Here is a 57,671-nt window from a genome sequence, read left to right as displayed (position 1 = left end):
TACCCATTCCTGAATTATTATTGATGCGACCCCTGCAAGGAGGCCATGCCAATGAGTCACGACCTACACGAATCTCTGCGCGATAACGTGCGTATTCTGGGCGATAGCCTGGGGCGCACCATTGCCGACGATTTGGGCCAAGCATTTGTCGATAAGATTGAAACCATCCGTGCTCACGCCAAGCGCGGGCGCCAGGGCGATTCTCTGCAGCAGCGCGAGTTGATCGAGTACCTGCGAGATCTGCCTGAGAAAGATCTATTGCCGGTCACCCGGGCGTTTAACCAGTTTTTAAACCTCGCCAACATTGCGGAACAGCACTACCGAGCACGCTTTCGCCGCGTAGAGGATTACAAGCCGGGCTCCCAACCGGTGCTTGGTGAACTGCTTGAGCGGGCTCAGCAGGCGGGTAACTCACCGCGTAAACTGGTCGAAACCCTCGCTAATATGCGCGTTGAATTGGTACTCACCGCTCATCCCACTGAAGTTATCCGGCGTACGCTAATTCAAAAATATGACGCCATTGATGAGTGCCTGACTGCCATTGAAAGCTCCGAGGATTACCCTGAACGCGGCACTCGCGCCCAGGGGCGTCTGGAAGAACTGATCAGCCAGGCATGGCACACCGATGAGATTCGCCACGAACGCCCCTCGCCGGTTGATGAGGCCAAATGGGGCTTTGCTGTCATTGAAAACTCACTCTGGCAGGCAGTGCCGGACTTCCACCGCGATTTGGATAACCTGCTGCTGGATACCGCCGGTGAGCGCCTACCCCTGGATGCCGCGCCGATTCGCTACGCTTCCTGGATGGGCGGGGATCGCGACGGTAACCCCAACGTGACCGCCCGGGTCACCCGCGAAGTACTACTACTGGGCCGCTGGATGGCCGCCGACCTTTACCTGCGCGATCTTGAGCAGTTGAAGACTGAGCTCTCCATGTGGAAGGCCAACAGCGCGCTTAAAGCCGAGGCGGGCGATGTGGCCGAACCGTATCGCGAAGTGCTAAAGCGCCTGCTGACAAGAATGGAGTCAACCCGGGATTGGGCCAAGGCCGAGCTTGAAGGGCGCAACTATGACGGCGGGCCGATTATTGAAACCCGTGATCAGCTCTATTCACCGTTGCTCGGCTGCTACCGCTCACTATGCGATGTTGGTCTCGACACCATCGCTAACGGCGCGCTGCTGGATACCTTGCGCCGTGTCGCCGTATTCGGCGTTACGCTGACCAAGCTCGATCTGCGCCAGGAGGCCAGCCGCCACGCACAGGTGATTGAAGAGCTGACCAGTACGCTTGGCCTTGGCCACTACCGCGAATGGGACGAAGCCCAGCGTCAAGAATTCCTGCTGGCCGAGTTGGCTTCCCGTCGCCCGCTGATTCCGCGCCGCTGGGAGTGCTCCGCCGAGACCCGGGAAGTGCTGGATACTTTTAAGGTGATTGCCCAGGAACACTCCGAAGCGTTAGGCACCTACATTATTTCCATGGCCGCTGAACCGTCGGACGTGCTCACCGTGGCACTGCTGATGAAAGAGGTAGGAGGGCAGGTCACGCTGCCTATCGCTCCGCTGTTTGAAACCCTCAACGACTTGGACCACGCAGGCGATGTGGTGGACCAACTGCTGGCGATACCGGGCTACCGCTCGCTGATTGATGATCGCCAAGAAGTGATGATCGGCTACTCAGATTCAGCCAAAGATGCCGGTCAGTTGGCCGCCGCTTGGGCGCAGTACCGCGCTCAGGAGTCGCTGGTCAATGTGTGTAACCGGCACGGTGTCGATCTAACCCTGTTCCACGGCCGAGGTGGCACCGTTGGTCGTGGTGGTGGCCCGGCCCATGCGGCGATTCTTTCCCAGCCTCCCGGCTCGGTGAACGGCAGCCTGCGAGTGACCGAGCAGGGCGAAATGATTCGCTTCAAGTTCGGCCAGCCCGATATTGCGCTACGTTCCATGGAGATTTATGCCTGCGCGGTACTGGAAGCCACACTGTTGCCGCCTCGCGCGCCGGAACCGCATTGGCGTGAAGAGATGGATCAGCTCGCCAAGGTAGCGCATGGTGCTTATGTCGGCGTGGTGCGGGAAGACCCCGATTTTGTCCCTTACTTCCGGGCAGTCACGCCGGAGGGCGCTTTAGGAAGGTTGCCGCTAGGCTCACGTCCTACCAAGCGCCGGCAGGATGGCGGCGTAGAGACCCTACGCGCGATTCCATGGATTTTCGCCTGGACGCAGATTCGTCTGATGCTGCCAGCGTGGCTGGGCAGTGGTGAAGCCTTCTCGACCCGCTTAGAGCAGCCCGGCGGACGCGAGGTGCTGCAAGAAATGCGCACTGAGTGGCCCTTCTTCGGCACTTATCTCGACATGCTGGAGATGCTGTTGGCCAAAGCCGACGTGGCCATTGCCGCCTACTACGAGCATCGCCTTGTCGATGAGCCATCGCTGAAGGCGCTGGGCAAAAAGCTACGTGAGCGTTTTGCGCGGCTTGAAGAGGCGGTGCTCGATATACTCCAACAGGAGGAGCTGCTGGAGAACACGCCGCTGATTCGCCAGGCAATCGATGTCCGTAACCCCTACATCGATCCACTGCATGGGCTGCAAGCGGAACTGCTGCAGCGTAACCGCGATGCGGATGGGGCGATTAGCGCCGATCTGTCGCGCGCGTTAATGGTGACCATGGCGGGGATAGCAGCTGGCCTACGCAATACCGGCTAGGTTTTTTATTACCATAATTTTTACCACGACGTTTAATTAGGACGTTTTATTAGAACGTCCTATCGCGACAAAGAGGTGTCAATGTCTTCAGATGCTCAAGCGGTACTCGACTTTTGGTTTGACGCGTTGACGCCTGCTCAGTGGTTTAAAAAAGACCTTGAGATGGATCGCAAGATCCTGGCGAGCTTTGGCGAACTGCACGCCCAGGCCGCCCGGTGCGAGTGCTACCCATGGCGGAAAACGGCTGAAGGGCGGCTGGCGGAAATCATTGTGCTGGATCAGTTCTCGCGCAATATCTACCGCGATGATGCCCGTGCCTTTGCCACCGATACCTTGGCGCTAGCGCTGGCTCAGGAGGCGGTGGCAGCGGGGGCAGACGCCGAGCTATCCAGCCAGCAGCGGGCATTTTTGTATATGCCCTATATGCATAGCGAGTCTGCCGCCATTCATGAAGTGGCAATACAACTGTTCGAACAGCCGGGGTTAGTGAATAACTACGACTTTGAAGTGCGTCACAAGGCGATCATTGATCGCTTCGGGCGTTACCCGCACCGCAATGCACTGTTGGGGCGGGCCTCTACCGACGAGGAGCTGGCTTTTCTAAAGCAGCCCGGCTCCTCTTTTTAACTTTTTTGTTCACTCCTTTTAGCCACATGGCGTTTTATGTCGTTACGAAAATCTACCCGTATCAATAAATACATTAGTGAAAGTGGAATGTGCTCTCGCCGTGAGGCTGACCGCTTTGTGGAGCAGGGCAACGTGTGGATTAACGGTCGCCGCGCCACTACCGGCGACCAGGTGGTAGCGGGGGATCTGGTCAAGGTCAATGGCCAGGAGATCGAGCCACAGGAAGAGGAAGATCTGGTTCTTATTGCGCTGAACAAGCCGGTGGGCATCGTTAGCACCACCGAGTCCAGCGAAAAGGACAATATCGTTGAGTTTGTAAAACACGGCACGCGCATTTTTCCCATCGGCCGGCTCGATAAAGACTCCCAGGGGCTGATTTTTTTAACCAATAACGGTGATTTGGTTAATAAGATTCTGCGTGCCAATAACAACCACGAAAAAGAGTATCAGGTGACGGTGAATAAGCCGATCACCGACGAGTTTATCGAGGGCATGCAGGGCGGTGTGCCGATTCTTGGCAAGGTGACCAAGCGCTGCAAAGTGCAAAAAGAGTCCACCTTTGTGTTCACTATTACCTTGGTGCAGGGACTCAATCGGCAAATTCGCCGTATGTGCGAATACTTCGGCTATGAAGTTACCCAGCTTATTCGCACGCGCATTATGAATGTGCCCCTTAAAGGATTAGCCCTGGGGGATTGGCGCGATCTCACCCCTAAAGAGATTGACACCATTATCGCGCTGACTGAAAAATCAGAAGCCGTGCCAGAGAAGAAGAGTAAAGCTAAGCCTGAAAGGCCCAACTACAGCTCAGGCGCTGGCAAGGCAAAGCCGCCCGCTGCCAACAAAGGGCGCCCGATACCGGCCAAAGCGGGCGCCAAAGCCACCGGGGCTAAACCTAAACCACTTCCCAAAGGTAAAAAGGCCGCTAGTGGAAAAGTAAGCACCGGCCCGAAAGGCAGTGCTGGTAAACCTCTCCCCAAGGGTAAAGCGCCCGGCAAGCCCAGTGTTAAAAGCAAGCCTAGTGCTAGAGGTAAGCCCGTTGGCAAAGGTCGCGGTAAACCAGCGGTGGTGGGCAAGCCTTCTCAGCGACGCAAGTAGCTCCTTCTCCTTCAAGAGTCCTTACTGTGATCCCAATCGTCGCTTTTTATGCTGTGATTAGTATGCTCGCTTACATTACCTATGCCATCGACAAAAAAGCGGCTATCAATAACCGCCGTCGAGTGAGCGAGAAAACGCTACATCTGCTTGGAGTAATGGGTGGCTGGCCAGGTGCTTTCCTGGCTCAGCAGCGGCTGCGGCATAAAACCCAGAAAACCGCCTTCCAGGTTACGTTCTGGCTGACGGTTATTGTAAATCTGGCCTGTGCGGGGTGGCTAACTGTTTCATTGAGTCTCATTTAGCCACCCGTTTAGCCACCCTATGCTGCGTGCCTACGCTCTGGCTTGATCGTTGGGCGCGAAAAGAAAGTTGGCTATCAACTCCTTACCGCCTTCGGTCGCGAATGATTCGGGGTGAAATTGAATGCCGTGAATCGGGTACTCCCGGTGTTTAACGCCCATAAGCTCGAATTCACCCATTGCCTGCCAGCGGCTGCGCTGCTCAAAATTATCCGCTTTCAGGGCACCCACGGTGGCGGTTACTTCCAGGCACTCGGGCAGGGTGGTCGCATCGGCAATCAATGAGTGATAGCGCATTACTTCAAGCTGGTCGGGCACGCCGTTAAACACCGAGCGATTGTCGTGGTTGATTGGGCTGATCTTGCCGTGCATGGGTAGCGGTGCTTTAACCACCTTGCCGCCGAACACATGCACGATGCCCTGCATGCCCAGACAAACCCCCAGCAGCGGGGTGGTCTTACCCAGTTTTTCTATTACCTCGGCGCACACACCAAAGTAGCGTGGGTCATCCGGCGAGCCGGGGCCGGGGGAAATAATGATGCGATCCGGCGCCAGCGCCTCAATGGCGTGGTAATCGATCTGGTCGTTGCGTTTAACGATGATCTCAAAATGAGGCAACCCGCCGCGATTCTTCTCCGTGGTTAAGATTTCACCAATAAACTGGTAAAGGTTATAGGTGAAGGAGTCGTAGTTATCGATGATCAGCACCTTCATGCGGGGCTCTCCATATCCGTGCTCATAAAAGGGGCCAGGGCCTTGCGAGTGCCAGCGAACTTGCGGCGAATTTCTTCGTATTCATCCTCGGCGTTGCTATCGAATACGTTGCCGCCGCAGGTTTGTACGTAGGCGCGCTCGCCGTTCACAAACACCGTGCGAATGGGGATGGCAAAGGTGCAGTCGCCGTTAAACGAGAACTGGCCCACCGCACCGCCATAGGGACCGCGACCGTCGGTTTCCAGATCATCGATAATCTTCATCGCCTCAATCTTGGGCGCGCCGGTGAGCGTGCCCGCCGGGAAGTTACTCGCCAGCGCCGTAAACATGTCTTCGCCTTCGGCAATAATCCCGACAATTTCGCTGGAGATATGCTGTACGTGGCTAAAGCGCTTGATATCCATCAGGCTGCGCACTTTTACCGTGCCAAACTGGGCCACCCGGCCAATATCGTTGCGGTGCAGATCCACAATCATATTGTGCTCGGCGATCTCCTTGGGGTCGTTGAGCAGCGCCCGGGCTAGCTGGGTGTCTTCCTGGGGCGTTTGGCCGCGGAGGGTGGTGCCTGCCAGTGGGAAGGTTTCCATCTCACCCTGGCGCAGGCGGAACAGCAGCTCTGGGCTTGCGCCGATCAGCTTCTGCTCGCCGAATTTGACATAGTACATCTGGGGCGACGGATTGATGGTGCGCAACTGATCATAAAGGGCCAGCGTATCGCCCTCAATTCGAAAGCGCTTTTTAAAGCCGACCTCGCACTGAAACACCTTGCCGTTGATGATGTCCTGCTTCACCTTAGCAACCGCCTCGGCGTGCTCGGCTTTGCTCATTGTGTCGCCCAGCGCGGTGATGTGCAGTGGGCCTGCGGGTTTTTCGTCGGCGTCGATCAGCGTCTGCAGAAACTCGTAACGGCTATTGTCGTAATAGAAGTAGGTAACCTCCCCGGTCATCTTGTCGAGGATCAGGCCATCTTTGTAGAGCCCAAAGCGAAAGGTATCGAAATCGTCGCTGGCTTTTAGGGTCAGCGAGGGCTCGAAGTACTGCATGGCATCGTAACCGAGGTAGCCGCTTAAGCCACCCGCGTACTTACGCGAAATAATATTTTGGGGGATCAGGCTACGCAGTAGTTCATAAGGGTTATCGCTTGGGTACTCGTTTGCATTGCCGTCACGGTCTTCGATAGTTAGCGTGTTGCCATTGGCATACAGCGTGTATTCGGGGTCAAAGCCGATGATCGAATGGCGTGCAATATGGCTATCTTCGCCAAGCGACTCCAGCATGTAGCAGGTATCAAACTGCCGCTCGATTTTTTGAAACAGGGCAAAGAAGTCGCAGTCCGCCGCCAGCGTCACGTAGTGAGGTTTGCGTGGCAGCGTAAACGGCTGTGGGCCCGAGGCATGCGTATTGGCAATGGTCATGGTGCATCATTCCGTGAAGAAGCTTGTGATGAGGGTAGCGATGTGGAGGCGTGTAAGGTGGCCAACGCGCGCGAGCCGCGGGAAACCGTGGCGATACCCACCCCTAGGGTTTCGGCAATTTTGCGGTGCGGCACTCCTTCACGCAGCAACTTAAAAATCTGTAGGCGTTTACTGATTTCTTGATACTCTGCGGGAGTCAGCAGGTCGGCCAGTGCTGCGTCCATTGCCTCGGGTGAGTCTATGGCGAGCAAGTGGCGAATAAGCTCAGCCTGGTAGTGATCGTTTGTCGTCATGATGTGTAAGTTGTGAAACCATCGAAGAATGCCATCGGTTAATAAGTAACGCACTAGCGTACTAGTACGCTACATTATTGCTCAGGGAAGTCAAGCAGCTCGTTCTATTTTGAGGAAACACGATGACCGGCTATTTTATTCAAGCCTTTATTTATCTTGTCGCCGCGGTAATTGCGGTTCCCCTTGCCAAACGGTTTGGGCTGGGCTCAGTGCTGGGTTATTTGGTCGCCGGGGTAGTGATTGGCCCGATCCTGGGGCTGGTGGGCCAGGAAACCACCACCATTCAGCATTTTGCCGAATTTGGCGTGGTGATGATGCTGTTTTTGGTCGGCATGGAGCTCGACCCGAAAGGGTTATGGGCGATGCGCGTGCGACTGCTGGGACTAGGGGGGCTTCAGGTAGTGCTAACCGCTGCTGCAGGCACCGCTATTGCTTTGTGGCTAGGGCTAGTGATGCAAACTGCCCTGGCGGTGGGGCTCATTTTTGCGCTCTCTTCCACGGCGATTGTGCTGCAAACGTTGAACGAGAAGGGGCTTGCCAAAACCGAAGGGGGCCGCAGCGCCTTTTCGGTGCTGCTGTTCCAGGATATTGCCGTTATTCCCATGCTGGCGCTAATTCCGTTGCTAGCACTTCCCGAGCTAATGGGCGACGTCAGCGATGATAGCCATGCCAGCTTAAGCCTGGTCGCACACTTGCCAGGCTGGGCACATGCCTTGGTGGTCGTGGCGGCCATCGCGAGCGTGATAGCGGCAGGCTACTATTTAGTGCCCCTGCTGTTTCGCTATGTGATTAGTTCTGGCCTGCGCGAAGTATTTACCGCCACGGCCCTGATGCTGGTCATCGGCATTGCCGCGCTAATGAGTTTGGTTAATTTATCGCCCGCCCTCGGCGCGTTCCTGGCCGGGGTGGTACTTGCCAACAGTGAATTCAAGCACGAGTTGGAAGCTAATATTGAGCCCTTTAAAGGACTGCTGTTGGGGTTGTTCTTTATTACCGTGGGGGCAGGTATTAATTTCTCGGTGCTGGCGGCGGAGTGGGGCACGGTTCTCTCGTTAGGCTTGGCCGTGATCGTGGTAAAAGGCATGATTCTGCTTGGTTTAGCACTGTTGTTTCGGGTGCGTGGCAGCAATGGCTGGCTATTCACCCTGAGCCTTGCCCAGGCGGGTGAATTTGGTTTTGTGCTGCTGACCTATAGCGTACAGAACAGTGTCATTCCAACCGACATCTCCCAGATTCTCTCTCTAGTGGTGGCGCTCTCAATGTTTTTGACACCGCTACTGTTTATTGCTTACGACCGGTTGGTTCTGCCGCGCTACCGCAGTGCCAAGAATGACGGTCGGGAAGCTGACGCAATCGAAGAGCAGGCCCCGGTGATCGTTGCGGGCGTAGGGCGGTTTGGACAAATTATTTGTCGTCTGCTGCGCGCCAATAGTATTCCCATTGTGGCGCTGGACCATGAGATCGAACAGATTGAAAACCTGCGCAAAATTAACATCAAAAGCTACTTTGGCGACGCCAGCCGCTCCGATTTGCTTGAAACCGCTGGTATCGAGCATGCTAGATTAATCGTTATTGCCTTGGACGACCGCGACCGCGCTGTACACATGGTTAAACACGTAAAACAGTACTATCCCCATGTCTGGGTGCTAGCCCGCGCCTTTGACCGTGGCCATGGCTACCAACTGCGTGATGCAGGGGCTGATGACGTTGTCAGTGAAACCTATCATTCCGCTCTGGAACTGGGCGGCCACGCGCTAACGGCGATGGGTGTCCATCCCATGCGGGCCAAGCAAATGACCTGGGCGTTTGTGCAAAATGAGGATGCCCATGAGGACGAGCTGTTTGAAGCTTGGAAGGAGATCGAGGGGAGTATTAGCTTCAGCCCCCGCTACGGCGAGCTGTTTATGAAGCTGGAAGAAGCGCTGAACAGTGCAATGCAACAAGAGTGGCAAGAGCCCCAGCGCGAAGACGTGCCGATCTGGACGCCTCCCGACCAGCACCGTGATAACGTTTAAAACGGCAGGTGCAACGAGGCGCTTAGCATAGTGAGGTGTTCAAGGGTGGGGGAGTTGATACGTTCGTATTCCAGTCGGCTAACAAGCCGATTGACCGTTACGGTGGCACCGAAGCCTTGCAGCATCGCGGTGCCACTTTCATCGGCACCTTCTACATCGCTTTCACCGCGCCATTCGGTGATGCCGGACTTCGCATAGAAGCTAAAGGCGCCCATGCGAACACCGGCGACAATGGCGCCGCCTAAACTTAAGGTATCCATAATCAGCGGATTGACACTGGACGAGGTGGAGATTTCTTCGCTTTCCCTGTAGGCGATTTCCGCGCCAATATCCAGTTGAGGAAGCCGCCAGGGACTGAATCCCGCTGTTACGCGAAAGCCGCTGGAGTAGTTGTCCAGGCTTTGCAGGTCGCTACCTTCCAGGATAACGCCGTTTTCAAGCTGCATGAGTTCGCTATCGGGGGCGGTATAAGCCATCACCGGCGGCTCATCATCGGCGTAGCTGCTAAACCAGGGAACAGCACAGCACAGCAGAGTGATTGCCAAGCGTTTCATTGGCATTTCTCGTACACCTATTGTCGTATACGTATGGGTAGAGAAAGAAAAGCTATTCCTAATCAGGTTAGCAACTGACTTGGATTTCCACCACTTTAATTGCGCCGTTGGCTAGGTTATCGACTAAATTTTTTCCCATGGTGGTAAAGCGCTCGCCGAACACCCACTTGGGGGAGAGCACCGCTTGGCGTGGCGTCTGCTCTTTTTGGCGCTGACGTTGGCGCCACTCCAAGGCTATTTCGCTCCAATCTTCAACATGTTCAAGCACAAAGCCGCCCGTTTCGAGCAAATGGGTTAATGACGTTAAGGTCAGTAGGTGCGAGTGCTCAGGAGAAGCCGCCCATGGCACTGGGTAGTGAAGCTGTGCCACGTGGGGGCCGCTGACAACCTCGTGCATGACTAGCTGCCCGCCTGGGCGCAGAACCCGTCGGCTTTCTGCGATTACCCTGGCTGCGTCAGGCATATTCATCAGGCTGTGTTGGAACAGCACGGCATCAAAACTGTTATCCGCAAACGGCAGGGCATTGGCATTGCCGGTGACCCAGGCAAGAGGTGGTGCGTTAGGTTGCTTAACACGTGAGCTCAGCGCTCTGTTTAATGCACTAAACCCATGAGTAATATCCAGCCCGGTCATTTGAAACCCTAGCGCCGCGCCTTGGCGCATCAATCCACCTAGCCCCGCGCCAATATCAAGCACTTTGCCATGAGTGGCTGGATTGAGCCGTTCAAGCAGTCGTGTGGAAGCCGCTACGCCGCCGATATGCAGTTGATCCAGCGGCGCCAGTTGGTAAAGCGTTGGGCCGTCGGGGTAGTGGGCGTCAATCTGCGCCAACACATTATCAGCGCGTAGGCCGCGCTGATAATGGTCTGCCAACGGATGGGAGGTAGGCATGGCCAGTTACGGCTCTTGATCCAGGCCTAGCTCCTGAATCGAAATCTCGCGCATTTTGAATTTCTGAATCTTACCGGTGACGGTCATGGGGAATTCATCAACAAACTTGAAGTAGCGCGGAATTTTGAAGTGGGTGATTTTGCCTTTGCAGTACTCGCGCAGCTCTTCACCGGTGACTTCGCCCGCGGTACTGTTGAGTTTCACCCAAGCAATCAGCTCTTCACCGTACTTTTTGTCGGGCACGCCGGTGACCTGGACTTCTGAAATCGCCGGGTGGGCGTACAGAAATTCCTCGATCTCTTTGGGATAAACGTTCTCGCCGCCGCGGATGACCATATCTTTAATGCGGCCCACGATCTGGATATAACCCTCTTCATCCATGGTGGCCAGGTCGCCGGTGTGCATCCAGCCCGATTCATCGATGGCTTCAGCGGTGGCTTTGTCGTTGTTCCAGTACTTCAGCATCACGCTGTACCCGCGGGTGCACAGCTCACCGATTTCACCCCTGGGCAAAATACCGCCATTGCCGGGGTCGACGATTTTATTTTCCAGGTGGGGCTGAGTGCGGCCCACGGTAGAAACGCGCTTTTCAATGCTGTCGTTGGCGCCGGTCTGGGTAGATACCGGGCTGGTTTCGGTCATGCCGTAGGCGATTTGCACGCCCTTCATGTTCATTTTGCTGATCACCTGCTTCATGATTTCAGCGGGGCAGATCGATCCCGCCATGATCCCGGTGCGTAGCGACGAGAGATCGGTGCCAGGGAAATCCGGGTGATCAAGCTCAGCGATAAACATGGTTGGCACACCGTAAAGCGCGGTAGCTTTTTGCTCGTGCACTGCCTTGAGCACCTTACCGGGATCAAAGCCTTCATCTGGGTAGATCATGGTGGCGCCGTGGGTCATACAGCCCAGGTTCCCCATGACCATACCAAAGCAGTGGTACAGCGGTACCGGGATCACCAAGCGATCTTCACTGGTGAAGCCCATGCTTTCCGCCACGAAAAAACCGTTATTGAGAATATTGTGGTGAGAAAGGGTCGCGCCTTTAGGGAAGCCTGTGGTTCCGGAGGTGTACTGAATATTAATGGCGTCATCAAATTGCAGCGTTGCTTGCAAGTCATCAACGTCGGTTTGGCTAACCTTGGTGCCTTCGTTCATCAGGTCAGACCAGCGCCACATACCGCTCAGTTTTTCGCTGCTTAAATTAATAATGCACTCAAGGTCAGGCAGTTTTTGCGACTTGAGTTGGCCTTCAGTGCACGCGTTAAGTTCTGGCGCTAATTCATACAGCATGGCGCTGTAGTCGGAGCTTTTGAAACTGTTGGCGGTGACCAGAAAACGCGCGCCGGATTGGTTCAGCGCGTACTCCAGCTCATGGGTGCGGTAAGAGGGATTGATGTTGACCAGAATGGCGCCAATTTTGGCGGTGGCAAACTGTGTTAACGTCCATTCGCTGCAGTTAGGTGCCCAAATGGCCACCCGGTCACCTTTATTGACGCCGATGGAGAGCAGGGCGCGGGCGCAGCGATTGACCTCTTCCTGAAGCTGGCGGTAGCTCCAGTGAATATTCTGGTGTAGCACGATCAGCGCATCGTTATCGGCATGTAGGGTGGCAATTTGATCGAATTTGTCGCCAATGGTCATGCCCAGAAGGGGCTTGTCCGCCATGCTGCTGGTGTAGCTGGGTAGAGTCAGTGCGTGTGAAGACATTTCAGGTCTCTCCGATATTTTTCTTGTCTGAACATGATGGCAGAGAAGGTTGAGCTACTTGGCTTCTTTCTTATTATTGATGACGCATTTTATCGGCTAGCGCCCAGTGCTAGAGCTACTTTGGAACTGGGCTTGCGGCCTAGCTCCTGAGTAATCCAATAACCGGTATCGATGACGGCCTGCAGGTCGATGCCTGTCTTGATTCCCAGCCCTTTAAGCAGATAGAGCACGTCTTCGGTGGCCACATTGCCGGAAGCGCCCTTGGCATAGGGGCAGCCGCCGAGACCAGCGGTGGCGGCGTCAATAATACTGACGCCTTCTTCCATCACCGCGTAAAGGTTCGCCAGCGCCATGCCGTAGGTGTCGTGAAAGTGAGCGGCCAGAAACTCAATGGGCACTTGTTGGCTCGTCGCCTCAATCATCCGTTTAGCAGCCAGCGGCGTACCGACGCCAATCGTGTCACCTAGCGACACCTCGTAGCAGCCCATCTCATAAAGTGCTTTGGCCACCTCAGCCACTTTGTCGGGGGCGATCTCGCCTTCGTAAGGGCAGCCCAAGACACAGGAAACATAGCCCCGCACGCGCACGCCAGCCTCACGGGCGCGCTCTAACACAGGCTCAAACCGTGTCAGCGACTCGGCAATCGAGCAGTTGATGTTCTTTTGCGAGAAGGCTTCTGATGCCGCGCCAAATACCGCGATCTCTTCAACGCCCACGGTTAGGGCGTTTTCAAGCCCTTTTAAATTGGGCGTTAGCGCGGAGTACACCACGCCTGGCTGACGCTGAATCCCGGCCATGACCTCAACGGCATCACCCATTTGCGGCACCCATTTGGGTGATACGAAGCTGGCGGCTTCAATATGGGTTATCCCCGCATTGGCTAGCCGCTCGATCAGGGCGATCTTGGTTGCGGTGGGTACCATCGCCCCCGGCTCGTTTTGAAGGCCGTCCCGAGGGGCCATTTCAAATAACTTGACGGACGTAGGCAGTGCCATGAATGAGCTCCTATTCGCTGGGGGCAAAGTCGAGAAGGATAGCGCCCTGGCTGACCGTCTCGCCCACCTGGAAATGGAAGGTTTCCACACTACCGTCAGCCGGGGCGGTCATGGTGTGCTCCATTTTCATCGCTTCCATTACCATCAGCGGCATGCCTTTCTCAACATTAACGCCGGGCTCCACGAGTAGAGCCACCACCGTGCCATTCATGGGGGCAGTGAGAGTAGATTCCGCTTCGTGGTGGCCATGATCAATGGCATCAATGCGCCGCCAAAACAAACGGGTTTCACCGCTGGGATCGGCCATCACGACCACATGACCATCGCGGCGCGCCTGCAAGCGGCGGCGGTGGCCATTCAAGGTAACGGCAACCGCGTCGCCGGTGAGCGGCTGCAGGCTCGCGGTTAGCGTTTTATCGCCGATGCTGAGGTTCCAAAGTGATTCGCCCGCGTTGCGTTTACCTTCGACGATCACTACCGCGTCATCGCTGTCAGCGGCTTGAACATTCGTAGGGTCACACAGCGCAATGCGAATGGTGTGTGGCGCATTCAAGCGGAAGCCGTCGTGGCGATCCCAGGGCGAGTCGCTTTCGCACTCTTGAGCAAGTTGATTCAGGCCAATCAGCGTCGCGCTGGCGTAGGCTTCTGTGCTGTAAGTGCGCGGTGCAAACAGCGTCGCTTCATTGCGCTCGATAAAGCGTGTGTCCAGCTCCACGTTCTTAAAGCCAGGATGCGTTGCCAGGCGCATTAAGAAGGCACGGTTAGTCACTACGCCTTGTACGTCCAGTGCCGCTAAGGCGCGGTTAAGCGTTGCCAGCGCTGCATCGCGGTCGGCACCATGAACGATTAGCTTGGCGAGCATGGGGTCGTAGTGCATCGACACCGCGTCCCCGCTCTCTACACCGCTATCTAAACGCACCTGATCATCGCTCAGTCCAGCCCCTTCTAAATCCAGCGCAAAGCGAGTGAGCAAGCCGGTAGCGGGCAGGAAATCCTGTTCCGGGTCTTCGGCGTAAATACGTGCTTCAAAGCTATGGCCGGTAATCGTCAGCTCATCCTGGGTGCAAGGCAGCGGTTCGCCCATGGCCACACGCAACTGCCACTCGACCAAATCCTGACCGGTGATCATCTCAGTGACGGGATGCTCGACCTGAAGACGGGTGTTCATCTCCATAAAGTAGAACGAGCCATCAATGTCTAGCAAAAACTCGACGGTACCTGCGCCCACATAGCCGATCTCTTGAGCGGCGCGCACTGCAGCGTCGCCCATGGCGCTGCGCAGCTCTGCTGTCATGCCGGGGGCGGGGGCTTCTTCGATCACCTTTTGATGGCGGCGCTGAACGCTGCAATCCCGCTCGAACAGGTAAACGCCGTTGCCGTGGCGGTCGCAGAATACCTGGACTTCTACATGGCGCGGCTGCACCAGGTATTTCTCGATTAGCATGCGGTCATCGCCGAAGGCGGCTTTTGACTCACGGCGGCAGCCGTCTAACGCGGCCTGAAAACCATCACCGCTTTCCACTACACGCATCCCTTTACCACCGCCGCCCGCGCTGGCTTTGAGCATGACGGGGTAGCCGATCTTGTCGGCCTCACTGCGCAGCAGGGCGTCATCCTGGTTATCACCATGGTAGCCGGGCACTAGTGGCACGCCCGCATTGGCCATCCGTGCTTTGGCGGCGGATTTATCGCCCATGGCGGCAATCGCCGAGGCGGGCGGGCCAACAAAGGTAATGCCCGCTTCTTCAAGGGTTTTGACGAAGGTACCGTTTTCGGAAAGAAAACCGTAGCCGGGATGAATAGCGCCGGTGCCGGTACGCTTGGCAGCTTCGATTACTGCATCGATATTGAGATAGCTTTCCCGCGCGGCGGCAGGGCCTAAGCGCACGGCCTCGTCGGCTTCGCGCACATGGCGGGCGCTGGCATCGGCATCGGAATATACCGCAACGGTTTTCAGACCCATACGGCGGGCAGTGCGCATCACGCGGCAGGCGATTTCGCCGCGGTTGGCGACCAGTAAGGTATCAAAAGGCGTCGTGCGAGCGGCTTTTTCGTGTTTTTTCATGAACGACGCTCCGAAGCGTAGGGTGTGTTATTAGAATCGGCCCAGACGGGGCGGCGTTTTTCAAAGAAACTGGATAAACCCTCTTGCCCTTCTTGGCTTACCCGCAGCTTGGCGATCACCTGGCAGGTATGCTCGCGGGTATCGTCACTGTCAGGCGCTTGAGCAACCGCGGCCATCAGCGCTTTGGTGGCGCGCTGGGCCTGGGGCGAGCCTGCCAATAGCGTCGTCAGCATGGCGTCAACTGTGCTGTCTAACGCATCGTGTTCTACCACCTGATGCGCTAAACCGAGAGCGAGCGCCGTTGGGGCGTCCATCACTTCTGCGGTTAGTGCATAGCGGCGCATCTGTCGCTCGCCCAGGGCACGCTGGACATAGGGGCTGATGACTGCGGGCGATAGGCCAATTTTGACTTCTGATAGGCAGAACTTGGCTTTGTCCGAGGCGATCACCACATCGCAGCAGGCGGCCAGACCCACCGCACCACCAAAGGCGGCGCCTTGAATGCGGCAAACCGTGGGGCAGGGCAGTGTATCGAGGCTATGCATAAGTGCTGCCAGCTTGCGGGAATCGGCGAGGTTATCGTCAAGGTCGTAGCCGACCATGCGCTTCATCCAGTTTAGATCGGCACCCGCAGAGAAGCTTTTGCCTTCGGAGCCCAGCACCACGACGCGCACATCACCCGCTTCCGCAAGGGTGTGTAGCTGGTCAAGATGCGAGTTCAATTCAGCGATCAGGCTGTCGTCAAAGGCGTTATGTACCTCGGGACGGTTTAAGGTCAGGCGGGCCACGCCGTCTTCGATAATCAGTGTTGAGTAAGCCATGGTGATTGCCCCTTACATCCGGAACACGCCGAAGCGTGTCTCTTCGATTTCGGCATTCATCGCAGCCGCTAAAGAGAGCCCCAGCACATCGCGGGTTTGCAGCGGATCGATCACGCCGTCGTCCCACAAGCGGGCGCTGGCGTAATAGGGATGGCCTTGATGCTCGTACTGCTCGCGGGTGGGCTGCTTGAAGTTTTCTTCTTCCTCTTTGCTCCATTCGCGGCCTTCGCGCTCATGCTGCTCGCGCTTAACCTGGGCCAGTACGCCCGCTGCCTGTTCGCCACCCATGACGGATATGCGTGCGTTGGGCCACATAAACAGCAGGTTAGGATCATAAGCACGGCCACACATACCGTAGTTACCGGCGCCGAAGCTGCCGCCAATCAGTACGGTGTACTTAGGCACCTTGGCGCAGGCCACTGCTGTCACCAGCTTGGCACCGTGCTTGGCAATACCTTCGTGTTCGTACTTGGAGCCGACCATAAAGCCGGTAATGTTCTGGAGGAAGATCAGCGGGATCTTGCGCTGGGCGCATAGCTCGATAAAGTGCGCGCCTTTCACCGCACTTTCTGAAAACAGCACGCCGTTATTGGCCACGATGCCTACCGGGTAGCCGTGAATATGCGCAAAGCCAGTGACCAGGGTTTCGCCGTAGTAGCGCTTAAATTCGTCAAAGTCGGAGTCGTCGACGATACGCCCAATCACTTCGCGCACATCGTAGGGCTTTTTAAGATCGGTGCCGACAATGCCATACAGCTCGGAAGGATCGAGTTTGGGTGGTTTAGGTGCCTGCATGGCGAGCTTGCCACGCTTTTGCCAGTTCAGCCGCGATACGCAGGCGCGGGCAAGCTGCAGCGCATGGGCATCGTTTTCCGCGTAGTGATCAGCGACGCCGCTGACCTTGGCGTGAACATCCGCGCCGCCCAGATCTTCAGCGCTGATGCTTTCACCAGTGGCGGCTTTTACCAGTGGTGGGCCGCCAAGGAAAATCGTGCCCTGCTCTTTAACGATGATGGATTCGTCTGCCATGGCAGGCACGTAGGCGCCGCCCGCGGTGCAGGAACCCATCACCACGGCGATTTGCGGGATGCCTTCCGCCGACATGGTCGCCTGGTTATAAAAGATACGCCCGAAGTGGTCGCGGTCAGGGAATACTTCGTCCTGACGGGGCAGGAAGGCGCCGCCTGAATCGACCAGATAGATGCACGGCAGTCGATGCTTGCGGGCGATCTCCTGGGCGCGAATATGTTTTTTCACGGTGAGCGGGAAGTAGGTGCCACCTTTCACCGTGGCATCGTTGGCGACAATGACACACTCGACGCCGGAAACACGGCCAATACCGGTGACCACACCAGCGGCGGGAATCTCGCTATCGTATATGTTGTGGGCCGCCAGAGCGGAAAACTCTAAAAACGGTGAACCTTCATCAATCAGGTGATCAATGCGGTCGCGGACAAATAGCTTGCCCCGGCTTTCGTGGCGCTCGCGGGCTTTGGCACCACCACCTTGGGCAACGGCGGCGGTCAGTTCACGCAATTTATGTACTTCACCAAGCATTGAGGCTTCGTTGGCTTGAAACACATCGCTGCGCGGGTTGATCTGAGTGGAAATGGAGCTCATGACAGGACCCTTACTTACTTTCGGTGAAGAGTTCGCGGCCAATCAGCATCCGGCGTATCTCGCTGGTGCCCGCACCAATTTCATACAGCTTGGCGTCACGCAGTAGGCGCCCGGTGGGGTACTCGTTGATATAGCCGTTGCCGCCGAGCAGTTGAATCGAATCCAGTGCCACTTGAGTCGCTTTTTCGGCACAGTAGAGAATCACTCCAGCGGCGTCTTTACGCGAAGTCTTGCCACGATCACAGGCTCCCGCTACGGCATAAAGGTAAGCGCGGCAGGCGTTCAGGGTGGTGTACATATCCGCCACTTTGCCTTGCACTAGCTGGAACTCACCAATCGACTGGTTGAACTGCTTGCGCTCGTGGATATAGGGCATCACCACATCCATGGCAGCTTGCATGATGCCAATCGGGCCTGCGGCCAATACGGTGCGCTCGTAATCCAGGCCACTCATGAGTACGCGTACGCCTTTGCCTTCCCCACCTAGAATATTGTCAGCGGGAACGGCGCAATCCTGGAAGACCAGTTCACAGGTGTTGGAACCGCGCATGCCCAGCTTGTCGAGCTTTTGGGCGGTAGAGAAACCGGGCATACCTTTTTCGATAATAAAGGCGGTAATGCCTTTGGAACCCGCTTCAGGGTCGGTTTTGGCGTATACCACCAATACATCGGCATCCGGACCGTTGGTAATCCACATTTTGTTGCCGTTAAGGATGTAGTGATCGCCATTCTGCTTGGCACGCAGTTGCATCGAGACCACATCAGAGCCTGCGCCGGGTTCCGACATGGCCAAAGCGCCCACGTGATCGCCGCTGATCAGCTTGGGGAGATACTTGGCTTTCTGTTCGGGGGAGGCGTTGATCTTGATCTGGTTAACGCACAGGTTGGAGTGGGCGCCGTAAGAGAGCGCTACCGATGCGCTGGCCCGTGAGATCTCTTCCATGGCGATACAGTGGGCGAGATAGCCCATACCGCTACCGCCATCCTCTTCAGAGACGGTGATGCCGAGCAGACCCATATCACCAAACTTCTTCCACAGATCATTAGGGAACTCGTTATTGCGGTCGATTTCGGCAGCGCGGGGAGCAATCTCGCTGGCCGCAAAGGCGTTGACCTGCTCACGCAGCATGTTCAGCTCGTCATCGAGGCCAAAATTAAGTTCTGAATAGTGTGAAAACATGGTCAATCACCTGTTGCAGATTTTTGTATTAGCTTGTGTTAGCTATTTGTGTCGGCGAGTCGAGCTGGCGTTAGTTCGCGCGACGCGTCAATGCATAGTGGCGGAAGAGGGAGCAGACGCTTTGTCGGACGTACCCGTGCGCTCCTCTTCGTTCTGTTTTTCCTGGGGCTCTTTTTCTAGTAGTTCTTCGAGTGCCTGGCGGCAGCGAATCTCAGCACTTTCAAGCTCTAGCTGCACCATGGTGATGTCTTTCATTTGTTGGTCTAGCGCCGCACGGCGTTCGCCTATCTTGCTAAGCATTAGATGCAGCTGCTTTTTGCTGCCGCTGCGGGTTTCGTCCCAAAGCTCGAACAGTTCACGAATCTCTGCCAATGAAAATCCCAGCCGTTTGCCGCGAATGGTAAGTTTCAGCCGTACACGGTCTTTGCTGCTATAAACCCTGGTTTGCCCACGCCGAGAAGGGTGGAGCAACTCCTGATCCTCATAGAAGCGAATACTACGGGTGGTTAAATCAAACTCGTTGGCTAGTTCACTGATTGAGTAAGTTTTGCTCATGATGTCGTTCTCTCAAAAGGCATTGTTCTTAAGGACAGTTCCTAAGAATAAGTCCCAAGATATGACACCTATGGAACACTGCCACTGAGGCTAAAACAAGCTTACGTTAACGTAAAGCTATTGTTGTGAGCAGTTTAAAAGCGTTGAAATGATGTAAGTCACTGATATTTATCTTTTGAACGCAGTTGTTAATTCAGGATAATCTCGTCGATAGACCAAAGTTGTAATTGTATTGCTATACCGACAGTTGCTAGTTTGCACATACACCTTACGTTCAGGTAAGGCAGTAGCAGCCGCTTTTGCCATGCCTGTAAAGAATTAGCACAACAACAATAAGAGGCTTGCCACTCTATGAGTGCAAACGATGTCCTTCAGGGACCTGTCCTCGAAACCCGAGGGCTGACCAAAGAGTTTCGCGGCTTCACCGCCGTGGACGATGTCAATCTCCAGGTACAGGAAGGGCATATTCACGCACTGATTGGCCCCAATGGGGCGGGTAAAACCACCGTATTTAACTTATTGACCAAATTTCTGCCGCCTACCCGCGGCGATATTTTGTATCGCGGCAACTCAATCACCAGTAAAAAATCCAACGAAATAGCTCAGTTAGGGTTGGTGCGTTCGTTTCAGATTTCTGCGGTATTCGCCCATATGACCGCGTTGGAGAATGTGCGAGTGGCCCTGCAGCGCAAACTGGGTACCTCGTTTCACTTTTGGAAATCTGAAAAATCGCTGGATCACCTCAATGAGCGAGCGCTTGAGCTGCTAGAAGAAGTAGGACTGCGGGAATACGCCGACACCCTAACGGTTGAAATGCCCTATGGGCGCAAGCGGGCACTTGAACTTGCGACTACGCTGGCACTGGACCCGACCATGATGCTGCTCGATGAACCCACTCAAGGCATGGGGGCGGAAGATGTAGACCGCATCGTGGCGCTGATCAAACGCGTTTCACAAGGCCGTACGGTATTGATGGTGGAACATAACCTGAGTGTGGTTAGCCGCCTGTGTGACCGTATTACCGTGCTGGCGCGGGGCGCAGTATTGGCCGAGGGAGATTATGAAACTGTCTCCCGTAACCCTCTGGTGCGTGAAGCCTATATGGGCAGCGACGCCGCGGAAGAGGATGGTTCTGAAAAAGAGGGGGCGGCCGTATGAACATCGCTGAAGCCCAAACACCTGTTGAAAACAATCAAAGTCTGGAGATGTTGCGGGTGCAGGATCTACACGCCTTTTATGGCGAGTCGCATATTCTGCACGGGGTCAATTTTGATGTGAAGCGCGGCGAGCTGGTAACGCTGCTGGGCCGCAACGGCGCGGGGCGTAGCACCACGCTGAAATCGATCATGAACATGGTGGGGCGGCGTACCGGCTCAATCGTGATTAACGGTAATGAAACGCTGCACATGAAGCCGCACCATATTCCGCGGCTAGGGGTTGGCTACTGCCCAGAAGAGCGCGGCATTTTTGCCAGTTTAGATGTGCATGAAAATCTCTTGTTGCCGCCAACGGTGCGCTCGGGCGGCATGAGTCTCGATGAAATCTACGCCATGTTCCCCAACCTTTATGAGCGGCGCAGAAGTCAGGGCACACGGCTTTCCGGTGGCGAGCAGCAGATGTTAGCCATGGCGCGCATTCTGCGTACCGGGGCGCGCATGTTGCTGTTGGATGAAATAACCGAAGGGCTCGCGCCCGTGATCGTGCAGAAGCTGGCCGAAGTGCTGGTGAAACTCAAGGAGCGCGGCATGACCATTGTGCTGGTGGAGCAAAACTTCCGCTTTGCGGCCCCCTTGGCGGATCGCCACTTCGTGATGGATCACGGTCAGATTATTGAAGAAATCACCGCTGCACAGTTGCCATCGCGTCGTGAACATCTCAACTCAATGCTGGGGGTATAACACACGGTTTATAGACATTTAAAAGTTCATTACGCCAACAGTTTCGCTGCTCACAAAACAACAATATTAATCAGTAATTTGCAGTACGCACTTTCACGACAGCTCAACGACTACTCGACCACGAGTCAATAACTACACAACAACAAAGGCCTCCGGGCCAGGAGACGAACATGACCTTTCTGAAAAAAACGCTGGCTGCCAGCATCGCCGTTGCGGCAGCTTCAAGCCTTGCTGTGTCTACCGCTCAGGCTGATATGAGCGACGGTGAAGTACGCATTGGCTACCTAGCCGATATGTCCGGCACCTATCGCGACTTGGCAGGCCCAGGCGGCCTGACCGCGATGGAGATGGCGGTGGCCGATTTTGGTGGCAGCGTCAATGGTGCCCCCATCGTGATTTCCAGTGCGGATGACCGTAACAGCGCCGACGTAGGTGCCAATACTGTGCGCGGCTGGATCGATCAGGATAACGTCGACATGGTAGGCGGCCTGGTCGCCTCCTCGGTCTCGATTGCGGTCACCAAAGTGCTGGAAGAGAACAATGGCCTGGGTATCGTGTCAGGCTCTGCGGCGTCTAGCATTACCAACGAACACTGCACGCCCAACCACATCCACTGGGTGTACGACACCTATCCGCTTGCTAACGGTACCGCCAAAGCGGTCGTTGAGCAGGGCGGTGACAGCTGGTTTATGCTGACTGCAGACTACGCCTTCGGCCATGCACTTGAAGCCGACGTAACCAAGGTGGTGGAAGAGAGTGGCGGTGAAATTGTTGGCGGCGTGCGCCATCCGTTCCCTACCAATGACTTCTCCTCTTATATTCTCCAGGCTCAGGGCTCGGGCGCCAAGATCATTGGTTTGGCCAACGCTGGTTCCGACACCGTCAACGCGATCACCACAGCCAGCCAGTTTGGTTTGACTCAATCCGGTCAGCAGCTGGCGGGCCTGTTGATTTTCTTGAATGACGTTCATGCGCTTGGCCTGGAAGCCACCCAGAACCTGCTGCTTACTACCGGCTGGTACTGGGATATGGATGAGCAGTCTCGCGAATGGTCACAGCGCTACTTCGATGAAGTCGGCCGCATGCCGACCATGGTGCAAGCCGGTATCTACTCCAGCACCATGCACTATCTGAAAGCCGTGGAAGCCGCTGGCACCGACGACCCTGAAACCATCCGCGCTAAAATGGCGGAAGAGCCCATCAACGATTTCTTTGCCCGCAATGGCCGCATTCGTGAAGATGGCCGCATGGTGCATGATATGTACCTTGCCCAGGTGAAAACGCCAGAAGAATCCACCGGTGAGTGGGATCTTTACGAAATCCTCAGCACCATTCCCGCCGAAGAAGCCTACCGCCCGCTGTCTGAAAGCCAGTGCAAGCTGGTGCAGAACTGATTTTCGGACTCGCTAGTAATCGCAAGTAACGTTTAGTACCGGTTGGCGGCAAGTTGCCGCCAACTGTTTGATGGCGAGGAGAGTCGCGTTATGACGATGATATTCGGCGTGCCATTGGCCGTCTTCATGGGGCAGCTCACGCTGGGCCTTGTGAATGGGGCCTTTTACGCACTGCTTAGCCTGGGCCTGGCGGTCATCTTCGGCCTGTTGAAGATCGTCAACTTCGCCCACGGGGCACAATATATGCTGGGGGCTTTCGCCGCGCTGTTGGGCTTTCGTTATCTAGGCATTAATTACTGGCTGGCGCTACTGTTGGTGCCTTTAGTCGTCGGCGCCTTTGGTGTGCTGCTAGAGCGCTTTTTACTCCGCAGAATTGCCCATCTAGACCACCTCTATGGGCTACTGCTGACGTTTGGGTTAGCGCTGATTTTTGAAGGCACGCTGGTCAACTTCTTCGGCGTTTCCGGCGCGCGCTACGCAACGCCTGAGATTTTGCAGGGTGGTTTGAATCTCGGTTTTATGTTTCTTCCCACCTATCGTGCCTGGGTGCTGGTCGCTGCGCTGGCAATGTGTCTGTTTACCTGGTTTATGATCGAGCGTACGCGGCTGGGGGCTTACCTGCGTGCGGGTACTGAAAACTCGCAATTGATGCAGGCCTTTGGCGTCAATGTTCCGCTGCTGATCACCCTTACTTACGGGTTTGGGGTGGGCTTGGCCGCATTCGCTGGGGTGTTGGCTGCACCGCTCTATCCGGTATCACCTACCATGGGCTCCAGCCTCCTCATCGTCGTGTTCGCGGTGGTGGTTATCGGCGGCATGGGCTCGATTTTAGGCGCCATTATTACCGGTCTCGCCATGGGCATCATCGAAGGCCTGACCAAGGTGTATTACCCGGAGGCCTCCAATACGGTGATCTTCCTCGTCATGATCCTCGTGCTCATGTTGCGCCCCGTTGGGCTGTTCGGTAAGGAGGCATAGACATGGCAGAATCTCAATCAATAGCGGCCCCGTCTGCAGTGCTGGAACGCCAGAAGCGGGCCAAGTTTCGCCGCAATATGTTCTATCTGGCGCTAATCGTAGTGGGGCTGGTGGCGCCATTTTTGGCCTACCCCGTGTTCTTGATGAAAGTGCTCTGTTTTGCACTGTTCGCCTGCGCCTTTAACCTGCTGCTTGGTTATGCTGGGCTGTTGTCCTTCGGCCATGCGGCTTTCCTGGCCACCGGTGGCTACGTAACGGGTTACCTGTTGGCGAGCTACCCAGGGCTAACGCCTGAGCTGGGCATTATCGCTGGTACTATTCTGGCCACGCTGCTGGGGGTGGTATTTGGAGTGCTCTCCATTCGTCGTCAGGGTATCTATTTTGCCATGGTGACGTTGGCGATCGCCCAACTGGTTTACTTCATGTTTGTGCAGGCGCCGTTTACCGGCGGTGAGGATGGCTTGCACGGGGTTCCCCGCGGCGAACTGTTTGGGTTTATCAGCCTGAGCAGCAATCTAGCGATGTACTACTTCGTATTCGCAATCTTTATTTTTGGCTTCGCGCTGATTCAGCGCACGGTGCACTCGCCGTTTGGCCAAGTGCTGAAAGCGATTCGTGAAAACGAGCCTCGCGCGGTATCGCTGGGCTACAACACCGATGCCTATAAACTCGTTGCGTTTGTAATCTCCGCTGGTTTGGCGGGCTTGGCGGGTTCGACCAAAACCGTGGTCTTCCAGCTGGCCTCGTTGACCGATGCGCATTGGCACATGTCGGGTGAGGTGATTTTGATGACCCTGCTGGGTGGCGTGGGCACCTTGTTGGGCCCTTTGATGGGCGCGGGTATTGTGGTCAGCTTGCAGCATATCCTGGCGCAGTCGCCGCTGGGCAACTGGGTCAGCGTTATACTCGGTATCATCTTCGTGGTCTGTGTACTTAGCTTCCGTAGCGGAATAATCGGTGAGCTGGACAAGATGTATCGCAAAAACTTTAAGTAGCACCCTCCCTCTCTGTCCGATGTTGGGCGCCATTTGGCGCCCTTTTTTTGATTTTTTTATTAAAGGCCTACGGCTAAGGTCGCAAGCGTTAGCAGGTTGCTTGTAGCCTGTTAAATGGATAAGTTAACGTTAACGTCAATTATAACGACAACAGCAGTGCGCACGCGCATTCGCGGAGATACGCCATGAATTTTGAACTCAACGAAGATCAGGTCGCCTTTGCCGATATGGCACGGGCGTTTGCCCAAAACGAGCTAGAGCCCCATGCGGCTGAGTGGGATCAAACCTCGTTCTTTCCCGTTGATGTGATTCGCAAAGCCGGCGAGCTGGGCTTCTGCTCGTTATATGCCCCAGAAAGTGTAGGCGGGCTGGGGCTTTCCCGGTTAGACGCCAGCATTATTTTCGAGCAGCTCTCCATGGGCTGCACCTCGACTACCGCCTATCTCACTATCCATAACATGGTGACCTGGATGTTGGCAGATTTCGGCACGCCGGATGCAGTTGAGCAGTGGGGCGCAAGGCTGGCCTCGGGCGAGCTGCTTGGCTCTTATTGTTTAACCGAGCCCAACTCAGGTTCCGACGCCGCTTCGCTGAAGACCACCGCCAAGCGCGATGGCGACCACTACGTGCTGAACGGCAGCAAAATGTTTATTTCCGGCGCGGGCAGTACTGATTTTCTAGTCGTGATGGCGCGCACCGGCGGCGCAGGTGCCAAAGGCGTTTCCGCGTTTGCGGTCGATGCCAAGAGCGACGGCATTAGCTACGGGCGCAAAGAAGAGAAAATGGGCTGGAACAGCCAGCCTACGCGCACGATCACTTTTGAAGATGTGCGGGTGCCGGCCAATCATTTGCTCGGTAACGAAGGCGACGGCTTCAAAATTGCCATGAAAGGCCTGGATGGTGGCCGGATCAATATTGCTACTTGCTCGATCGGCACCGCTCAGCAGGCGATTAACAAAGCCCGTGAGTATATGCTGGAGCGTAAGCAGTTCGGCAAGCGCTTAGCCGAGTTTCAGGCGCTGCAGTTTCGCTTAGCCGATATGGTCACTGAGCTGGTCGCCGCGCGGCAGCTGGTGCGTATGGCTGCCACCAAACTAGACGCAGGCCATGCTGACGCCACCACTTATTGTGCCATGGCCAAGCGCTTTGCCACCGATGTGGGCTTCAAGGTGTGTGACGAAGCGCTTCAGCTCTACGGCGGCAACGGCTATATCAAGGAGTACCCCATGGAGCGTTACGTGCGCGATACTCGGGTACACCGGATTCTTGAAGGCACCAACGAAATCATGCGATTGATCATCTCCCGCCGGGTATTGGCGGACGGTGCCACCGAGCTGTAAAAGGATAAGGAAGGCCAATGAGCAGCGTACTGTTTACCGAACACCCCACCCAAGACGGCCACGTCATCGCCGAGATCAAGCTTAACGCTGAGCGTTCGCTCAATGCCTTAACGCTTGAGATGTGTGAAGCGATGTTGCCGCGTCTTCGCAACTGGGCTACCGACGAGCGCGTGGTGGCGATTTTGCTGGATAGCGCAGGCGAAAAGGCCTTTTGTGCCGGTGGTGATGTCGTCAACCTATATAAAACGATTACTGGGGAGGGTGATCCCAGCTTCCCTGAGCGCTTCTTTGAAACCGAGTATCGGCTCGATTTCCTACTCCATACCTACCCCAAACCGGTGATCTGCTGGGGCAATGGCATTGTGATGGGCGGTGGTATGGGGTTGTTAAGTGCCAGCAGCTACCGAGTAGTGACCGAAACATCGCGGCTGGCCATGCCGGAAGTCACTATTGGACTCTATCCGGATGTGGGCGCCAGTTGGTTCTTGAATCGCCTGCCTAACGGAACCGGGCGCTTTTTAGCCATGACCGGCTGCCAAATTAGCGCGCCGGATGCAGTACACCTTGGTCTGGCCGACCGCTGTATTGCCAGCCACCACCGTGATGCCTTGTTTCAGCAGTTGATCGATGCGCGTTGGGGCAAAGGCGCCAACACCGATGCCAACGGCGTGGTTAACCGCATTATGCGAGAGCTTGAGCAAACATCGCAGCCCGTGTTTGCTGAGCTGGAAGCACCCGTATATCAACACTCTCCGCTGATTCGTGAGTTGATGGACCACGACAGCGTAGAGCAAAGCGTCGCGGCCATTGCAGCGGTGCAAAGTGACAATAAATGGTTTAGCAAAGCCCAGAAAACGCTGGCTCACGGCAGCCCAGTCTCGGTGAAATTGATCGATGAGCAGCTAACGCGCGCCAAACATATGTCGCTGGCGGAAGTGTTCCAATCCGAGATGGCGCTTTCCGTTCAGTGCTGCCGCCACCGCGAGTTCCCCGAGGGCGTGCGCGCACTACTGGTCGATAAAGATGGCCAACCGACATGGACTTACCCCGATGTGGCCTCGGTCGAACAGAGCTTTATCGATGAGCTGTTAGCGTCGCCGTGGGATAAGAATCCACTTGCCGATTTAGGCTAAATCGCAGACCAAGATCAAATCCTCATAAACGAATAATAAGGACAACACTCATGACTACCGTCGCGTTTATTGGTTTAGGCAATATGGGTGGCCCGATGGCCGCCAACCTATCTAAAGCGGGTTTTAACGTTCGCGCTTTTGACCTTTCAGAAGACGCACTAGAAACAGCCAAATCCAACGGCTGTGAAGTCGCTTTTTCGGCCCAGGAAGCTGCCACTGGCGCGGATTTTGTCATCTCAATGCTGCCTGCAGGCAAGCATGTGCGCGGACTCTATGTTGAGGGCGATACACCGCTGTTCGAAGTGATCAAGCAGAGCGCGCTGGTGATCGACTGCTCCACGATTGATGCCGATACCGCCCGCAGCGTAGCCGCCGAAGGCGAGAAGCTGGGCATTGGCTTTGTGGATGCGCCGGTTTCCGGTGGGGTAGGCGGAGCCCAAGCGGGCACGCTGACCTTTATCGTCGGCGGCTCGGATGCTCAGTTCGAACAGGCCAAATTGGTGCTGGACGTGATGGGCAAAAACATCTTCCACGCCGGTGACCATGGTGCGGGGCAGGTGGCCAAAGTCTGCAACAACATGCTGCTATCCATCCTGATGGCGGGCACCTGTGAAGCGATCAACATGGGCGTCAAAAACGGTCTGGATCCCGCGGTGCTTTCGGAAATCATGAAGCAGAGTTCTGGTGGCAACTGGGCGTTGAATGTGTATAACCCCTACCCAGGCGTCATGGAAAATGCACCCGCTTCGAAAAACTACCAAGGCGGCTTCCAGGTAGACCTGATGATCAAGGATCTGGGCCTGGCCATGGATGTCAGCCAGCAAAGCGCCTCTGCGGTGCCCATGGGCTCCGCCGCCCGCTCGCTGTTTACCCTTCATAAAGCAAAAGGCAACGGCAAACTCGACTTCTCAAGCCTGATGAAGCTATATCAAGATGAGGCGTAAGAAGTAAGAGGATAGGGGTTGTAGCGCGCGGTAACGAATGTCGCGAGGAACGCGCGATATGAGGCACCCGCGATGGGCGGCAAAGCCGCCCCCTGCATCGCCCTCAAGCCAGCTCCAACTTGCCACCCAATCCCGCGCGAGGCAAACTCAGCCTCCTCACTCTGCTCAAACAAAAAGGATTGCCATGATTACGCTTTGGGGTCGCAATAACTCCACCAACGTCAAAAAAGTGCTGTGGGTAATGGAAGAGCTGGAACTGCCTTTCGAGCAAATCCAAGCCGGTCTTCAGCACGGGGTAAACAACACACCAGAGTACCTAGCCATGAACCCCACAGGTTTAGTGCCACTACTCAAAGACGACGCCACCAATAGCGTTCTCTGGGAATCCAATGCCATTATTCGCTACCTGGCCGCCCAATATGGCCAGAACAAGCTATGGATTGAAGCTCCAGCCAAGCGCGCGCAGATGGAAAAATGGATGGAGTGGGCCAACAGCACACTAACCCCTGCCCATCGCAAGATACTGATGGGCTTTGTCAGAACACCGCCCGAAAAACGCGATAATGCCGCCATCGAAGCAGCGGTGAAAGAGTGCGAAGCGCTATTTGCCATAATGGATAACGCGCTGGAGAATCAGACCTGGTTTTCCGGCGACGCTTTTGGCCTTGGCGATATCGCCATCGCGCCCTTTGTTTACAATATGCTCAACAGCGGCCTAACCTGGCAAACCCACCCCCATCTGGAGCGTTGGTACCAACAGCTCACTGAGCTGCCCAGCTTCCAGAAGGTTGTGATGATCCCGGTTACTTAACGGTTAAAGCTCGCTTCTAACGCTGCTATCTCATTATCGAGCGCCTGCAACTCCTTACACGCCAACCTATGGCGCTGGGCGCTCTCAATCAACGGCCCCAAAATCGCACCGCGTTCAGTGGGGTGTTTGGCCTCCACATCCTGCAGCATGGATGCTTTATTGTTCGCGGTGTTCTCAATGACTTGCCACACCAATGCCAGCCAACCATCCTCGCCCGGGCTGTTATTTGGCGGCTCAATACCTTCGGCGAACATAATCGCCGCAACTTCTTTCACCACTGCCACAACACGGTCCGCATATGCTTCACCGCGTAATTCACCGTTACGCACACTATTTAACGCCACCAACGGATTAATCGCCGCATTCACGGCCAGCTTCTGCCATAACCGCTGACGAATATCTTCCACCTTAGTGGCGGCGAGACCCGCCTGGGTCAGTGTCTGCTCCAGTGTTTCTGCTAACTTACCGTGTTGATTATTCAAATCGCCAACAAAGGTATGCCCGCGACCTGCATGCACGACGCCATCATCACCTGTTAAGTAAGCGCCTCCAGTGGTGGTCGCGCACAGGACCGGCCCCGGCCAAGCTTGGGTAATGCGCGGCTGCGCTAAAAAACCGTTTTGCCACAGCACTAGCGGAGTGGAAGGGGGGATAACGCTGGCAAGGCTTTCAAGCGCCGCCTCAGCAGCCATCGCTTTGGTGGTGATATGCACAAAGGCAGGCGATTCATTTGCTTCAGAAGCCAACAGGGCAACAGTGAACACATTTAGACGTTGTACACGCTGCTTGCCTTCAGGCGTGGTAAGTCTTTGCTGTTCAGGCAGCGTTCTGCGACCGATTAGCTTTGTAGTCGCTAAAGGTGAAAGAGAATGGGCCAATAGGCGGCCAATGGCACCAGGGCCGAGTATCCAGTGGGAAGCCATCATTGAGTACGTTACTCCGCAGTGGTGTTGTCACCCAGCATACCGTGTTCACTAATGCTGGGTAAGATGACAAAGGCCAGTAGAGCAATTTACTACATTATGGTCTCCAAAAAGAATAACATATTACTTAAAATAAATAATTGTACTATTACAATGCTTTAGAAGCGCTTCTTAAAAACTTTGAAGGGTGATGATTGTATATTGCTAAATAAAAGTAGCAAGCAGATGGGGGAATAACTAACTCTTTAATTGATTGATCCAGTCCGATTTATATTCTTCAAAGCTAGTAGCTAAAGATAAATATAGTCCAATTGAGACGGTCCTGTGCTTGCAAAAAAATAGCTAGATAAGTATTCCATAAATAATTAAATCTACGTGAATGTAAAGCTCAGGTTTTGATTAAAACTACATTGCTCACGTAATAGTATTCTTATTTTATACTCGCCATTTAATAGTATTTCTGCACAACAAAAATTAGGGTGGTAAGGTGTTTCTGGTCACTTATTAATATTTATTAATAAGCCGCTCTCTACAGGCAATCAAAATGACATGTGTTCTCAACGAATCGCGTCAAACTGCTTTGAATTTGCTAGTCAAGGCTGCAGCTTACTCGGCAGATTGCCCAAGCGGGTTTCTAGCAGGCGGTGCAGAGGCTAATTGGAAACTGTTAGCTAGTCACGGAGATGGATCCCAACTTCATTTTAATGAATCAATTGAAAAATGGCTGAAATTGAGCCTAAATAATAGACATCCTGTCATAATCAATTATGCATTAGATCAGACTCTTCCTGTTTGCTTTCATAAGTTACGCATCCTTGGACATCAATTTTTTGTTGGCGTAGCTATATGGTGCGAAGAAGATAAAATAATAGGGGGCTTATTTGTAAGCAGTCCATTACCACAACAACGGTTAAGCACTGCACAAGTGTATGCCTTACAGACTCACGCGGCGCTTATTGGTCAAATCCTTCAGTTACAAACAGGGGTATTCCTCCCAAAACAAAAACCATTCATAGAACGTCTTCGCTTGTTGGAGTCAGTGGTGGAGAATGCGAAAGATGCGATCTTGATTACAGAGGCAGAGCCCATCGACCAGCCTGGACCACGAATCATTTATTGCAACCCGGCTTTTTTAAGCACGACCGGATACACGTCATCCGAAGTCATCGGGCAGACGCCGCGGATACTTCAGTGTGGTGACACTAGCCGTGCGACTTTAGATCTCATCCGAACAGCACTTTCCAGCTGGCAGCCAATAGAAGTCGAACTCCTCAATACCCGCCGCGACGGTAGTAAATTTTGGGTTGAGCTAAGCATTGTTCCCGTTGCTAACGAGAAAGGCTGGTTCACACATTGGGTTTCATTGCAGCGGGATATCAGTGAGCGTAAGAAGTCTGAGTATTTAGCTATACAGGCTCTTGCGGATCGAGAATATAAGGTGGCATTGGAACGTCGTTTAGAGGAACGGGAACGCATTGAACAAGCGTTGTCATATGCAGCTTACCATGATGATTTAACATCATTGTATAACCGTGCATACATGATGGCGCTTTTGTGGGATGTATTTAATAGTAGTGGTAAAGAGCACCTACCTAAAGCCACATTACTGTTTCTAGATCTTGATAGATTTAAATTTGTGAATGACAGCTTGGGTCATCGTGCTGGGGATATGCTGCTCAAAGTAATCGCACGCCGACTCGAAAACTGTATTAGAGAAGAAGATGTATTAGCCAGGGTCGGTGGAGATGAGTTTGCTATCCTGCTTGTTGGTGAGAATCAATCGTCTCTAGCAATTGAGCTTGCTCAGCGTATTGTCTGTCAATTAAGTTTGCCGATTGTCATTGATGGACATGATATTTTTACCTCATGCAGCATAGGTATAGTGACCGCTGATGTTACTCATATTTCATCAGAAGAGCTGCTTCGGGATGCAGATATTGCAATGTACGTAGCCAAAAAGCAGGGCGAAGGGCGATGGGCTTTATTCGATGTCTCAATGCGAGAAGCGGCTTTCGACGCGTTGGTGATGCAGAATGCTCTAAAGCAGGCCGTGGCAAATAATGAATTTTCTGTTGTCTATCAGCCAATTTACAACATGCTTACTGATGATATATGCGGTGCAGAAGCTTTAGTGAGATGGCTTCATCCAGTGCTAGGCCAAGTATCTCCTGGCCGCTTCATTCCTGTTGCTGAAGATATCGGAGTCATACACGGACTAGGCAATTGGGTCATGCAGGAAGGGTGTGCTGAGCTACAGCGTTGGAAGGCAGCGTTTCCCGAGCTGGAATTACATCTGAACATTAATGTATCGGGTGTAGAGCTTAAACGGCCAGGGTATGAGAGCCAGATAAAAGACATCCTTGCTCAGACGGGTATCGACGCCCATGATCTTCAGGTTGAAATCACTGAATCCGTTTTCCTGCACCAGCCGGATACCACCGCGCGAGTGTTGGAGAGCATCCGCGACCTTGGTGTTCGTATAGCATTAGATGATTTTGGTACCGGATACAGCGCACTCGGCTACATTGATCGCTACCCAATTGACGCCATCAAAATTGACCAGTCTTTTGTATCCAGAATGATGACCTTCCATCGCAGCGACGCTATCGTCAGAAGTATCTTGTCCTTGGGGCGAGCTTTGAAGATCGATATCACCGCAGAGGGTGTCGAGACCCTGCCTCAATTACTGCGCTTAAGAGAAATGGAGTGCCCATTTGTTCAGGGGTTTTTGTTAAGCCGCCCAGTAAACGCCGAAAAAATTATGTCGCTTTTGCAACTTAAAGCAACTAAGTCGTCGCCAATTGCCTAAACATTTGACGGGCTGCATCAGGAAGAAAGAGCGTAAATTGTCTGTTTTAAAATTGCTATAGATGATGAAGTTATTGGTTTATTAACATCGGTGCCTAGACAACATTGCATTTTCGATATTAGGCTTGGCAGGGCACCGTAGTCCTTGATTAGCTAGGCATTGATTAATTCCCTAGCACATTAGTCTCGCTTTTCTTTGATGATTTTGCAGCTTTCTTTTCTTTTGCAGTTAAAAGTGGTTTCTTCTTGGTATTTTTTTTACTGTCTTGTCCTTTGCTCATGATAATTACCTTTATTAATCCACAGATTGACCAAAATTAAGCTGCATAAAGCCAGCTTTTGAGAATAGATATTAGCGCACAAATCGTCACTGCGCATTGTTATATAATGATGCCCCTAATAAAAATAAATGAAAGAAATTGTTGAACCTGACAGGTGCCTGGCCACATCAGTAATGCTGATCTATAAAATTCGATTCTGCGTATAAAAAGCTTTGAGATAAAATGCTTTCAAGGGAAAGTAGGTTGTTGATTTTATTAATTAATAATTACTTTTTTTAACAGCCAAACGCTGTTGTCTCTCAAATAAAAAAGTAGCGCATGAGTTTCAGAGCTTTTTCATGAGCATGGCATGCGCAGTGCGACCGATTAGCGTGGTAAGCAGTTAGTGCAGAAACCGAATGAGCCAACAGACGGCCAAGGGCGCCTGGGAAGATAATCCAGTATGAGGTCATTATGAGAGTTTTGATCTTGGTGATGAAAAAACAGAATGAAAGAAAACATAATTAAAGAACTAGTGGAATACTCCACCTGCAGCAAGAGTGACCTAAAACCCCGTGCGATGAACTGACCCACAAAAAGGTGGACGGTTCACACAAACGGGGCTTCAATTTACCGTTGGCAGCCAATGCCTCATGCACTCATATAATGCCTTCCGGCAATTGGAGCAGGGCGTTAACCACCAACGCTCTCTTCTGTAATTTTATGAGTAACTGCCATTGCTAATTAAGATATCAGTCCGAGCGTTAGCCCTTTGAGGGTGGCAGCCGCCCGGGTTGAACACTCCAGTTTCCGAAAGATACTTTCAACATGCGTACGGACAGTACTTGGGCTGATTCCGAGTAGTCGTGCTGCTTCCTTGTTGCTGGCACCCTGGCTGATGTGCTGCAGAACCTGCCGTTCTCGTTCCGTAAGCAAAGAGCTTGTTGGCTTAGCAAAACGGCCATCCTCGCCAAGTGCTGCTGCGATCACGGCGTCACACGCCTGCTGGTCGAACAATCCACGGGCTGCGTCCAGCTTGAGTGTCCTTGCGGCCTCGGACTGCGAAAACGCTGAGCGCCAAGGTCGGTCTCCTCTTAATGCAACCCATGCGACAGCAGTAGCCAGCAGCCTATGTTCGGGACGCAAAGCATCGGCGGGCAAGGCTCGAAAATGGCCACTGCCGTCGAGCCGCTCATAAGCATGGGCGGCTATCTCACCCGCCGCGGCCAGTTCATTGATCTGTGCGCAGGCTTTATGGGTCCAATACGGGGCGAGCTGTGTCCGTTCTGCCGCGCCATAAGCCAGCGGTCCCGGCGTATTCCATAGGTGATTGGGTATTGCCGCACGCCCCAGGCCCTGAATCAGAGCGGCCTTGGCGATGAGATCAATGGCTGCTTCAGGCTGGCCACATAGCCTCGCCGCCTCGGCGGCGAGCTGCGCTACCTGCCGAGAAAAACCGGATAGCCATGGAAGTTTGAGATCGATTACATCGCCTACCAACGTCAGCGAAACATCTTTGCCGTTGGCGGAATCAGTTATCGCGACAGGAGTCGCTTCAAGAGTCGCTAACCACTCCCGGGCGTTTTGTACTAATAACGCCGCAAGGCTTGCTGGATACCGTTGATTCGACTGCTCGGTAATCCAGCTTAGTGCGGCTGCCACGCCATGGGCCCGGGTCAGAATTTCCAAGTCTCCCGCCAACACTACCTGATAGGCCACTTCAGGGATGTGCTCGTGCTTCAAGCCCCATGGCCTGCCAGTGCCATCATAGGTTTCGAAAACCCGGCATAGGCCTGTCTCGACGGCGTTGCCTAGTTCAAGCGTCTTTGCCACCTCGCCGGATACTTCACAGTGGGCCACTGCGAGAGATGTCGCTTGGTGGACTGCCTGCATACTTTGCGCATCCAGCGTCAGATCGAGCATGGCACGGCGACCAGCCACGTCGTCTCCGAGCAGATGGGAGAAACCTTCGGCGTTAGCCGTGCATCCTGACCAGCGCAGCAGCGCGACCTGTTCCGCCACCCGCAAATGCTCACCCTCACCGTGCATGGCGTGCCCCAACATCCGAGCCAGGCTGGCGACTCGCCTTGAATGGCCGAGCGGCTGACCCATGCTCAGGTCTCCCACACGGGAAATCGCCGCCAAGGCGCCGTTTACAGAGATACCAACTCGCCGTCCGTTATTCATCGCCAAAGACCCTCAGGGTCGGATATTCATCCGATAGCTGATATCCAGGCCAGCCAGCACAATTCGGGCTCCGGCATGGGGAGCTCGTCCAATGAAAAATTTCAAAGGGCAAGTCGTAGCTCTTACCCCCGTTTTTAGAAATTTGCAGGAGTCGCTCAGGTTATTTCTCGGATATCTCTATTCGCTAGTTTACAGGAGCCACATGCATGAAAAACTATTTGTTAGAGCAAAACGTCGACTTCATCGTTTGCGGGGCTGGGTCATCAGGTAGCGTTGTGGCGGCCCGTCTTGCTGAGCAGGAAAAGGCTAGTGTTTTACTCATTGAAGCAGGCAGCAGTTATTCGGGCCCGGAGGTAACTGAACCGTCGCAATGGCCAATGAACCTGGGTTCCGAGCGCGACTGGGCCTTCGAGGGGGAGCCCAACCCACACTTGAATGGCCGCCGCCTCCCCTTGAGCATGGGAAGAGGGCTCGGAGGTGGGTCCAGCATTAACGTGATGGTATGGGCACGGGGTCACCAATCTGATTGGGACTACTTTGCTGCAGAGGCAGGGGATCCTGCGTGGGGGTACGAGTCGGTGCTTGGTTACTATCGCAGAATAGAGAACTGGCAAGGTAAGCCGGATTCATTGCGTCGCGGATCTGGGGGCCCTGTATACGTAGCGCAACCCGCCGCGCCGCAGCCTATCGTCAACGCGACATTGTCGGCAGCCAGCCAGCTTGGCATCCATGAATTCGAAAGCCCAAACGGGAATATGATGGAAAGCGTGGGCGGTATCTCCATAGCTGAGCTCCGGATAAACGGTGGTAGGCGGGAATCCGTCTATGACTCCTACATTCGGCCACGCCATCATTATCCCAATCTGAAGATACTGACCAATGCACTCGTATCCCGTCTGGTCCTAAACGGGAGCAAGGTAGTCGGCATTGAAGTTGTGGTCGAGGGCCAGCTGCGGCGCTTTTATGCCGGATGCGAAGTTATTCTGTCCATGGGCGCGGTGAATACTCCTAAGGTGCTCATGCGGTCGGGCATCGGGCCACAGAGGGAACTGCAGGCGCAAGGAATCAAGGTAGTGAACCACTTGCCAGGTGTCGGCCAGAACTACCAGGATCATGTTGCCTTCGGATGTACTTGGGAGTACCGGCAGCCGCAGGTAATTGGCGGCGGCGGATGTGAGACCACTCTTTACTGGAAGAGTGACTCACGATTGGATGCACCAGACTTGCTGCAATGCCAGCTAGAGTTTCCAGTCCCTTCGCCTGCGGAGGTCGGCATCGCGCCGCCGGAGCACGGGTGGACCATGTTTGCAGGCCTGGCCAGGCCCAAAAGCCGAGGGCATTTGCGCCTGTCAGGTGCCGGCCCACTAGACAGAGTGATTATCGAGCCGAATTCCCTGAGCGAGCCTGAAGATATGGCCGCTGCATTTGCCTCGATCGAACTGTGCCGCGAGCTTGGCAATCATTCCGCGCTTGAGGGGCTTGTTAGGCGCGAAGTAGTTCCACAGCATCGCTCTAAACACGACATGGAACAGTTCATACGCAACGCGGCGGTTACCTTCTGGCATCAATCTTGTACCGCCAAGATGGGTCGGGATCGCTATTCGGTTGTGGACAATCAGCTGCGAGTGTACGGAATTGAGAGCCTGCGGATTGCAGATGCTTCAATTATGCCGCGAATCACGGTTGGTAACACGATGGCTCCGTGCGTCGTCATTGGCGAACGCGCAGCGGATCTTGTTCTCTCTGCGCATGGTGTAACGACTGCAGCAGCAATCGATCAAGGATAAAGGTATGAAAGTCCTGATAATGGGCGGGGATATAGCTGGCCTGGCAATGGCTCGCGCGCTTGAGCAGCAGGGGATTATTGCGGACTTAATTGAACGCAAAGCCGATGGTCCGCAGGAGGGCGCAGGCCTTTACCATCCTGGATAACAGAGCGGCAGACGGCCCGTTCAGGCCGCCTGCCTTTAGCGGCTCAGGAGTGCAGGAACGTGAGTAAATCGGTGTTGAGCTGCTCCTTGTGTGTATCCGCCAGGCCATGGGGAGCGCCCGGGTAAATCTTCAAGGTGGCATCCTTGACGATCTTCGAGGCGGCTATGCCTGCTGCTTCGATGGGCACGATCTGATCGTCATCGCCATGCACGATCAGGGTTGGCACATCGAACTTCTTCAGATCCTCCGTGAAATCTGTTTCCGAGAACGCTTTGATGCAATCGTAGGTGTTCTTGTGGCCGGCCATCATTCCCTGCAGCCAGAAGGCGTCAATCATGCCCTGGCTAATGGTGGCGCCAGGCCGGTTGAATCCAAAGAAGGGGCCGGAGGCGATTTCGCGGTAGAGGGAGGAACGGTCAACGAGGCTGCCTTGGCGTAAGCCGTCGAAGACCTCGATAGGCAAACCTCCGGGGTTGGCCTCGGTCTTGAGCATTAAGGGAGGGACGGCTGAGATCAGGCCCAGCTTGTTGATGCGCTTGGTGCCGTGGCGGCCGACATAGCGTGCGACCTCACCGCCACCTGTGGAGAAGCCGAAAAGGCTCACATTGCTCAGCTCAAGTGTCTCGATCAAATCCGCCAGGTCGTCGGCATAGCTATCCATGTCGTTGCCATGCCAGGGCTGGCTGGAGCGACCATGGCCGCGCCGGTCGTGAGTGATGACGCGAAAGCCGTTGGAGGCCAGGTAGAAAGCCTGATTCTCCCAACTGTCGGCGTTCAACGGCCAGCCGTGGCTAAGAATGACCGGCTGTCCGGTTCCCCAGTTCTTGTAGTAGATCGTTGTTCCATCACGCGTGGTAATAGTACTCATGGTAATACTCCTAAGGAGTGATGATTTTCGATCGTTTGGTGTTGGATAGGTGCGTTTTCAGAGATTTCCAGCACCTGGGCCAGCGGCCACCTCTTTTGTTGAGCCAGCGGTTCGCGCGGCAAGATCGATCACATCGGAAATTACTTTCGGCTGAGTCATAAACAGTGCATGGCTGGCCTTGACCTCAGTAATGTTTGCGCCGATACGTTCGGCCATTGCGAACAACATCCGCTGGTCAAAGGCCTTGTCATCGGTGGCGATCACTGCCCAACTCGGTTTGGTGCGCCATGCAGCGTTCTGAAGTTTGGTTTCAAAGGCTGAAATATTGATCGGCACCTGTGAGTCGCGCAGAAATGCGGCATCAGCATCAGTGGTGTCGTTGGCAAAGCCAGCCTTGAAATTCTCCAGATCAAGGAAGGCGAATCCGTCCGCCTGTGGGTCGAGGACGAACTCGGGCGGGCCCTGATACCCTTCATACTGTTGTGCCGAGCTCTCTCCTTTGTCCGGAATCAGTGCAGACAAATAGACAAGACCAGTAACATTGGGATGTACGCCTGCTTCGGTTATGACTGTGCCTCCCCAGGAGTGGCCGACGAGAATGGTCGGGCCATCCTGGCGCTCCAGCACACGGTTCGCTGCGGCGACATCATCTGCCAATGAGGTGAGAGGGTTCTGAACAATGGTGACGTGGTATCCACGCTCGGTCAGGTCGTCATAGACGCCGCGCCAGCCAGAGCCGTCGGCAAACGCACCATGTACCAGCACAACATTGTTCGCGGGTTGGACGCTGCCGCCTGATTGCGCTTGGGCGGCGCCTGTGATCGAGAGGGCAACCGCGGCCGCTGCGATGGATTTCCGTAAGATATTTGGCATTTTAGTTTTCCTTGTTTCCAGAGTAGAGCCGACGTATGCCGGCCTGTTTCTCTGGCAATAAGTATGCCAAATACAAATTATTGATTTTAAAAGATATTTTCGAGAAATTTATGATGAGACCTCACCATTTGGCGGGATCTCATCACTGCCGTGCTACTCTCACTCGCTTTAGGCGCAGTCCATTTTGAAGCGGTGTTTGTCAACCTTCAGCGCTCGGATTCTGGATTCGAGCGTCGACCGGGGTATTCCGAGTTTGGCAGCTGCACCTGCGGCCCCAGCAACACGCCCTCGGCTTTCAGCTAGCGCGGCTTCGATCATAGTGCGTTCATGTGCGGTCAGGTCATCGTCGAGCCGTCGCCCAAATTCCTGTCGAACGCATGGTTGGTCGACCAGCCAGCGCTCGTCCACCGTCAGTGTGTCTGTCTCGGTCACTATCACGGCCCGTTCGATGACGTTCTGCAGTTCGCGGACATTGCCTGGCCATGGGTAGGTTTGAAGGGCGTTAAGTGTCCTCTGACTGATCCTTTCGATCTTCTTGGCTGCGCGTTTGGCGAAGTGGTTGACAAAATAGTCGACAAGAAGAGGAATATCCCCGGGCCGGTGGCGCAGTGGCGGCATTTCAAGAGGGAAAACATTCAGGCGATAGAAGAGGTCTGTGCGAAATGAGTTTTCGGAAACTTCGACCTGAAGGTTGCGATTGGTTGCTGCAATGACGCGGACATCAACTTTTATCGGGCGGCTGCCCCCCACGCGTTCAAACTCGCGCTCTTGTAACGCCCGCAAGAGGGCGGCCTGAGCGTCGGGTGGCAGTTCACCCACTTCATCGAGAAAGATCGTGCCGCCATCAGCCAGTTCGAATCGGCCCTTGCGTTGTTGAAGAGCCCCCGTGAAGGCGCCGCGTTCGTGGCCGAATAATTCAGAGGTGATCAATCCCGGAGACATCGCGGCGCAGTTCACGCTGATGAAGGCTCGGCCCGAACGCATAGAGCGCTTGTGAATAGCGCGCGCGATCAGCTCTTTGCCCGTTCCGGTTTCGCCGGTGATAAGCACCGTGGAGTCTGTCCTCGCCACCTTATTAAGTTCTTGGAGGACCGCGCGAAGTGCATCGGATTTACCGATTATCTCCTCAAATAGTGAGGTTCGATCGATTTCATCGCGCAAAAATACGTTCTCTTGCTTCATGCGTTCTTCGGTGTGCTTGTGGTCGTGGATGTCGGTGCCTGTGGCGTACCAGCGCAGGATTTGCCCGTTCTCGTCTCTTAGCGGCTCGTAGTGGATGCTAACCCAACGGTAATCTCCACCGTGCCATCTGGCACGCATTTCCAATTCAAAGGGCGAGCCTTGGCCTAAGCCACTTTGCCGTAAGTCTTTCAACCGCTCCACGTCCTCAGGGTGGAACATGAGCATACGAGCGTCGCCCGCCTTCAGATCGTCCATGTGAAGTCCGGTGTACCTCAGTATTGCCTTGTTGACGTACAGTAGCTTGCCATTAGGGCTCAACACCGTAATGAGCGCGGGGATCATGTCCAAAATCCGCTCAAGTTCCGCCAAGTGTCGCCGCAGACTGACCTCGTCCTCCATGACTGTGCAGAACACGTGGTTGTCGATATTTTCGCTCATGGCACCACCTCCTATGCAATCTACAAATGTTGTGAACCATTCTTAGGTTGAATGTGCTACTGCAACTCCGCGTTTGCCACCGGCTTTGATCAGCGCAGTGGTGCCCCGCAATTCGGGCAGTCCTCGTGCATCAGGCAGGTCCCTAGCGTCAGACGAAGAAGACGCACCCGTCCGGAAGTCGCCCACCGGCAGTGGTAGATTCGTTAGTTGTAATAAAGTCCAAGAAGAATCATTGCTAGATTGCAGACCGCATATCTTGTAAAGATGGGTCGCTATTTGAAAGTATGGGACTTGTTATTTCGACAGTGCAGCGTTGATTCAGACGGCGCCATGTGCCGGGCGTCATGCCGATGACACGGTGGAATACTCGGGTCATATGGCTTTGATCCGCAAACCCGCAGTCCAGGGCTATCTCGGCTAATAACCGGCGGGAGCATGCAAGCTGCTGTTTAGCCTTGTCGACTCGCCTCTGAAGCAGCCACGTATGCGGAGACATACCCGTCGATCCGCGGAATGCGCGTGTGAAGTGTCGAATCGACAAACCGCAGGCCTTTGCCAGGTCCGTGAGCGTGATATTGCCTGAGAGGTTAGCCGCGATCAGCTCCTTGGCGCATTGTTCTTGCCAGCGTGCCAGCCTGGCTGTCTTCGCCTCCAGTCTCACGCCCATCCCGCCATACGTATGTGCGACATGTGTGGCAAGTGCCCTGGCGACATAATCGACAAAGAGCTCGCTAGTCGGGCTTTGCCCGGACAGTGCGGGACGCATCGCAAGCAGGAGGTGACGGGTAACATGGTCTTGCAAGGCATTACCGGGTACATGGTGTAGTTCGTCGATAGCGGGGGCGTTGGCATCTTCGGTAAGTGCGTTGAGAGATTTATGCGGGATATACAGGTCCACCGCGTGGAATGGCTCGCGACGCTCATAGGCAGGGCTGTATCGAAAGTCAGCAATGAGGGTCGCTCCAGCGACGATTCCCTGCGGGCGGATCAAACGGCCATCAGCGTACAAGTCGAAATCCCAGGCTTGGAGTTGGAGTGAGATAAGAAATGCATCGTCGTAAAACGGTTGCATTATCAAGGGGGTATCTTCACTGCATGTAGTTTCTATAAATGCCAGCCCAGATTTGCAAGTGGCACTCGTTTGCAGGATTGGCGCGTCTTGCAAGTTAAGTGACTCGGCAAGGGCGCCTGCCCCTGGAGCCACCTGCTGGTGGAGCCGATTGGTTTGAGTTCGGCCGGACATGACGTGCATCCTCGTAAGAATCACAAAGTTGTAGGTTCTTCTTAATGACGGCGCAGTAGAACTAACCACGCAGCCTCTGAAAGGCTTGCCATCGCTCATCAGCACATTTACACCAGTGAGTTTGGCTCCTGCGTTTCCTTTCGTTCAGCCCTTAAAAACTATAGGCCGAGAATCGGGTCGGTCAATCCTGCTTGATCAGCGAGTACCTTGATCAACGTGCAGCGAGCTGGGTCGGGTAGGCGTGGGTCATTAATGGTTTCTGTCATCGTTGCCTTCACCCTGTGTGCCCATTGCATGTCGGGCACGCCGAGCGCGACGGCACCAATACCAATGCTGAGTAGGCCGAAAACAGGGAAGCGATACAAGGGGAGGTCTAGCGGACGGCTTTCTTCGATCAGCTCGGGTTTTCCATCTGCATCTAGGACCACATATCGGCCTAGGATGACATCGGCGGGGTAGAATTGCCGGCCCTTGTGGGCCGGCTTTGTCGGGGAGGGCCCTAAGATCAACGAGCGATGCGGGTACTGGCGTCGGTAAAGCCGGTCAGCGAAATATCCAGATCCAGGCGTTCACCGCGTGGATCAATCATGCTGAGGGTTGCTGTGCTGCCACTGCGGAGTTGCTGCAACATCGCTGGTTCAATGGGGACGTCAGCACGGCAGCCTTGCTCTTGGCAGACCTGATAGGGGAACTGGATTGGCTCACCGTTATCCACACTCAATTGCAAGCCTGCTGCCAGACGTACCCCCAGCGGCACGAAGAAGCTCATCACCGGGTCATCGATCTGAGGCGGGTAGTCGAGAATTACCTGCATCAAGGGCTGGTCGCTGTCAGGTTGCGTAACCAATTGCGCCATCGCACACGGAGTCGGGCCCTCGGCATTACGCTGGCAGCGGACTTCCCAATCCTGGAACGACTCGGTGGTGACATCATTACCGGCAGCCGCTCCCGGCTGTTGTTGGCTGAAGGCGTTGGGAGACAAAGCTAAGAGCGATAATAGCCCTATCTTGCATAAGTTTTGAGTCAGGTTTTGAGTCAGATTGTGCGGCATTGGCGTAACCTCCTATTGGTTTGCTGATGGTGGGTAATAATACTCACCATGCCTGCTTGTTCGCTTGAGGTCGAGCCCCTTGACTCACAAGAGCATGCCTGGGCGGTTTACCTTTCTCTCCACCCAGTCTTCTATTCTTAATCGGCTTCATGGCGACTATAAGTTTTTCCCACGCCACTGGACAATACTCATTGGTGTTGCCCAGCGCTACTTGAGCCACGTTATTCAGTGTCCGACCCACTAACTTCTGTCTCTACCTGCCCACGTCGCTGCATCCAGCGCATCACGATCCAGCACATCGCTGCCCAGCTCGCCCCAGCCGTCCAGCCGGCAAGCACATCAGTCGGCCAATGCACTCCGAGATAGATGCGGCTTATGCCTACCAGCAGGGTCAGTAATATCGCCAGAATCAAAAGGTATGCCTTCAGCCTCAGCGCGGGCTGCACGCGGGTGAGTAGCGCGGCCAGGGTGAGGTAGGTCACGGCAGACATCATTGAGTGGCCGCTGGGAAAGCTTGCGGTGTAGACCATGGCTTCATGAGGCACGAGATCCGGACGAGGGCGATCAAAACCCATCTTCATTACGGTGCTAAGGAGTATGCCGCCCGGCACTGCGATCGCGGCAAAGAGGGCCGCGCGATAACGTCTGGCGAGTAACAGGTAGCCCAGGGCGCCCAGAGTGATAAGTACCAGTACGCCAACACCGCCAAGCGCGGTAAAGTCCCGCCCCATTTCCTCGACCCAGCCTGGCCCGATTGGGTCGCTAAGATCGGCGGGGTTGCGAAGGGCGAGTAGCAGGCTCTCATCGACGCTCTGGGTGTCCCCCTCAGTGACTTCGTCGGCCAGCGCGACGAACCCCCAAACCCCGCCGGAAAGTACCGCGACGCATAGCAGCATCGCTAGTTCGTAGCGGCCGAGCCGAGCCAGCAAGGAGACGCTATGGTGCCCAGCTTGTCTAATTTTTTCATGGCGCTTCATTTGCAACTCCTTTGCTTTGATAAGTGATTCGCAACGTCTATTCTGACGCTCTTATGGTGTCAGTGTTATCAATAGCGCAGAAAACCACTTACTTCTAAAGCAGGATGACGTTTTACCAGGGGGCCGTTTAGCAAGATAGTCAGACATTGACGCCGAAGGTCTTGCGACAATGCGGGGGCTGACCTGATGGCACTGCCTGTAATATTGTCGAAACGACGTTGACGTGTGGCATTCTGGAGCCGGACCATCCCTGTAGGATTCATGCAACCATTTGATAATACGTATAATTCATAACCTACGTTAGGTTGGTAAAGTAGGCAAATGTTTTAGAATAACGCTAATAAACCATTTGCCTGAGGGGTAACAGAGTGTCTCTCATCGATACAGAAGTGATGCGGGGCCTTAGTACTCAAGGCGCGCTGTCTCCAGAAGACAAAGCGCTATTGCTGGGCCTTGAGCTCAGCCCTAGGTACATGTCGGCTAGCGAGGTGCTCTGGCAGGAGAGTGAGGATGCTGATCTGTTCTGCGTGGTCAAGGAGGGCTGGGCATACTCCTATCGCAACTTAAAAAATGGTTCAAAGCAGGTCCTCAAGTTCTATCTCCCCGGCGATATCATCGGTATTCGCGATTTTGGTTTCACTCGCCGACTGGCAAGTGCGGCAATGATTAATAAAGGTGTGATCTGTCCGTTCTCATATCAGCAGCTTTTTGAACTTTTTGGGCGTTCGAACCTAGCCGCTGGCATCGTGGCCACAGCAACACGCCAGCAGGCGCAACTCTCCGAGCGGCTGATTTACCTCGGCAAGTATTCAGCCCACGAGCAGCTGGCACACTTTCTCTACGAAATCTATCTGCGACTCAAGCGGATCGAGGCCGTAAAGGACAACAGCTTCTTCATGCCGCTCACTCAGGAACTGATTAGCGACGCGCTGGGGATGAGCCCGGTTCACGTGAGCCGGACTTTCTCAATGCTGCGTGAGGAGGGGTTGGTGATCCGAAACCGTCAGCACGTGAAGTTACCCGACCCCGAAGCGTTGGCGCGGTTAGTCGAATTCAATGACAGCTATATCGATGAACTCCTACCTCCCTCATTTTCTGAACTTCTAAAAGCTAGCTTATAAAGCCCCGGTAGTCTCTATTGGCTGATAACAGCCCCCGCCAAAGCCCCCAGCATCCATGAGGATCTGGTTTCACCAATAGCTATTGCTCTTCCTCCATCACTTCCTCGACCCATTCCACCCACGTTTCGGTAAGGCGTTGGCCAAGCCGCAGCGTGTGCCATGGCCCGCGCTGGGCGGGCGTCAACGTCTCTGGGTTGCTAAACCACTCCCGTTCGATAGCAGCGTAGGTCGTTAGGCACTCCTTGAGTTGCTTGCGGAAGTCAGTGAGCTCTTCGCGGCGGGCCTGCTCAGGCCAGCGTTCCCAGGCGAAAAACTTGGCAAACAATGGCTGGCGCACAGGGCTGGTAGACAAGGGTTCGGCGAGCCAGATGTCCAGCGCCTGACGCCCCGCTTCGGTGAGTTGGTAAACCTTGCGGTCGGGGCGTTCGGTTTGCGGCAGAGTCTCGCACGCCAATAGGCCATCGCCGCGCATTCGGTCAAGTTCGCGGTAGAGCTGCTGGTGGCTGGCCTGCCAAACATGGGCGAGTCCCGCTTTGAAGCGCTGCAGGATATCGTAGCCAGTGCCGGGCTCACGCTGAAGAGTGATTAATAAAACGGCGCGTAGGGACATGAGTAACCGTGTGTTTCGAACGTTATGCACATAGTTGCATAATAAAATGGCAGGGGCTAGCCTTATGCAACAAGTTGCATTTGCCGGGCAGTTGACTTGGCTCTCGGAGGTTTCATGGCGTTTACCCTGCATCTCTACGCGTCTCTTCTGGCCTTGGGGCTTGGGGCGATTCTGCTGCTTTCGCCAAAGGGCACTATGCTCCATCGAATACTGGGCAGCACCTGGGTGCTCGCCATGGCGTTCTCTGCCTTGAGCTCCTTCTGGTTTGGCGGCGGCGTTCTGCCTTTAATAGGTCACTTTGGACCGATTCATCTACTTTCGTTGTGGGTACTAGTAGCTCTTGCCGTTGCAGTGGTGGCTATCCTCAAGGGGAGGGTAGAGCAGCATCGCGGTTGGATGGTTGGCGCCTATCTGGGGCTGGTCGGTGCTTTTGTCGGTTCCCTGGCACCAGGACGCTGGATCGCTGTTCAGCTGGGCTTGTGGTAATGGTTAAAAGCAAGCGTGATAGATAGAGCCACTGAGCTTCTAGCAGAGCACTCCAATCATTGTTGAGCTTATGCTAACTTAGCATTAACGATTCAAAAGATAGTGCCTCACCTATAATCAAGTTTTATTTACTTCTGCTTTCTCAGCCGATGTCTAGATAGAAGCGAGCACTGTGTTACTTGAATCTGTGTTTCCCGTATCCATTTATGGAGGCTTCAATGGAGCTTAGGCATGCGGAAGAGCTAGATCTGCCCAGAATTGTGAATATCTACAATGCAGCTATCCCAACGAGGTCCTCTACGGCGGATACGGAGCCGGTTAGCGTTGAATCGCGCCTTGAGTGGTTTCGGCAACATCAACCTGAGAGCCGTCCGCTACTGGTGTATGAACAGGACGAAGAGGTCGTTGCATGGGTAAGTTTTGAGAGTTTCTATGGCAGACCCGCGTATCGGCATACGGCTGAGCTGAGCATCTATATCGCCCCAGAGCATCAGGGTAAGCTGCTAGGCAAAAGGCTTTTATTGGCTGCCGAGAATATGGCACCAAAACTGGGTTTACGTACTCTGGTCGGTTACGTCTTTGCGCATAATACCCCGAGTATTCGGCTGCTAAAGGCTCTTGGTTACCATGAGTGGGGGCGCCTTCCTGATATAGCCGAGATGGATGGTAGGGAGTACAGTCTCTGTATTATGGGGAAGCGGCTAGCCATTAATGACCTAGCTGACCACTAAATCGGTAATAGTCGGTTTATTGCCGGTTACCCATCACCGCACCCGTAGTTGGCCCAATAGACCACGCCTGAGCGACCACTGGCTTTAATCTTAAATAAGAGAGCCCATGCCTAACCAGAAATCACCCATCATCAAGATCCACGCAACGCTAGTGGAAAAGATCAACTTTGCCTGCCATCAAAGTGCGTTTGCGGTACTGCGGGAGCTGCAGATTGAGAACCTGAATGAAGAGCAGGCTCTCTCTGATCTTACCGTGACGTTGGCGGCGTCTCCTGGGTTTGTGAAGCAGAAGACCTGGACGGTGGATCGGTTGGCAGCGGGTGGGTTGCTCGCTTTGAAAGATCGGGATCTTGAGTTAGACGGTGGTTTCCTGTTGGGGTTGACGGAATCCATGCGTGGCTCGGTGACGCTTAGCGTTCGCCAAGGTGAAGAGACCTTGGCTGAGCATACAGTGCCGGTGGAATTGTTGGCCTGTAATGAGTGGGGCGGGGCTGGCTATATGCCGGAGCTGTTGGCGGCGTTTTGTACGCCCAACGACCCGACGGTAGATCGGTTGTTGGGTCACGCTAGTCAGATTCTGCGCAAGGCGGGCAAGCCCGACCAGATTAATGGCTATGAGTCCAACAGCCGCGAGCAGGTATGGCTAATGGCTTCGGCTATTTACACCGCCATTGTCAAAATGCAGCTAGGCTACGCGCTGCCGCCCGCCAGCTTCGAGAGCAATGGGCAGAAAGTTCGCCTCCCTAATCATATTGAAAGCGCCAGGGTGGCGACCTGTCTAGATACCACCTTGCTATTCGCAGCAGCGCTGGAGCAGGCCCAGTTGAACCCACTGGTGGTGCTTACCAAAGGGCATGCTCTAGTAGGGCTATGGTTGGAAAAAGAGGATCTTTCCAGTGTGGTGGTCGATGAGGCGGAAACCCTTCGCCAGCGTATTCCACTGCAAGAACTCATTCTGATCGAGACCACCTACACCACCCAGCATCCTGCGCCGCCTTTTTCCAAAGCGGTTGAGGCGGGCAATAAGCAAGTGTCGTTGGACAAGGATCACGAGTTTATCGCAGCGGTGGATATTCGCCGGGCACGGGCCCATCGCATCAACCCCATTAGCCTGAAATCTCAGTCAGAAAACGTTTTTGCAGCCAGCAATGTAGCTGACACTTTCGAGCCGCTTTTGGAAGAGGCACCGGATTTGCCGGCAGCAACCGTGCATATGGAACAGGAGGTGTTCGAAGACTCACCGGGTGGCCGTTTGGAGCGCTGGCAACGTAAGCTGCTGGATCTATCTGCGCGTAACCCGTTGCTTAACCAGAAACCGAGTAAAAGTAGCCTGCAATTGGTATGCGGTGACCCCAGCGCATTGGAAGATTTATTGGCCACTGGGGCGCGTATTTCTATTGCGCCTTTCCCCCGACTTCAGGCGCAAGATCAGGATGAGGATATTCATCGCCAGCGAACGGGTGAAGATCTGAAGGAAGTATATTCCCGCGATGCGTTGGCCAAGAAGCAGGTGCTGGTAGAACTCACTCAAGAAGAGCTAGAAAAGCGCTCGGTCGAAATCTACCGCAAAGCGCAAACGTCGCTGAAAGAGGGGGGCTCCAATACCCTGTTTCTGGCGGTCGGGTTTTTATTGTGGAAACCGAATGACAAAGGCAGCCGCCGTTACCGTGCCCCACTGATTCTGTTACCGGTATCGCTAGAGCGAAAGTCGGTACGCAGTGGCGTGAAAATGGTTGCCAATGATGACGAACCGCGCTTCAACACCACGCTGCTAGAGCTATTGAAGAAAGATTTTGCTATCGAGATCAACGGCCTGACAGGTGCTCTACCCGAGGATGAGAGCGGCGTAGACGTGGTCGGCATCTGGAACCGGGTACGCCAAGCCATTAAGGCAGTGCCTGGCTTTGAAGTAGTGGAAGACGTAGTGTTGGGGCACTTCTCGTTCGCCAAGTATCTGATGTGGAAAGACCTGATGGATCGCTCCGAGGCGCTAAAGGAAAGCCCGGTGGTGAAGCATCTTCTCGACACCCCACGTGAGCCCTACGAAAGCGATATTCGCTTTGTAGATGCCAAGGATATTGACCGGGAATACACCCCGGCAGATTTGCTGACACCTCTGCCTGCAGATTCTTCCCAAATGTCGGCGATTGCCACCGCCGATCGGGGTAAAGATTTTGTCATTATCGGGCCGCCGGGTACCGGTAAAAGCCAGACTATCGGTAACCTGATTGCCCATATGCTGGGTAAAGGCAAAAAAGTACTTTTCGTATCCGAGAAGACTGCCGCCCTGGAAGTGGTACATCGTCGCCTGCGGGAAATCGGCCTTGGGCAGTTCTGCCTGGAGCTGCACTCCAACAAAGCGAAGAAAGCCGATGTGCTGGATCAGCTACGTACTTCCTGGAATAGCGCTTCCCAGACATCGGTAAGCGACTGGAAGGCGGAGGGCGAGCGCCTGAAAACCCTGCGTGACCGTTTGAATCGTGTTGTGAATGCCTTACATCAGCGCCACCGGAATGGGCTGACGGCGCACTACGCGATGGGTATCAAAATACGCGATGCAGCGCTCGCCGCTAAGGTAAAGCTAAGCTGGGCCAACGGCGAGATACACGACGAAAAACAGCTAGAACATTTACGCGAAATGGCGGCGTTGTTGAGCGTGCAGGCGAATGCCGTTGGCAATCTTGTCGATCACCCGCTGAGTGCCATCACTCATCATGACTGGCGGCCTCAGTGGCAGGAAGAGGTGGTCACTGTTGCCCGCCAGCTCCAAGCCAGCGCCGACAAAATGTCCCAGGATTTAGCAGCCCTGGAGAAAGCTCTGGGGATTAGCTTGGGTACGGTAAATTTGGCCAAGCTTTCCGCCGTGGCGGAGTGTGGCCAAGTGCTGCTGGATGCCTATCGCCAGCAAGCCTCTTTTGCCCTGGAACCCGATGCGCCTGATCGACTTGATGCACTGGAAGAAGCGGTCATTCAGCTTAAAACCTATATCGCTACCCAGGAAAAATTGAGCTGCAACTATGCGCCTCTGGCGTGGCAAACGCTGGATGCCGCGGCGCTTGGCCCAACCTGGGCGGCGGCCAACGAAACCTGGTGGCCGAAAAGCTGGTTCGCCAAGCGCAGTGTCGTCAAGCAGATGCGCGCAGGCGGTGCCCAGGGTACTCCAAACCCAGACAACGATATCCCCGTACTGATGCAGCTGCGCGAAACGGGCGGCCATATTGATCGCCTGGATGGCGTATTGAAGGGGCTACGGGGCTGGGACGCGTATAACTCTGACCCCGATGCTATGGCCGCCTTGAAGCTATTGGGTTCTCGTGCCCGTGTAGCGGTGGGCAAGCTTGCTGATGACGCGGAGTCGCTGGCGATGCTGCGGGGTAAGATTCGTACGCTGCTCTATGATGCCAACGACCTGCTGGCGCCGGAAGCCCCCGTAGGGCGGGTGATCAATGACTTCAAAGCGACGTTTGAGGCATTTACGGCGCTTAAAATGCAGTTTGAAACGCTGATCGGCTCAACGCTAGATGGACGTCTGGATACTCAAGTGCCCGCCTTAGAGGCGTTAAGTGCTCACTGCCAGCAGATTGTCGACCACCATATTTCGCTGAAAGAGTGGTGTGCCTGGATGCGTCGCCGTTCTGAAGCGCTGGATTGCCAGCTTGGCCCGCTGGTAGACGCCATTGAGCAGGGCAGCGTAACAGCGGATGAGGTTGAGGACGTTTTCGAAGCGGCCTACTGTGCCTGGTGGTCGTCAGCAGTGATTGGCGAAGATGAGGTACTGCGCACCTTCTCATCGCCTGAGCATCAGGCCACGATTCAACATTTCCGCGAGCTGGATACCCGCTTCAGCGCGCTGACGGCCCAATACATCGCGGCGAGTTTGTCTGGGGAAATTCCTGATCAGGACGGAATCCAGAAAAGCTCCTCCTGGGGCGTACTGCGCCACGAACTGCAGAAAAAAATGCGTCATAAGCCGGTGCGGGAGATGATGGAAACCATCCCCGATGCGATTACCACCCTGGCCCCCTGTTTAATGATGTCACCGCTCTCCATCGCTCAGTTCCTCTCCCCAGGGCAGGCGCTGTTTGACGTAGTGATTTTTGATGAAGCCTCGCAGATTACCGTGTGGGATGCGGTCGGTTCTCTGGCACGTGGCAAACAGGTCATCGTGGCGGGCGATCCCAAACAGATGCCGCCGACGAACTTCTTTGGCCGCTCTGATGATGACCCGGATGGCGACGTTGATGGTGAGGGCGATCTTGAGAGTATTCTTGACGAGCTGATGGGCTCCAGTATCCCCCAGCGGGTATTGAATCTGCATTACCGCTCCCGCCGCGAAAGCCTGATAGCATTCTCCAACAGCCGTTACTACGACAACTCTCTGGTGACCTTTCCAGCCCCGGTACACCCAGACAAGGGCGTTTCGCTGGTGCGACCACAAGGGTTTTATGCCCGTGGTAAAGCACGCCATAACCAAGGGGAAGCTAAAGCCATTGTGGCCGAGATTTTGCGGCGGCTAACCTCGGAAGATGAAGCGGTGCGCCGCCAGTCCATTGGGGTGGTGACCTTCAATACCGAGCAGCAGAGCTTGATTGAAGACCTGCTCGATAAAGCCCGCGGGGAAGACCCAAGTATCGAATGGGCCTTCTCCGACGACGAGCTGGAGCCGGTCTTCGTAAAAAACCTGGAGACGGTACAGGGCGACGAGCGGGACGTGATCTTGTTTAGTATCACCTACGGCCCAGACGAGGCCGGTCACGTCACCATGAACTTCGGCCCGCTGAACCGTAACGGTGGTGAGCGTCGATTGAACGTGGCTATGACTCGCGCCCGCTCAGAAATGGTGGTGTTCTCCACTCTGACCCCGGAGCGTATCGATCTATCCCGCACCTCGGCCCGGGCCGTGGCAGATCTCAAGCACTTTTTAGAATATGCCGAACGGGGTGCTTCAGCACTCGGCGCTGCCGTTCATGGCTCCGTGGGTGACTTTGAATCGCCGTTTGAGATTGCGGTTGCCAGAGGCCTGCAAGAGAAAGGTTGGATAGTCCATCCGCAAATCGGCGTTTCTGCCTACCGTATAGATATGGGCATTGTTCACCCGGACAAACCCGGTGTTTATTTGGCAGGCATTGAGTGTGATGGCGCCATGTACCACAGCTCAGCCTATGCCCGTGAGCGGGACAAGGTACGCCAGAGCGTATTGGAAGGATTGGGCTGGTCACTGTTTAGAGTCTGGTCAACGGACTGGTGGACAAATCGCGCTAAGGCGCTAGAGCTGTTAGATGCAGCTTTAACGCAGCAGTTGGAAAAAGCGCAAGCAAAAAACTAAGTATTTTAAATTGACGGAATAAGCACCTCACAGAGCACTCCAATCATTGTTGAGCTTATGCTAACTTAGCATTAACAACCTGTGAGGTAGCTTTCCATGTCTATTGAAATCTGGTTCGCCTTTGCCCTGGCATCGGTGGCGTTGCTCGCCATACCCGGGCCAACGATTTTGACCGTGGTTAGCTACTCCATTGCTCAAGGTAGGCGCGCCAATATTCCCCTAGTTGTTGCAGTGGCGTTGGGTGACTCAACGGCGCTGCTCTTTTCACTGCTTGGCCTGGGAGCGGTGTTAGCCACCTCGGCCTTTTGGTTCACCGTGATTAAATGGATCGGCGGTTTATACCTGCTTTATATGGGCATAAAGCTGTTGCGTGCCGGTATATCGTCGGTGCAGCCGGTAACACCGGCGGTATCAGGTTCGCGCTGGAAGCTCTTCACTAACACCTATCTCGTTACTGCGCTTAACCCGAAGGGCATTATCTTCTTCGTCGCCTTTTTGCCGCAATTCGTCAGCCCGAACGCCAATGCTGGGCAACAACTGTGGATACTTGCGATCACGTTTGTGGCGTTGGCAACGCTTAATGCCATTCTCTACGCCGTATTCGCAACGTCGGTGCGCAAGATGCTGGCATCGCGTCGTGCCCAGCGTCGCTTCAACTTGGTTGGCGGAACGTTACTCTTTTCAGCGGGTGTCTGGGCGCTGCTTGCCAAGCGGCCTGTGTAAGCAAAGGGCGGTAAATTTGATGATGAAAATGCTGTGCCTAGCGGGAGGCAACTGTGAGTGAAACTCTTCAAGAACTGCTAATGGAACTTGAGCGATTTGGCCAACAAAACGATGCTGCCATTTCTGAACGCCCAAGACGAATGCTCAATATCACCCGTGATACGGGGAAGTTTCTATCGGTACTTGTTCAGGCAACCAACGCGCAACGAGTGTTGGAAATTGGTACTTCCAACGGGTACTCCACCTTGTGGCTGGCCCAGGCGGCACAGATGATTGGAGGGCACGTTACCACCGTTGAACTTTCCGAATTCAAGCTTGCGATGGCCGCGAGGAATTTTGAGCGCTCAGGCCTCTCTAAGGTCATCACTCAGCATCGAGGGGAGGCGGGTGGTCTTCTTGAAAGCATGGACGATGCCTGTTTCGATCTGGTCTTTTTAGACTCAAAACGCTCTGATTATGTGCAATGGTGGCCTAATATCCAGCGAGTTTTACGCAAAGGTGGGCTTCTTGTGGTGGATAACGCCACCTCCCATACAGATGAAATGGCTCCTTTCATGGTGCAGGTATCGGCAGATCCCAATTTCACCACATGCACCGTCCCCGTTGGTAATGGTGAGTTTCTGGCGACGCGGTGTGGTAGTTAACGGGCAACTCTTATCATAGCTAAAAAGCACTCTAGCTGGTCATTAAAGAGGAGGCTGTTTTTTATTTATCAATGAACGTAAATCATCAAAACATAAGTGGAATAAACCATGATCAGAGATGCTGTAAAGGGTGATTCGGAAGGCATAGCGCACATTTATAATTACTACATTGAAAATACCGCTATTTCATTTGAAGAAACGCCAGTATCGGGTACCGATATCGAGCGCAGAATCGAGAATGTTCAAATGGCCGGTTTACCCTGGATGGTGGCAGTGGAAGATTATGCTGTGGTGGGCTATGCCTACGCGACTAAATGGAAAGAGAGGAGCGCCTATCGATTTTCAGCCGAGGTCAGTGTCTACCTTTCCAACCAGGTGCAGGGTAGGGGCTTGGGTGCATCGTTGTATGAAACACTCTTTTCTAAGCTCAAAGAAGGCGGGATTAATACGGTGATTGGCGGCATTACGCTACCCAACCCAGCCAGTGTCGCACTGCATGAAAAAATGGGTATGAAGAAAGTGGCACATTTTGAAAATGTTGGGTTTAAGTTCAATCAGTGGCAAGACGTTGGGTACTGGCAGTTAAGCTTGGGGGGAAAGGTCAGGAGCTGAGCAAGCGGTATCCAGTCGATGATAGCGACGCGAGTTTGCTCGGTAATTTCGAACGGGACAGGTCGGTGTGTCTTTTGCTGCATCACCATGGCTCGTGGAGATATGCGCGTACCATGGGCTATATCCCGTACTTGTCAATTGACGAGGTCGCAGCCCTTAATTTGCTATCGATGATTAAATTGAAGAGGGCAATATCTCTCGTCTTTTTTGCAAGTTGTAGCTGTACACGGATGGCCCAGATATCTCGAAGACGCAGAGGTGCCTTCTGCCCAACCAGTTTGCTTTATTCCAAGGTACAAAGGAGATTTCAGTCGCTGAGGACGCATTTCTCGCTAACGAGACACGCCTGGACAAGCTCACTAAACTCAAAGTCGATTAGGAGACTAAGGGCTTAATCATGGCTCTGCCGCGCTTGTAAAAGCTGGTAGGGCTCCTTAGTAGGTGTATCTTAGGCGTTACCCGATTAATTCCAGGTGTTGGCATAATGAGTGAGGATATTTTGATCTGCCTTGCTGGCCGTAAATGGTGCCAATACGGCTGAGCTCTGTAATCGCCAACTAGTTTTTCGGGTTTTCACACAGCCTCGCCCTTTATTGGGCACATTACGCTACTTTGTCATGTTGTAAATTTGAAAAAATGGCCTTTGGCTAGTAGCAATAATTAACCACTAAAAAATCACAGTAATGGAAGAGTTCCTTTTCATTGGGTGAGTTCTCAGAGTAGTTAATTTAAGTGACCTTGATTTTTGATAATTCTTTGCCGCTATGTGCGTAAGCGCACGGTGAGTGCTTTCTGTAGGCGTCATCCTAAGAGAGAGTTTGGCAAAGGAAATGCCTAAACAAGGATGTTGCGCTATGCGCTGTAAGGATTCAGCGCCCCTTTCTCATAGTAATAATAGTATTCCATTCTTCGTCCTGCTGTTGTCCTTGGCATTAGGTATCGTCACCTGACATTGTTTTTGACGAATAATCTCTACTCTCGCCCCGGCAGATGCTAACAGCATGGCCCATCAACTTTCATTACTAATGATGAGTAACCATATCTGTAGTGCTGCGATGGGCATTTACGAGCAATGGTTCGAGTAAGAGCACCGAGATGAGGGAGGGGGCAACTCATTCTCCACGGCATGAAGGCTTAGCATTAAAGTGATCCGCGGTAAGGAAAATGTCATGAAAATCATTTTTGTGCTAACGCTTGGAACGATAGCCTTGCTTTTGGCTTTCACCGCCCAGGATTCGCTTAGTGCGAGAATCTTCCTTGCTACGGTGGGCCTTGTGTTATTCGCGGTGGCGCTGAGTCCGAGATCTGCTCAGGGTGAAGAGAAGGCATCCAGACCCTGAATCCAAGCTAATCAAGGTGCGCTATTTCAGCGATCGATCTGAAGTGGCAGGACCCTTGGAGGGCATACTAGCAATCACATAGATACCTATACATTGTTATTCAGCTGCAATCGAAGAGAAGGATTCAGCTTAAAATTCAGAAAGAACTACCCAGAATAAGGCTTTCCAGAGCGGTCTTTCTTTGCGGGTAGCATTATGAGCCAAACTAAACTGGCAAAGGAGGTTTTATGACGACATCTTCAGATACCCACAATCGTCTGACCGCGTTAAAAAAATTCGGAACTGACCCTGGGTCGTTGCATGCAGACACCTATATCCCGAAGAATTTTCAGAAGAATGGGCCACTCGTCGTCGTTCTACACGGCAGCACCCAGTCGGCTGAGAGCTATAATCACGGATCAGGCTGGTCAACTCTCGCCGATGAATGCGGGATAGCGCTTCTGTATCCGGAGCAGAGGAAAACCAATAACGCTCTTAGCAGCTTCAATTGGTTCAAGACTGGCGACACCCGCCGTGGCGGAGGCGAACCACTCTCTATTCGTCATATGATCAATCAGGTCGTTGAGGATCACTGTATCGACCCAACACGTGTGTACATCACGGGGTTGTCCTCGGGTGGGGCAATGGCATCTGTGATGCTGGCGACCTATCCAGAGGTATTCGCGGGAGGTGCGATCATCGCTGGACTACCCTACCGCAGCGCGGACACTCTGATGCAAGCGATGGTTCGCATGAAAGGATATGGCGGCCCTTCGGATAGCAAGCTCGACTCGCTTGTGCGTGGAGCGTCGACATTTGACGGCCCTTGGCCAACAATTTCGGTCTGGCATGGTGGCAGCGATTCGACTGTAGACAATGCCAACGCTGATTCTATCGTTCGACAGTGGCAGAAGATTCACGAGGTCGAAGGGCCACCGACCCGAGTTGAGCAGGTAGATGGTTTTCCCCGACAGGTCTGGTGCAACGCGGACAGGCGGGAGGTGATCGAGGAATACATCATCGGCAAGATGGGGCACGGTACGCCGATCATGGCTGAGGGGGAAGACGGCCTCGGGGAAGAAGGCAAGTATATGCTGGAAGTCGGTATTTCTTCGACCCGCCATATAGCGCATTTCTGGGATCTTACTGCGTAAGGTAGCGGTGGCCGGTTGGTTCTTTCCACCATCGCTTAGACACTCAAGATAGTGCCAACGTACAACGCTCTGCTCGAATGGCTCAGATAATGTAAAGCTTCGTCTAAGGCGCTTGCTCTGCATTATCTGAGCATTTTTCATTTGTCAGCACTTATAGTGTGAGGTCTACATTTTGCTCACACGTAACTATTCGTCCTTTCTCTTCCAACCGAGACATCCGTCTGAACGAATATGTAGTCGGTTCATGTTGCTGGATAAAAGGGCTTGGGAGAGAGGTCAGAGCGCTACTTCTCTTTTCTTTTACAATGACTTCATTACTCTGGCATATAGTGCGCAATCTTCGGTGTAGCACTCGCAGGCCGTCTCAATCAGGCCCGGTCGGTCAAGCACGACGATTGCGCCACGGTGATAACGAATTAAGCTACGGGCCTGAAGGGCGGACGCTGCCAGCGTAATCCCGGCACGCCGGACACCGAGCATCATGGCGAGAAACTCATGGGTCAGCTGCAATTGAGCAGAGTTAGCGCGATCCTCCGTCATCAGCAGCCAGCGGGCGAGCCGGGCTTCAATCTGATGGAAGTGGTTACAGGCCACTGATTTCGCTAGCTGATTCATCACCACATAGAGGTACTTATTTAACCGTTGATGCAGCACAGGGCCCTTCTCAAGTAGCCACTGGAAGCGGGCAGCGCTGATACGCAAGGCGGTCCCCGAGCCCTGAACCAATGCAAGGAGGGGCGCCTCATTGATACCTAGCACCAGCGAGGTGCCCAGCATACCTTCTCGGCCTGCCATCGCGACTTCAAGCCGGATGCCACCATTGATGACTGCAATGAGTGAAATAAAACTATCGATGGGGAAGTAAACGTGGGTGATCGTATCGCCGGGCTGGAATAACACTTTGCCAAAGGCAAGTTCCACGGTTTCACAGTCAGCCATCAAGGCATACCGCTCAACGTCTGGTAGCGACGCAAGTAGCTGATTGGTGTTAGGAGTGTGCAAAAAATAAGACATGCGCCTCTCCGGTCATAAGAACTGCGTATTCCGCCCTATCGTGACCGCCCATTCCGTTTGAACGTGACCGTCTGTTCTGGATGATGGTGACCGCGCATTCCGTTTTATCGTGACCGATTTTGGGCAGTTTTCCGGAATCGCCG

49 protein-coding genes (1 of these 49 running past the window's edge) are annotated in these 57,671 nt (G+C 54.2%); 26 read left to right on the top strand and 23 right to left on the bottom strand.

Annotated elements, in window-relative coordinates; all coding sequences use genetic code 11:
• The 5 genes from mazG to V8L70_RS09325 all read left to right on the top strand — a co-directional run.
• Positions 1-13: the 3' end of a nucleoside triphosphate pyrophosphohydrolase gene (mazG, locus tag V8L70_RS09345; RefSeq protein ID WP_336269331.1), read on the top strand. The gene continues 827 nt to the left of window position 1, outside the view; only the last 13 of its 840 coding nucleotides appear in the window; the start codon falls outside the window, past its left edge; it ends in the stop codon at positions 11-13.
• Between the two features lie 38 nt (positions 14-51).
• Positions 52-2,700, top strand: a complete 2,649-nt coding sequence (gene ppc, locus V8L70_RS09340) for a phosphoenolpyruvate carboxylase (RefSeq protein WP_336269226.1) — start codon at positions 52-54, stop codon at positions 2,698-2,700.
• 81 nt (positions 2,701-2,781) lie between these two features.
• Positions 2,782-3,327 (top strand): DUF924 family protein, encoded by a 546-nt coding sequence (locus V8L70_RS09335; RefSeq protein ID WP_336269225.1) that lies wholly within the window; start codon positions 2,782-2,784, stop codon positions 3,325-3,327.
• A 36-nt stretch (positions 3,328-3,363) separates the two neighbouring features.
• Positions 3,364-4,425, top strand: coding sequence for a 23S rRNA pseudouridine(2604) synthase RluF (gene rluF, locus V8L70_RS09330; protein ID WP_336269224.1), 1,062 nt, complete (start codon positions 3,364-3,366; stop codon positions 4,423-4,425).
• Positions 4,426-4,451: 26 nt separating this feature from the next.
• On the top strand, positions 4,452-4,727 hold the full coding sequence (locus V8L70_RS09325) for a DUF1294 domain-containing protein (RefSeq protein ID WP_336269223.1): 276 nt from the start codon (positions 4,452-4,454) through the stop codon (positions 4,725-4,727).
• Between the two features lie 30 nt (positions 4,728-4,757).
• Here V8L70_RS09325 and V8L70_RS09320 read toward each other — a convergent pair whose 3' ends face one another.
• From V8L70_RS09320 to V8L70_RS09310, 3 genes are read right to left on the bottom strand one after another with little or no spacing between them, the layout of a single operon-like run.
• The gene (locus V8L70_RS09320) at positions 4,758-5,438 is read right to left on the bottom strand and encodes an anthranilate synthase component II (protein WP_336269221.1); all 681 of its coding nucleotides are present in this window, start codon (positions 5,436-5,438) and stop codon (positions 4,758-4,760) included.
• Complete coding sequence (locus V8L70_RS09315; RefSeq protein WP_336269220.1) at positions 5,435-6,853, bottom strand: anthranilate synthase component I family protein; 1,419 nt, start codon at positions 6,851-6,853, stop codon at positions 5,435-5,437. Before V8L70_RS09315 ends, V8L70_RS09320 begins: the two co-directional genes overlap by 4 nt.
• The gene (locus V8L70_RS09310) at positions 6,850-7,146 is read right to left on the bottom strand and encodes a Trp family transcriptional regulator (protein WP_336269219.1); all 297 of its coding nucleotides are present in this window, start codon (positions 7,144-7,146) and stop codon (positions 6,850-6,852) included. Before V8L70_RS09310 ends, V8L70_RS09315 begins: the two co-directional genes overlap by 4 nt.
• A 122-nt stretch (positions 7,147-7,268) precedes the next feature.
• Here V8L70_RS09310 and V8L70_RS09305 point away from each other — a divergent pair, with 122 nt between their 5' ends.
• A complete protein-coding gene (locus V8L70_RS09305) occupies positions 7,269-9,161 on the top strand; it encodes a monovalent cation:proton antiporter-2 (CPA2) family protein (protein ID WP_336269218.1) in 1,893 nt (630 codons plus the stop codon).
• Here the strand turns inward: V8L70_RS09305 and V8L70_RS09300 are convergent.
• The 9 genes from V8L70_RS09300 to V8L70_RS09260 form a co-directional block, all read right to left on the bottom strand.
• On the bottom strand, positions 9,158-9,721 hold the full coding sequence (locus V8L70_RS09300) for a hypothetical protein (protein ID WP_336269217.1): 564 nt from the start codon (positions 9,719-9,721) through the stop codon (positions 9,158-9,160). The genes V8L70_RS09305 and V8L70_RS09300 overlap by 4 nt on opposite strands.
• A 61-nt stretch (positions 9,722-9,782) precedes the next feature.
• Positions 9,783-10,607, bottom strand: coding sequence for a class I SAM-dependent methyltransferase (locus V8L70_RS09295; RefSeq protein ID WP_336269216.1), 825 nt, complete (start codon positions 10,605-10,607; stop codon positions 9,783-9,785).
• Positions 10,608-10,613: 6 nt separating this feature from the next.
• Complete coding sequence (locus V8L70_RS09290) at positions 10,614-12,317, bottom strand: AMP-binding protein (protein ID WP_336269215.1); 1,704 nt, start codon at positions 12,315-12,317, stop codon at positions 10,614-10,616.
• An 89-nt stretch (positions 12,318-12,406) separates the two neighbouring features.
• A complete protein-coding gene (locus V8L70_RS09285) occupies positions 12,407-13,312 on the bottom strand; it encodes a hydroxymethylglutaryl-CoA lyase (RefSeq protein WP_336269214.1) in 906 nt (301 codons plus the stop codon).
• A 10-nt stretch (positions 13,313-13,322) separates the two neighbouring features.
• The gene (locus V8L70_RS09280; protein ID WP_336269213.1) at positions 13,323-15,377 is read right to left on the bottom strand and encodes an acetyl/propionyl/methylcrotonyl-CoA carboxylase subunit alpha; all 2,055 of its coding nucleotides are present in this window, start codon (positions 15,375-15,377) and stop codon (positions 13,323-13,325) included.
• Positions 15,374-16,198, bottom strand: a complete 825-nt coding sequence (locus V8L70_RS09275; protein WP_336269212.1) for an enoyl-CoA hydratase/isomerase family protein — start codon at positions 16,196-16,198, stop codon at positions 15,374-15,376. Before V8L70_RS09275 ends, V8L70_RS09280 begins: the two co-directional genes overlap by 4 nt.
• Positions 16,199-16,210: 12 nt before the next feature.
• Positions 16,211-17,818 (bottom strand): carboxyl transferase domain-containing protein, encoded by a 1,608-nt coding sequence (locus V8L70_RS09270; RefSeq protein ID WP_336269211.1) that lies wholly within the window; start codon positions 17,816-17,818, stop codon positions 16,211-16,213.
• Between the two features lie 10 nt (positions 17,819-17,828).
• Positions 17,829-18,998 (bottom strand): isovaleryl-CoA dehydrogenase, encoded by a 1,170-nt coding sequence (locus tag V8L70_RS09265; protein WP_101146136.1) that lies wholly within the window; start codon positions 18,996-18,998, stop codon positions 17,829-17,831.
• A gap of 87 nt (positions 18,999-19,085) precedes the next feature.
• On the bottom strand, positions 19,086-19,553 hold the full coding sequence (locus tag V8L70_RS09260; protein ID WP_008956736.1) for a MerR family transcriptional regulator: 468 nt from the start codon (positions 19,551-19,553) through the stop codon (positions 19,086-19,088).
• A 351-nt stretch (positions 19,554-19,904) separates the two neighbouring features.
• On the opposite strand from V8L70_RS09260, the gene V8L70_RS09255 reads away from it, so the two are divergent.
• From V8L70_RS09255 to V8L70_RS09215, 9 genes are all read left to right on the top strand, one after another.
• Complete coding sequence (locus V8L70_RS09255; RefSeq protein ID WP_101146135.1) at positions 19,905-20,711, top strand: ABC transporter ATP-binding protein; 807 nt, start codon at positions 19,905-19,907, stop codon at positions 20,709-20,711.
• Positions 20,708-21,451 carry an ABC transporter ATP-binding protein gene (locus tag V8L70_RS09250; protein ID WP_008956734.1) on the top strand — a complete coding sequence of 248 codons (744 nt, stop codon included), beginning with the start codon at positions 20,708-20,710 and terminating at the stop codon, positions 21,449-21,451. Before V8L70_RS09255 ends, V8L70_RS09250 begins: the two co-directional genes overlap by 4 nt.
• 170 nt (positions 21,452-21,621) lie before the next feature.
• Positions 21,622-22,845, top strand: a complete 1,224-nt coding sequence (locus V8L70_RS09245) for an ABC transporter substrate-binding protein (protein ID WP_101146134.1) — start codon at positions 21,622-21,624, stop codon at positions 22,843-22,845.
• Positions 22,846-22,935: 90 nt separating this feature from the next.
• A complete protein-coding gene (locus V8L70_RS09240; RefSeq protein WP_101146133.1) occupies positions 22,936-23,823 on the top strand; it encodes a branched-chain amino acid ABC transporter permease in 888 nt (295 codons plus the stop codon).
• A gap of 2 nt (positions 23,824-23,825) precedes the next feature.
• Positions 23,826-24,818 carry a branched-chain amino acid ABC transporter permease gene (locus V8L70_RS09235; RefSeq protein ID WP_101146132.1) on the top strand — a complete coding sequence of 331 codons (993 nt, stop codon included), beginning with the start codon at positions 23,826-23,828 and terminating at the stop codon, positions 24,816-24,818.
• A 185-nt stretch (positions 24,819-25,003) separates the two neighbouring features.
• A complete protein-coding gene (locus V8L70_RS09230; protein ID WP_101146131.1) occupies positions 25,004-26,158 on the top strand; it encodes an acyl-CoA dehydrogenase family protein in 1,155 nt (384 codons plus the stop codon).
• Between the two features lie 17 nt (positions 26,159-26,175).
• Entirely contained in the window at positions 26,176-27,291 is a 1,116-nt protein-coding gene (locus V8L70_RS09225; protein ID WP_101146130.1) for an enoyl-CoA hydratase/isomerase family protein, read from the top strand.
• Positions 27,292-27,326: 35 nt separating this feature from the next.
• Positions 27,327-28,235, top strand: a complete 909-nt coding sequence (mmsB, locus tag V8L70_RS09220; RefSeq protein ID WP_269801096.1) for a 3-hydroxyisobutyrate dehydrogenase — start codon at positions 27,327-27,329, stop codon at positions 28,233-28,235.
• A 184-nt stretch (positions 28,236-28,419) separates the two neighbouring features.
• Positions 28,420-29,046 (top strand): glutathione S-transferase family protein, encoded by a 627-nt coding sequence (locus V8L70_RS09215; RefSeq protein WP_336269209.1) that lies wholly within the window; start codon positions 28,420-28,422, stop codon positions 29,044-29,046.
• Here V8L70_RS09215 and V8L70_RS09210 read toward each other — a convergent pair.
• Entirely contained in the window at positions 29,043-29,969 is a 927-nt protein-coding gene (locus V8L70_RS09210) for a ketopantoate reductase family protein (RefSeq protein ID WP_198556032.1), read from the bottom strand. The genes V8L70_RS09215 and V8L70_RS09210 overlap by 4 nt on opposite strands.
• Positions 29,970-30,513: 544 nt before the next feature.
• On the opposite strand from V8L70_RS09210, the gene V8L70_RS09205 reads away from it, so the two are divergent.
• The gene (locus tag V8L70_RS09205) at positions 30,514-32,778 is read left to right on the top strand and encodes a GGDEF domain-containing phosphodiesterase (RefSeq protein WP_101146375.1); all 2,265 of its coding nucleotides are present in this window, start codon (positions 30,514-30,516) and stop codon (positions 32,776-32,778) included.
• 1,003 nt (positions 32,779-33,781) lie between these two features.
• Here the strand turns inward: V8L70_RS09205 and V8L70_RS09200 are convergent.
• A complete protein-coding gene (locus tag V8L70_RS09200; protein ID WP_101146374.1) occupies positions 33,782-35,224 on the bottom strand; it encodes an HD domain-containing phosphohydrolase in 1,443 nt (480 codons plus the stop codon).
• A 206-nt stretch (positions 35,225-35,430) separates the two neighbouring features.
• Between V8L70_RS09200 and V8L70_RS09195 the strand changes: the two genes are divergently transcribed.
• Complete coding sequence (locus V8L70_RS09195; protein WP_336269208.1) at positions 35,431-37,011, top strand: GMC family oxidoreductase; 1,581 nt, start codon at positions 35,431-35,433, stop codon at positions 37,009-37,011.
• 4 nt (positions 37,012-37,015) lie between these two features.
• Positions 37,016-37,156, top strand: coding sequence for a hypothetical protein (locus V8L70_RS09190; RefSeq protein ID WP_336269207.1), 141 nt, complete (start codon positions 37,016-37,018; stop codon positions 37,154-37,156).
• 43 nt (positions 37,157-37,199) lie between these two features.
• On the opposite strand, the gene V8L70_RS09185 is transcribed toward V8L70_RS09190, so the two are convergent.
• From V8L70_RS09185 to V8L70_RS09155, 7 genes are all read right to left on the bottom strand, one after another.
• A complete protein-coding gene (locus V8L70_RS09185; protein ID WP_336269206.1) occupies positions 37,200-38,024 on the bottom strand; it encodes an alpha/beta fold hydrolase in 825 nt (274 codons plus the stop codon).
• A 57-nt stretch (positions 38,025-38,081) separates the two neighbouring features.
• Entirely contained in the window at positions 38,082-38,897 is an 816-nt protein-coding gene (locus V8L70_RS09180) for an alpha/beta fold hydrolase (RefSeq protein ID WP_101146372.1), read from the bottom strand.
• Between the two features lie 168 nt (positions 38,898-39,065).
• Complete coding sequence (locus V8L70_RS09175; protein ID WP_101146371.1) at positions 39,066-40,517, bottom strand: sigma-54 interaction domain-containing protein; 1,452 nt, start codon at positions 40,515-40,517, stop codon at positions 39,066-39,068.
• Positions 40,518-40,752: 235 nt separating this feature from the next.
• The gene (locus tag V8L70_RS09170; RefSeq protein WP_157826480.1) at positions 40,753-41,760 is read right to left on the bottom strand and encodes an AraC family transcriptional regulator; all 1,008 of its coding nucleotides are present in this window, start codon (positions 41,758-41,760) and stop codon (positions 40,753-40,755) included.
• A 158-nt stretch (positions 41,761-41,918) separates the two neighbouring features.
• On the bottom strand, positions 41,919-42,188 hold the full coding sequence (locus V8L70_RS09165) for a hypothetical protein (protein ID WP_101146369.1): 270 nt from the start codon (positions 42,186-42,188) through the stop codon (positions 41,919-41,921).
• A gap of 77 nt (positions 42,189-42,265) precedes the next feature.
• The gene (locus tag V8L70_RS09160) at positions 42,266-42,811 is read right to left on the bottom strand and encodes an invasion associated locus B family protein (RefSeq protein ID WP_008956723.1); all 546 of its coding nucleotides are present in this window, start codon (positions 42,809-42,811) and stop codon (positions 42,266-42,268) included.
• A gap of 221 nt (positions 42,812-43,032) precedes the next feature.
• On the bottom strand, positions 43,033-43,788 hold the full coding sequence (locus V8L70_RS09155; RefSeq protein ID WP_101146368.1) for a phosphatase PAP2 family protein: 756 nt from the start codon (positions 43,786-43,788) through the stop codon (positions 43,033-43,035).
• A 368-nt stretch (positions 43,789-44,156) separates the two neighbouring features.
• Here V8L70_RS09155 and V8L70_RS09150 point away from each other — a divergent pair, with 368 nt between their 5' ends.
• The gene (locus V8L70_RS09150) at positions 44,157-44,909 is read left to right on the top strand and encodes a Crp/Fnr family transcriptional regulator (protein WP_101146367.1); all 753 of its coding nucleotides are present in this window, start codon (positions 44,157-44,159) and stop codon (positions 44,907-44,909) included.
• A 79-nt stretch (positions 44,910-44,988) separates the two neighbouring features.
• Here V8L70_RS09150 and V8L70_RS09145 read toward each other — a convergent pair whose 3' ends face one another.
• Positions 44,989-45,519, bottom strand: a complete 531-nt coding sequence (locus V8L70_RS09145) for a PadR family transcriptional regulator (protein WP_232774820.1) — start codon at positions 45,517-45,519, stop codon at positions 44,989-44,991.
• Between the two features lie 114 nt (positions 45,520-45,633).
• Between V8L70_RS09145 and V8L70_RS09140 the strand changes: the two genes are divergently transcribed.
• From V8L70_RS09140 to V8L70_RS09110, 7 genes are all read left to right on the top strand, one after another.
• The gene (locus V8L70_RS09140; protein WP_101146379.1) at positions 45,634-46,005 is read left to right on the top strand and encodes a DUF2306 domain-containing protein; all 372 of its coding nucleotides are present in this window, start codon (positions 45,634-45,636) and stop codon (positions 46,003-46,005) included.
• Between the two features lie 218 nt (positions 46,006-46,223).
• Positions 46,224-46,736, top strand: coding sequence for a GNAT family N-acetyltransferase (locus tag V8L70_RS09135; protein WP_198556030.1), 513 nt, complete (start codon positions 46,224-46,226; stop codon positions 46,734-46,736).
• Between the two features lie 106 nt (positions 46,737-46,842).
• The gene (gene proA, locus V8L70_RS09130; protein WP_101146364.1) at positions 46,843-52,062 is read left to right on the top strand and encodes an anti-phage protein ProA; all 5,220 of its coding nucleotides are present in this window, start codon (positions 46,843-46,845) and stop codon (positions 52,060-52,062) included.
• 96 nt (positions 52,063-52,158) lie between these two features.
• Positions 52,159-52,785, top strand: a complete 627-nt coding sequence (locus tag V8L70_RS09125; RefSeq protein ID WP_101146363.1) for a LysE family translocator — start codon at positions 52,159-52,161, stop codon at positions 52,783-52,785.
• A 53-nt stretch (positions 52,786-52,838) separates the two neighbouring features.
• Positions 52,839-53,429: an O-methyltransferase gene (locus V8L70_RS09120; RefSeq protein WP_232774818.1), complete on the top strand. Its 591-nt coding sequence runs from the start codon at positions 52,839-52,841 to the stop codon at positions 53,427-53,429.
• A 108-nt stretch (positions 53,430-53,537) separates the two neighbouring features.
• Positions 53,538-54,041, top strand: a complete 504-nt coding sequence (locus tag V8L70_RS09115; protein ID WP_101146362.1) for an arsinothricin resistance N-acetyltransferase ArsN1 family B — start codon at positions 53,538-53,540, stop codon at positions 54,039-54,041.
• Between the two features lie 1,567 nt (positions 54,042-55,608).
• Positions 55,609-56,514, top strand: a complete 906-nt coding sequence (locus V8L70_RS09110; RefSeq protein WP_008956714.1) for an extracellular catalytic domain type 1 short-chain-length polyhydroxyalkanoate depolymerase — start codon at positions 55,609-55,611, stop codon at positions 56,512-56,514.
• Between the two features lie 300 nt (positions 56,515-56,814).
• Here the strand turns inward: V8L70_RS09110 and V8L70_RS09105 are convergent, their stop codons facing one another.
• Positions 56,815-57,528 carry a Crp/Fnr family transcriptional regulator gene (locus V8L70_RS09105; RefSeq protein WP_101146361.1) on the bottom strand — a complete coding sequence of 238 codons (714 nt, stop codon included), beginning with the start codon at positions 57,526-57,528 and terminating at the stop codon, positions 56,815-56,817.
• Between the last annotated feature and the right edge of the window lie 143 nt (positions 57,529-57,671).

The sequence above is a fragment of the Vreelandella arctica genome (genome assembly GCF_037070215.1).
Classification (GTDB): domain Bacteria; phylum Pseudomonadota; class Gammaproteobacteria; order Pseudomonadales; family Halomonadaceae; genus Vreelandella; species Vreelandella arctica.
Note: the sequence above shows the minus strand (reverse complement) of the source record. Positions and strands in the feature narration are given on the sequence as shown.

Excerpts from the sequence above, each read along its gene's own strand:
- V8L70_RS09175 (WP_101146371.1), bottom strand. The coding sequence starts at position 40,517 with ATGAGCGAAAATATCGACAACCACGTGTTCTGCACAGTCATGGAGGAC.
- V8L70_RS09320 (WP_336269221.1), bottom strand. The coding sequence starts at position 5,438 with ATGAAGGTGCTGATCATCGATAACTACGACTCCTTCACCTATAACCTT.
- V8L70_RS09235 (WP_101146132.1), top strand. The coding sequence starts at position 23,826 with ATGGCAGAATCTCAATCAATAGCGGCCCCGTCTGCAGTGCTGGAACGC.
- V8L70_RS09255 (WP_101146135.1), top strand. The coding sequence starts at position 19,905 with ATGAGTGCAAACGATGTCCTTCAGGGACCTGTCCTCGAAACCCGAGGG.
- V8L70_RS09280 (WP_336269213.1), bottom strand. The coding sequence starts at position 15,377 with ATGAAAAAACACGAAAAAGCCGCTCGCACGACGCCTTTTGATACCTTA.
- V8L70_RS09315 (WP_336269220.1), bottom strand. The coding sequence starts at position 6,853 with ATGACCATTGCCAATACGCATGCCTCGGGCCCACAGCCGTTTACGCTG.
- V8L70_RS09210 (WP_198556032.1), bottom strand. The coding sequence starts at position 29,969 with ATGGCTTCCCACTGGATACTCGGCCCTGGTGCCATTGGCCGCCTATTG.
- V8L70_RS09140 (WP_101146379.1), top strand. The coding sequence starts at position 45,634 with ATGGCGTTTACCCTGCATCTCTACGCGTCTCTTCTGGCCTTGGGGCTT.
- V8L70_RS09335 (WP_336269225.1), top strand. The coding sequence starts at position 2,782 with ATGTCTTCAGATGCTCAAGCGGTACTCGACTTTTGGTTTGACGCGTTG.
- V8L70_RS09160 (WP_008956723.1), bottom strand. The coding sequence starts at position 42,811 with ATGCCGCACAATCTGACTCAAAACCTGACTCAAAACTTATGCAAGATA.
- V8L70_RS09115 (WP_101146362.1), top strand. The coding sequence starts at position 53,538 with ATGATCAGAGATGCTGTAAAGGGTGATTCGGAAGGCATAGCGCACATT.
- V8L70_RS09305 (WP_336269218.1), top strand. The coding sequence starts at position 7,269 with ATGACCGGCTATTTTATTCAAGCCTTTATTTATCTTGTCGCCGCGGTA.
- V8L70_RS09250 (WP_008956734.1), top strand. The coding sequence starts at position 20,708 with ATGAACATCGCTGAAGCCCAAACACCTGTTGAAAACAATCAAAGTCTG.
- V8L70_RS09285 (WP_336269214.1), bottom strand. The coding sequence starts at position 13,312 with ATGGCACTGCCTACGTCCGTCAAGTTATTTGAAATGGCCCCTCGGGAC.
- ppc (WP_336269226.1), top strand. The coding sequence starts at position 52 with ATGAGTCACGACCTACACGAATCTCTGCGCGATAACGTGCGTATTCTG.
- V8L70_RS09155 (WP_101146368.1), bottom strand. The coding sequence starts at position 43,788 with ATGAAGCGCCATGAAAAAATTAGACAAGCTGGGCACCATAGCGTCTCC.
- V8L70_RS09270 (WP_336269211.1), bottom strand. The coding sequence starts at position 17,818 with ATGAGCTCCATTTCCACTCAGATCAACCCGCGCAGCGATGTGTTTCAA.
- V8L70_RS09180 (WP_101146372.1), bottom strand. The coding sequence starts at position 38,897 with ATGCCAAATATCTTACGGAAATCCATCGCAGCGGCCGCGGTTGCCCTC.
- V8L70_RS09240 (WP_101146133.1), top strand. The coding sequence starts at position 22,936 with ATGACGATGATATTCGGCGTGCCATTGGCCGTCTTCATGGGGCAGCTC.
- V8L70_RS09170 (WP_157826480.1), bottom strand. The coding sequence starts at position 41,760 with ATGTCCGGCCGAACTCAAACCAATCGGCTCCACCAGCAGGTGGCTCCA.
- V8L70_RS09225 (WP_101146130.1), top strand. The coding sequence starts at position 26,176 with ATGAGCAGCGTACTGTTTACCGAACACCCCACCCAAGACGGCCACGTC.
- V8L70_RS09125 (WP_101146363.1), top strand. The coding sequence starts at position 52,159 with ATGTCTATTGAAATCTGGTTCGCCTTTGCCCTGGCATCGGTGGCGTTG.
- V8L70_RS09110 (WP_008956714.1), top strand. The coding sequence starts at position 55,609 with ATGACGACATCTTCAGATACCCACAATCGTCTGACCGCGTTAAAAAAA.
- V8L70_RS09245 (WP_101146134.1), top strand. The coding sequence starts at position 21,622 with ATGACCTTTCTGAAAAAAACGCTGGCTGCCAGCATCGCCGTTGCGGCA.
- V8L70_RS09200 (WP_101146374.1), bottom strand. The coding sequence starts at position 35,224 with ATGAATAACGGACGGCGAGTTGGTATCTCTGTAAACGGCGCCTTGGCG.
- V8L70_RS09105 (WP_101146361.1), bottom strand. The coding sequence starts at position 57,528 with ATGTCTTATTTTTTGCACACTCCTAACACCAATCAGCTACTTGCGTCG.
- V8L70_RS09260 (WP_008956736.1), bottom strand. The coding sequence starts at position 19,553 with ATGAGCAAAACTTACTCAATCAGTGAACTAGCCAACGAGTTTGATTTA.
- V8L70_RS09275 (WP_336269212.1), bottom strand. The coding sequence starts at position 16,198 with ATGGCTTACTCAACACTGATTATCGAAGACGGCGTGGCCCGCCTGACC.
- V8L70_RS09300 (WP_336269217.1), bottom strand. The coding sequence starts at position 9,721 with ATGCCAATGAAACGCTTGGCAATCACTCTGCTGTGCTGTGCTGTTCCC.
- V8L70_RS09145 (WP_232774820.1), bottom strand. The coding sequence starts at position 45,519 with ATGTCCCTACGCGCCGTTTTATTAATCACTCTTCAGCGTGAGCCCGGC.
- V8L70_RS09205 (WP_101146375.1), top strand. The coding sequence starts at position 30,514 with ATGACATGTGTTCTCAACGAATCGCGTCAAACTGCTTTGAATTTGCTA.
- V8L70_RS09295 (WP_336269216.1), bottom strand. The coding sequence starts at position 10,607 with ATGCCTACCTCCCATCCGTTGGCAGACCATTATCAGCGCGGCCTACGC.
- V8L70_RS09185 (WP_336269206.1), bottom strand. The coding sequence starts at position 38,024 with ATGAGTACTATTACCACGCGTGATGGAACAACGATCTACTACAAGAAC.
- V8L70_RS09190 (WP_336269207.1), top strand. The coding sequence starts at position 37,016 with ATGAAAGTCCTGATAATGGGCGGGGATATAGCTGGCCTGGCAATGGCT.
- V8L70_RS09290 (WP_336269215.1), bottom strand. The coding sequence starts at position 12,317 with ATGTCTTCACACGCACTGACTCTACCCAGCTACACCAGCAGCATGGCG.
- V8L70_RS09230 (WP_101146131.1), top strand. The coding sequence starts at position 25,004 with ATGAATTTTGAACTCAACGAAGATCAGGTCGCCTTTGCCGATATGGCA.
- proA (WP_101146364.1), top strand. The coding sequence starts at position 46,843 with ATGCCTAACCAGAAATCACCCATCATCAAGATCCACGCAACGCTAGTG.
- V8L70_RS09195 (WP_336269208.1), top strand. The coding sequence starts at position 35,431 with ATGAAAAACTATTTGTTAGAGCAAAACGTCGACTTCATCGTTTGCGGG.
- V8L70_RS09310 (WP_336269219.1), bottom strand. The coding sequence starts at position 7,146 with ATGACGACAAACGATCACTACCAGGCTGAGCTTATTCGCCACTTGCTC.
- V8L70_RS09215 (WP_336269209.1), top strand. The coding sequence starts at position 28,420 with ATGATTACGCTTTGGGGTCGCAATAACTCCACCAACGTCAAAAAAGTG.
- V8L70_RS09135 (WP_198556030.1), top strand. The coding sequence starts at position 46,224 with ATGGAGCTTAGGCATGCGGAAGAGCTAGATCTGCCCAGAATTGTGAAT.
- rluF (WP_336269224.1), top strand. The coding sequence starts at position 3,364 with ATGTCGTTACGAAAATCTACCCGTATCAATAAATACATTAGTGAAAGT.
- V8L70_RS09265 (WP_101146136.1), bottom strand. The coding sequence starts at position 18,998 with ATGTTTTCACACTATTCAGAACTTAATTTTGGCCTCGATGACGAGCTG.